Origin of the sequence: Pseudomonas frederiksbergensis, assembly GCF_001952935.1 — a bacterium.
GTDB classification, from domain to species: Bacteria; Pseudomonadota; Gammaproteobacteria; order Pseudomonadales; family Pseudomonadaceae; genus Aquipseudomonas; species Aquipseudomonas frederiksbergensis.
The window spans coordinates 890,376-944,878 of the sequence record NZ_CP018319.1; the positions used below are offsets into that span (position 1 = coordinate 890,376).

Consider the following 54,503-nt stretch of genomic DNA (forward strand, 5'->3'; position numbering starts at 1 on the left):
CACCTGCGCTTTCATCGCCCTCACGCCCACCTGGCGCCCACCTTTGGCAATGACAAGTTTGCACTGCGCGCCGAGGCCTTCGCGCGGTTCTTCGGCACGCCGACCTTTCTCGGGGCGCAGACGCTGATCGTGGTGGTATGGATTTGCCTCAACCTGTTCGGCGTGGCCCACTTCGATCTCTACCCGTTCATCCTGCTCAACCTCGCCTTCAGCCTTCAAGCGGCTTATGCCGCGCCGCTGATCCTGCTGGCCCAGACCCGCCAGGCAGCACGCGACAAAGCCCAATCTGAAGCCGATGCGCTGCACCGCGAAGCACTGGCCGTCGCCAACAGTGAGCGCCAGGCACAAGCGGCGCAGAACACCGCGCAACTGCTGGAGTTACTCGAGCAAAACACCCGGCTCACCGAAATGACCAAGGCCCTCACCGAACGCATCGAAAGCCTGACCTCGGAAATGCATCAGCACTTCGTGCGCAAGGATCAGCCGAAGGTTTAGCGCTCGATCAAGGCAGTCGAAGCGCCCGCCCCAACTCATCGAACAACGTCACCACCGAACGCAAGGCGCGGCAGTCCGGGCGGGTCAGCAACCAGAGTGCCGTGTCATAACCCTGTAGTGGCTCGCTCAACGGCTGCAACCCGTCACCGATGAGGAAATCCGGCAATGCCGCGACACCAAGCCCGGCCCGCACCAGTTCAGTCACCGACAACATGCTGTTGCAGCGATAACCCGGTGTGACGCCGGGCAATTGCTGACGGCGCCAGACTACGGTGGGGTGATCGGGGAGGAAGTCGTCCGGGGCGATCCAGGTCAGCGACGCCAAGTCTTCGGAATCGACGGATTTCAGATACGCCTCACTGGCGCAGACTCGATAGGAAACCTGGGCCACTCGCCGGCCCACCAAGTGCTCGGGCGGTATGCGAGTCAAGCGCAAGGCGATATCGGCATCCCGCCGGCTGAGGTTGGCGAAGTCGTTGGACGTACTCAGCTCGATGGTCAGCGCCGGGTAACCAGGCATGAACTTCGCCAACGCCGGCAGCAACAAGCCTTGCAAGACCGAGTCGGTGCAGGTCAGGCGCACCGTGCCGCTGATGACTTCACCGCCCTGCTCCACCCCAATGCGCGCCGCCTCCAGCGCCTGTTCGGCCCGCTCAGCCTGCTCGGCCAGGGTTTGCGCCAAGGTGGTGGGCAAGTAGCCGGCGCGGCTTTTTTCGAACAGTTGCTGGCCCAGCGCAGCTTCCAGTCGGCGCACGGCGCGAAATACGGTGGAGACATCGACCTTCAACAGCGTAGACGCCCGGGCCAGAGAGCCGCCACGCACCAACGCGAGGATCAGCGACAGGTCGGGGTAATCCAGTCGATAGTGCGTTGATGCATTGATCAATTGGGATAACGCCAATATTGAGTGCGTGAACGCCAATCTATAGTGGGCGCCAGGAATCAACAAGCGTGGAGCGCACTCATGGAAACCCGCCCAATTCGCATCGCCCTGATCGGCGATTACGACTCGCAAGTCACCGCTCACCAGGCGATCCCCATCGCCCTCGGCATGGCCGCTGAACAGGCGAACATCGACGTGCAGTTCCAGTGGTTGGCCACCGACCGTATCAGCGCCGATGCGCCATTGGCTGATTTCGACGGTTTCTGGTGCGTGCCCGCCAGTCCTTACCGCGATATGAACGGTGCATTGCGAGCGATTCGTTTTGCCCGTGAACAGCAACGGCCGTTCCTGGGGACCTGCGGCGGCTTTCAACACGCCGTACTCGAATACGCCCGAAATGTTCTGGGCTGGGACGATGCCGAACACGGTGAAACATCGCCGGATGCGGAACGAGCGTTGCTCACGCCTCTGAGCTGTTCGCTGGTGGAAGCCGTCGACAGCATTCATCTGGTTGAAGGTTCGTTGATCGCCGAGGCGTACGAAAGCGCTGAGATTGTCGAAGGATATCGCTGCCGCTACGGCGTTAATCCAGCGTTCGAACCTGAGTTGTTGAGCCAACAGTTGTGCGCTGTTGGCCATGATGCCTCAGGTGACTTACGGGCGGTGGAACTCAAAGGGCATCCGTTCTTCGTCGCAACACTGTTCCAACCTGAACGCGCAGCGCTCAAGGGCAAGCTGCCGCCGCTGGTCCGTGCGTTGATCGCAGCCTGCAAGGGGCAGAAGTCATGATCGCCAACACTGCGCCAGCGCCTTACTACGCGGTGATTTTTACCTCCCTGCGCACCGACGGTGATCACGGTTACGAGCAGGCCGCCACGCGCATGGTCGAACTGGCCCGTGAGCAACCCGGTTTCCTGGGGGTGGAATCGGCTCGGGGTGAAGACGGGCTCGGGATTACGGTGTCCTACTGGGCCAGCGAAGCGGCGATTCTGGCGTGGAAACATCATCCCGAGCACCGTGAGATTCGCGAGCGCGGGCGGTCGACCTGGTATTCGTCTTGTCATACGCGGGTGTGCAAGGTTGAGCGGGCGTATGCGTTCAACCAGTAAATGATGCGGCGCTCTTCCGGCCGTCTTCGCGAGCAAGCCCGCTCCCACATTTGATCTGTGCATCAACACAAATCCAATGTGGGAGCGGGCTTGCTCGCGAAGAGGCCCGCACAATCACCGCAAAACTCAGCTCTGCACGAGACTGCGAACCGCCGAAATCTCCGGCACTTCCCGCCGATTCATATACACCCGCAACGGCTCGGTGATGTTGATCCGGTCATCGATGTTCTGATCCAGCAACAACTGGATCAGCTCACGCTTGAGCGTCATGGCCTGCGCGGAACCTGGGGCCCAGACGAATTCGCTGGTGGGAATAATGCCGTCGTCAGCCACGTCCATGCCGAAGGAGTCTTCGCTGAAACGAACGATGTACTGGCCGGTCTTGCGATTGAGGCCGACGAAGCCTTTGAGTTGGTCGGCGGCCTGGCAGATGAGCTCGGAAGTGATGCGCATGATAAACCTCACAGAAGGTCGCAAAGGACCGGTGATCGATGGTTTACACGCAGGGCAAGCGAATGGGCGTTCCCTCTGCCGGGGTAACTGCCGCGGCCAAGAGTACTGCAAAGAAGCGCACAAAACTGCTGAAAAAATCTGCCTTAAACACGTTTATGTCGGTCTGGCGATAGCGCAAGCGGCGCTCAGTTGTTAAAAGAGACGTCTTTGAAAACCTGCGAAAGGACCTCGACCATGCCAGTTACCTTCACCAAGAGCGCCCTGTTGCTGAGTCTGATGCTGGGCCTCGGCCAGGCACAGGCCGCCAGCGAGCCAAGCCCCACCGCATTGGCCGCCCGCATGGGCATCCCGCATCCGGCCGTGATCGCTCACCGTGGCGCGTCATTCGATGCCCCGGAATCCACCGTCGCCGCCTACAAACTGGCCCGTGATCTGGGTGCCGACTACCTGGAACTGGACGTGCAACGCAGCAAGGATGGCGTGCTGTTCGCCCTGCACGACGACAACCTGCAACGCACCACCGATGTCGCCAGTAAATTCCCTGAGCGCAAGGACCGCCCTGCCAACGACTTCACTATCGCCGAGCTGAAAACCCTCGATGCCGGCAGCTGGTTCAACGCTGCCTACCCGGATCGCGCGCGTCCTGCGTATGTCGGTCTGAAAATTCTGACCCTCGATGAAATCATCGACATTGCCCAAGGCAATCCGCTGCACAAGCCCGGTCTGTACATTGAAACCAAAGAGCCGAAGCAGTTTCCCGGGATCGAGCGCGACCTCAAGGAAAAACTCCAGGATCGCGGCTGGTTGAGCCCGGCGGGTTCGAAACTGGCGAAGAGCGATCTGGCGGTTGGCCAGGGCAAAGGTAAAGTCGTGCTGCAAACCTTCGAGAAGAGCAGCCTCGAACTGCTCCAGAAGGAAATGCCGACAGTGCCGAAAATCCTCCTGCTGTGGGTCGGCGAAGGCAGCATCGAGCCGAAATCCAAGGTGACGTTTGCCGAGTCCGGCGACAAGGACAAAGCCACCTATTACGCCAAACAGCAACCGAAAGACAAAGCCGAATTCCAGCAATGGGTCGAGTACGCCAAAGCCCAGGGCGCGATCGGCACCGGCCCATCTGCGGCGCTGACCAAGGGTGGCGATCAGAGTTACTCGGACCTGGTGCAACCCTGGATGAACCAGTACACCCACGATCAGGGCTTGTTGGTGCACGTTTACACCGTCGACGATGCCGTGGATTACCAGAAAGTCATGGACGCCGGCGTCGACGGCATCTTCACCAACCGCGCCAGCGAGTTGCTCAAGTTCTACAAACGTCCGGCGGCGGCCAGCGTGGCGCAGTTGCTGCAGAACAACGGTTACTGATGAACGTGGGAACGATCCATACCCAGTCGCGTTCGGAGAATTAAGGGTGGATTAAGTTGCGCCGAATAATCTGATCCCACTTAAACAGATCACCTAAGGAAAGAACCTCATGAAAACCCTGACTGCCCTCTTCACTGCTGCTGCCTTGACCCTCACCGCTGGCCTGGCCCAGGCCGATGTCCGCGTCGACCAGATCCCCGAGCTGGTCAAAAGCGGCAAGATCAAGTCATTGGAATCAATGAACGAGGAGGCTCTGAAACTGCATCCTGGTGCGACCATCACCGACACGGATCTGGATAACCACTTCAATGGCTACGAGTACGAAGTCGAACTGCGCACTGCCGACAGCAAAGAGTTTGACGTGGACTTCGATGCCACCACTGGCAAAGTACTGAGCAACAAGCAAGACAACTGATGCGCAAATAACAAGCCGCACGATCTTCGGATCGTGCGGCTTTTTTGCATCTCAAATTCAGGTAATCAAGTCGCGCCAACGCAGCGGCAGCCCGCTAGAATCACACCAAACTGTTCATTGCAGAGATGGATCGAAATGGGGCAAGCAGCGGCAGCAGATATCGCCACGATCGGCCGGATCAGTGCGGTGCCGGCGATTCTTCAAGTGATCCGTGAACTGACGGGCCTGCGCTTCGTCGCCGTGGCCCGGGTCACCGAAGATTCATGGACGGCGTGTGCGGTGCTCGACCAGCTGAATTTCGGTCTACAGGTCGGCGGGGAGCTGGATCTTGCCACGACCCTGTGCCACGAAATTCGTCAGGCGCATCATTCGGTGGTCATCGACAAGGCCAGCGAAGACCCGCTTTACCGCGATCACCACACCCCTCGTCTCTATCAGTTCGAAAGCTACATCGCCGTGCCGGTTTTCCGCACCGACGGACGCTTTTTCGGCACCATCTGCGCCCTTGACCCCAACCCTGCGCCGCTCAAATCCAGCACGATCCAGAGCACCATGGAATCCTTCGCCCGGATGCTGGCGTTGCAAATCGAGGCCGAAGAAAACCTGCAAAAGACCGAAGCAGCGCTGAACCAGGAACGGGAAACCGCCGAGCTGCGCGAACAGTTCATTGCCGTGCTCGGGCATGATCTGCGCAACCCTTTGTTCGCCATCAGCGCCGGTGCCGAAATGCTCCTGCGCAAACTCCCTGATGAGGCGAATCTGAAGCGGGCCCGGCACATTCTTACCAGCGCCCGTCGTGCGACCAAACTGGTCGATGACGTTCTGGATTTCGCTCGCGGCGCTTTGGGCAGTGGCATTTCAGTGAACATCGAGCCGTGCCCGGATCTTGAGGATGCATTGCGGCATGTGATTTCAGAGATTCAGAGCGTTCATCCCGACCGCACCATAACCTCGTCTATCGGCGACCTGCGCAACATTCATTGTGATCGCGAGCGGGTCGCGCAATTACTCTCCAATCTGGTGGCGAACGCGGTTGCTCACGGCGAGCACGATAGTCCGATCGAAATCAGCGCGCAGATCAACGAAGGACAGTTCGTGCTGAGCGTGAAAAACCAGGGCCTGATTGCCGAGGATGCGCGGCCCTATCTGTTCCGGCCCTACGCGCGACCGGCCAGCGGAGCACCGCAGACCGGCCTCGGGTTGGGGTTGTACATTGCCAGTCAGATTGCTCGGTCCCATGGCGGAAAACTGGACGTGGTCTCGACCGAGCAACAGGGCACGACGTTTACTTTCAGCTTGCCGGTGTGATCTGCCAGGCTCGAATCACTTGACCATAATGATCAACGGCTTGGAGCGCCAGATTCGGTCGTCTCTGACAACCTCATAAAAGGTAGTCACCAAACCCGGTGTGATGAAGGTTTCCTTCACATAGAAATGCACAGGGTTTACTTCTTCAATCACGGTGATCTCATGCGTAAAAACTGTTTCAGTGCCTGCGTTGGTGATCCATACCACCTCAAGATGATCCCCTTCGCTCAAACCCTGTTTGCCAGGGACATACGCCCGCAGACCGGGAGCCGAGGGTAAAGACACCTCACCCTCATACTCCTGACCGTCGACCGGCGTCATACTCGGGATCGTCAGTTTTTCCAACACTTCAAGCGTAGACATGGGAACACTCCTTATCGGGATAATCGCGCCATTGCGCTGACCCGATCATCAAGCCGTCAGGAATGCGTCCCGTCTACTGTCAGAAGTAACAGGTACCCTCTAAATCAACGGGCTTGAAGCGTCGAGTCTGACCAACGGTCATGCCTGTTGAACGGGATATCAGGCCGAAGTGCTGACGATTGTGTAACGACTCGGTAAGCAAACCGATACACAGCCCTTCCGTTACGCGCTTAAACGCGCTGTCACTTCATTCAACTGCCCCGACAACCCGTGAAGGTTGTGGCTGGCCGCTTCGGTGCGCTGCACGTTGTCCAGATTGGTGCTGGCGATACTGGTGATTTCGGTGAGGTTGCGCGAGATGTCTTCGGCCACCGACGTCTGCTCTTCCGCGGCAGTGGCGATCTGGCGGTTCATGTCGCGGATGGCTTCCACGGCAAGGGTGATGCGCTCCAGCATGACGCCGGCCTGAGTCACTTGCTCGACACTTTCCTCGCTGCGCGACTGACCGCTTTCAATCGCCAGAGCGGCGTCCACCGCGCCGGTTTGCACCGTTTGAATGATCTGGTTGATCTCAATGATCGACGCCGCCGTACGCTGGGCCAGGCTGCGGACTTCATCCGCCACCACCGCAAAACCGCGCCCGGCTTCACCGGCACGGGCTGCTTCGATGGCGGCGTTGAGCGCCAGCAGATTGGTCTGCTCGGCGATGCCGCGAATCACCTCCAGTACCTTGCCGATGCGCCCACTGTCGGTTTCCAGACGACGGATGACCGTGGCGGTATTGGCGATTTCGCCGCGCATTTGGGTGATGGTGTGAATGGTGCCCTGCATGACTTTTTCGCCTTGCTGGGCGGACTGGTCGGCATCATCGGCGGCGCGTGCCGCATCGGCGGCGTGACGTGCGACTTCTTGCGCGGTAGCGGACATTTCGTTCATCGCCGTGGCCACCTGATCGGTGCGGTTGAACTGCTCGTTAGTGCCGCTGGCCATCAGGGTTGCGATGGAATTCAGTTCACCGCTGGCGCTGTCCAGATCCGAGGCGCTGCGCTGCAAACGGTTGAAGGTTTCGGCAAGAAAATCGCGCAGGGTATTGGCGGCTATCGCCAGTTTTCCCAGTTCGTCCTGACGGGTGCTGGCCACGCGTTCGGCGAAACGCCCCTGGCTGAGTTGCGCCACGTACTCGATCAGTTTGCGAATCGGTTCGACCAGGTTGCGGTTGACCAGCCACAGGCTCAACAACCCGATCAACAGCCCCGAGGCGAGCATCACTATGATCCCCAGCAACACGGTGCGGTCGGCGTCGGCGCTGATCAGCTTCGATTGCTCGGCCCCTTGCTTGCGTAACTCACTGACCAACTCACTCATCTGATCGCTGGTTGCGCGGTCGACACCTTTGACCGCCGTATCACCAGCCGTTGGGTCGGCGCCTGCCGCCACGTAGGCGTCACGGCCCTTCCGATAAGCCGCGCCCAACAGACGATGTTCGTCCCGCAGGCGTTCGATGCGCGTCTTGAGTGACGGCTCGATACCCTTCTGCCCGGCCAGTTCACCGAGGATGCCCTGCACATCGCGCTGACGGTCTTCGAATTGCTTCCAGTATTTGTCCAGATCCGCAGGCTGCTTGCCGCGTAGCAGAACGTTTTTCCACTCTTGTACCTGCACCTTGAATTGCAGGTTGGCTTCATCGATCAATTGCGAGGTGTGCAGCGGGCCTTCGATCAGATTCGCGTAGTTCTGAACACCGCTGGAAAGAAAGTGAAAGCAGGCCAGGGCGATCAACAGCATCGCGAACAGGCTGCCGCTCAGCAGGGCGAGAATTTGCGCTCTCAAGGACTTTTGCAAAAACATCGGAAGGTACTCATGACAGGAATGAGGCACGCCGGGCGAGGCGTGAAAGAAGTCCGGACATCCCTGTCTGCGACCTTGGCCAGTGGTCAAAGCCGTGCGAGTTAACGTAGGCAAGATCGGCGGGCCAGAGCGGTTCTTTAACCAATTCCGACCGTCGGTAGCGCCATCATTTCGCCTCCACCGCCTTGTCACAAAACGGTCAAAACTCCTTGCAATGATGCGGTTCAAGTGAACCTGTGAAACCCGCAACAGGCGCCTCCTCACAGCGAGACCCCATGAACCACAGCATCGACCAACGTCATCGCGACACCGACCTGTTCGGTCTGCTGTACGGTTTCAGTTTTCGCCCCGGCGAGCGCGGCCGCGAGCTCGATTCGGCCAAGGCGTTGCAGTGCCTGCAACAACCCGGCGACAACGACGAATTTCTCTGGCTGCACCTGAACCTGGCCCACGCCGCATGCGAGCGCTGGATGAAAAGCCATCTGCAATTGCCCGATGAATTTTTCGAAGCACTGCATGAAGGTTCGCGTTCGACGCGTATCGAGCATGTGGATTCGGCGTTGCTGGCGGTGGTCAACGACGTGGTGTTCAACCTCAGCAGCATGGTGTCGTCCGATGTTTCGACCTTGTGGGTTTGCGCCCGCAGTCGGCTGATCGTCAGCGCACGGCTGCAACCGCTGCACTCGGTGGACAAGCTGCGCTCGTCGGTGAAGGCCGGTGAGTGCTTTCGCTCGCCACTGGAATTGCTGGTGCATCTGCTGCGCGATCAGGGGGAAGTGCTGACCCAGATCGTGCGCAAGACCAGCCTCAGTGTCGATCAGATCGAAGATGAGTTGCTGTCTTCGCGGCTGTCGACCAACCGGGCTGAGCTGGGTGCCAACCGACGGGTGCTGGTGCGCTTGCAACGCTTGCTGGCGCTGGAGCCGGGCTCGTTGCTGCGCCTGCTCAATCGCCCGCCGCAGTGGTTGCAAAAGGAAGACGTCAAGGAGCTTCGCAAGTCCACCGAGGAGTTCGCGCTGATCATCAACGACCTCACGGCGTTGGGCGAACGGATCAAGCTGTTGCAGGAAGAAATAGCCGCCAACCTCAACGAACAGAGCAACCGCACGCTGTTCACCCTGACCGTAGTCACGGTGCTGGCGTTGCCGATCAATATCATCGCCGGGTTCTTTGGCATGAACGTCGGTGGGGTGCCGCTTTCCGGCGACCCGGAAGGGTTCTGGATTCTGGTGGCATTGGTCGCGACGTTTACCGTGATCGCCGGGCGTTGGGCGTTTCGTAAGCGCCAGGATTATTGAGCCTCTACCTTGATCGTTCCCACGCTCTGCGTGGGAATGCATCCATTGACGCTCCGCGTCAACGCTGGACGCAGAGCGTCCGGGGCGGCATTCCCACGCGGAGCGTGGGAACGATCAGTATGGGGACGGACGGCATTAGCAAGAAACCCAAACACTGATCCAGCGCAGCCTCTCTGTAACATTCAGCAACGATCATGGGCGACATTCCTTCTCTCCTCAGGATTGTCCGTCATGGCGACTCCTTCCTTCTCCGCCGCCCAGGCGCCCACCAGTAGCTCCAAACCTCAACTCGATAAAAAGCCCAGCCTGCTGACCCTCGTGATTTTCTTCGCGGTGCTGGGCAGCGGGTTGTTGTTCACCGCCTACAGCCTGATGCACGACATGAACGAACTCGGCACCGTGGTGACCACCTGGACGCCGTTTCTGCTGTTGGGCGTGGCGCTGCTGATTGCCCTCGGCTTTGAATTCGTCAACGGTTTCCACGACACCGCCAACGCCGTGGCCACGGTGATTTACACCAACTCCTTGCCGCCGAATTTCGCGGTGGCCTGGTCCGGGTTCTTCAACTTCCTGGGGGTGCTGCTGTCCAGCGGCGCGGTGGCGTTCGGCATCATCGCCCTGCTGCCGGTGGAGCTGATTCTGCAAGTCGGTTCTTCCGCTGGTTTCGCGATGATCTTCGCCCTATTGATCGCCGCGATCCTGTGGAACCTCGGCACCTGGTGGCTGGGTTTACCGGCGTCTTCGTCGCACACCCTGATTGGCTCGATCATTGGCGTCGGCGTGGCCAATGCCCTGATGCACGGCCGCGACGGCACCAGCGGCGTGGACTGGGCGCAGGCAACCAAAGTCGGCTATGCGCTATTGCTGTCGCCGCTGATCGGCTTCGCGTTTGCCGCGCTGTTGCTGCTGGCCTTACGTGCTTTCGTGAAGAATCGTGCGCTGTATAAAGCGCCCAAGGGCGACACTCCGCCACCGTGGTGGATTCGCGGCATTTTGATCCTGACGTGCACCGGCGTGTCCTTCGCCCACGGCTCCAACGACGGCCAAAAAGGCATGGGCCTGATCATGCTGATTCTGGTCGGCACGCTGCCGATGGCTTACGCGCTGAACCGCACCATGCCGGCCGACCAGGCACTGCAGTTTGCCGCCGTGGCCGAAGTCACCCAGCAAGCGCTGGTCAAAAATGCGCCGTTGCCAGAGCCGACCGACCCGCGCGCGGTGCTGTCCGAATACATGCGCAGCAAGGAAGCCTCACCGCAACTGATCCCCGCCCTGGCCGCGTTGACCGGCACTATCGGGAGTGAAGTGAAGGGCTACGGCTCGCTCGCAAAGGTCCCGGCCGAGGCCATGGGCAACGTGCGTAACGACATGTACCTGACCAGCGAAACCATTCGCCTGATGGACAAGAACAAGGTCGGCAACTTCGACGCCGATACCCACGGCAAGCTGCAACTGTTCAAGCAGCAGATCGACAACGCCACGCGGTTCATTCCATTGTGGGTGAAAATCGCAGTGGCCATCGCTCTGGGGCTGGGCACCATGGTCGGCTGGAAACGTATCGTGGTGACGGTCGGCGAGAAGATCGGCAAGACCCACCTGACATATGCACAAGGCGCCTCGGCGGAAACCGTCGCGATGCTGACCATCGGCGCGGCGGACATGTTCGGTCTGCCGGTGTCGACCACTCACGTACTGTCTTCGGGGGTGGCCGGGACCATGGTCGCCAACGGCGGCGGCTTGCAGATGAAGACCATCCGCAACCTGCTGATGGCCTGGGTGCTGACCTTGCCGGCGGCGATTCTGTTGTCGGGCAGTTTGTATTGGCTGTTCACCCAATTGTTCTGATCTGATCAATTTTTTAACTTTCCCGGCTCGTTCCTGAGCCGGTTTTTTTTGTCCGAAAAAGCATTTCGTCGCAAATTCAGGGGATTGCGTTTTTATTATTGCCCCACCCTCCAGGTAACACTTCAGTTTGCTAACGTGTGGCCGACTCTTAAGAGACTCGATGTATTCAGGAGTGAAATCGTGAATCTGTATATCAATCAGCTTCAGCAGAAAGCTGAATTCAAAGAAGCCATCTACGCCGGCGACATTTTCCTGAACACTCAGCTGTGCGCCGCCAAAGAGCTGTGTGCGTTCGCCCAGGAAAGCATCACCGCTGCCTTCGACGGCGAGACCAACCACCAGGCTCTGCACACGCTGATGCCGGTGGAAGAATTCGTGGTGTTGGTGACCCGCCTCAAGGGCCAGTTCACCAATAGCCAGCGCGCCAAGGACCTGATCCAGTCATTTATCGACGAGATCGGTATCGACCCGCGTGACTACATTTTCGACGTGCCGCGTATTCGCGTGGTGCCGAATTATGATTACTTGCACGCGGGTGTCAGCTACGCCTACAAACCTCATCGCGACACCTGGTACGGCGGCGTCGATTGCCAGATCAACACCTGGATGCCGGTTCACACCATCAGCTCCGACCAGACCATGATGATCAACGCTGGCTACTTCGACGTGCCGGTGAAGAACACCTCCAGCGAATGGAGCCTCAACGACTGGATCAACAATCAGCGGCACAACGCCAAGGACAACCTCAAAGAGGAAGTCCGTGTGCACCCGGTTCCGCTGGAGGCGATCAACACCGCGTCTGAAGTGCGCATCGCCGGCAACACCGGTGAGATGCTGATTTTCTCCGGCTCGCACCTGCACGGCACCGTGGCCAACCACACAGATCAAACCCGCTTCAGCGTGGATTTTCGCCTGATGCATCTCGACGACCTCAAGCACAAGCGTGGCGCGATCAACGTCGACAGCGCCTGCCCTGACGTCGGCGCCGGTTTCAAAGACTATTTCCACGCCCACGACTTTTCGAATTTCCAAGGAATCCAGCAATGACCAAGCGTCGCATCACAGCCGCCGAGGCCCAGTACAACGAAACTCGTGCCAACGTTCTGAAACGTGTCGATGCCGAATACGTGGCTGACGCGCCGTACGTCTTCGCCAACCGCATCGGCGTGACCGCGGCGCTGTCGCGCATGGAACTGTTCAAGAAAGTCGCCGAAATACCGGGTGCGATCATCGAGTGCGGCGTGTACAAGGGCAACTCGCTGATGCTCTATATGCACCTGTCGATGATTCTCGAGCCATACGCGATCAACCGTTCGATCATTGGTTTCGACACCTTCGAAGGTTTCCAGAGCATCGACAAAAAAGAAGACCCGGCCGACGTCAACGAGACCATGTTCTCCGACACCGATCAGTCGCTGATTCAGGACATGATCGACGCCAACGACCTGCTGCGCCCGGTCAACCGCATACCGCGATGCGAACTGGTCAAAGGCGATATCGTCAAGACCGTGCCCGAGTGGGTCAAGACCCGTCCGGACCTGGTCGTGGCCATGCTGATCCTCGACACCGACCTGTACGAGTCGACCAAAGTCGCGCTGGAAACCTTCCTGCCATACATGCCAAAAGGCGCGATCGTGGTGCTCGATGAAGTCGCTTACCGCAACTTCCCGGGCGAAACCAAGGCCCTGCGCGAAGTACTCGACCTGAACAAGATCGAACTCAAGCGTTTGCCGTTTGACAGCTGCGTAGGTTACTTCCACGTTTAACCATCAACATGGACGCTGACGGCGGCACGGTGCGTGATAACGGCGACGTGAACAGCCATGTCGCCGGAAATACCGCGTTGGGGCGCGTTGGTCAGCCGGATGAAATCGGTGCTGTGATTGCGCTGTTGCTGGCGTCGGGCAGTCAGTGGATCAACGCGTGGAAGCGTCGGCTGGGGTGTTTTTATAAACTCCAGATCAAAAGATCGCAGCCTCGCTTCACTCGACAGCTCCTACAGGGATCGCATTCCAATGTAGGGGCTGTCGAGTGAAACGAGGCTGCGATCTTGCTTTTAAGCTTCGTAAGACTGGCGCATGACAAACCGCTCGCGTACCACGTCATACCCCCAGTGGTAGACATAGGTGTAAGGCAGGAAAAACAGCAGCACGCCAATATCCAGCACGAACGCTTGCCACAGGCTGACCTTCAGCCACCAGGCAATCAACGGCACACCCACCGCAACCAGACCGCCTTCGAACAACAGCGCATGGACTACACGTACCCAGGCGTTGCGCACCAGGTTGTAGTGTTTGAGCGCGCGGTCGAACAATCCGTTGAAGATCACGTTCCAGGCCAGGGCAAGTGCCGCGATAGCCATGGTCACGACGCCCATGTCGAGCAGCGGTTTGTCCATGATCCACGCCAGCAACGGGGTACAGATCAGGATGGCCAACAATTCGAAACCAATGGCCTGGAAAATACGTTCGGTGATGGATTTGTTGACGCTCATGGCCAGACTCCTCTAAGTGACTGTGGTTGCCATGATCTTTCTTCACATCGATACTTCATAACCAATAACCATCGATCAAGGCGATAGTTTATGGCCTCTCAAGAAGTGTTGCAGGCCTTCGTTCAGGCCGCGACTCAAGGCTCGTTTTCCGCTGCGGCGCGCAAATTGGGCCGCAGTCAGTCGACCATCAGCGCCGCCGTGGCCAGCCTTGAAATCGACTTGAACCTGATTTTGTTCGACCGCAGCAGCCGCAAACCAAGCCTGACCCCGGCCGGGCACGTGATGCTGCAACGGGCCGAGGACATTCTGGCCGCCAGCAGCCGACTGGAAATGACCGCCAGCCAACTGTCCCAAGGGGTGGAGCCGAAGCTGACCGTGGCGATTTCCGACACGTATCAATCCGACCGCTTCGAAGCGGCGCTCAGCGCCTTCGAGCTGCGTTATCCCGACCTGGAACTTGAATGCCTGATTGCCGAGTGCGATGACCTGGTGGCCTTGGTGCAACAAGGTCGGGCGCATGTGGCCTTCGCCGAAAAACAAGACAGTTACCCGCCGGACCTGGTCAGTTCGACCATGGAAGAGCTGACCGAGATTGCCCTGTTCGTGTCCCGCGAACATCCATTGGCGACGCTGAGCCACGTCGATCAGGCCGTGTTGCAACAACACCGGGAGCTGCGTCTGGCGACGATCGTCAATCCGTATGAAAGCCGTGCGAAGGGGCGCGTCTGGTCGGCGCCGAGTTATCTGATGCTGCTGGAAATGGCCCAGGGTGGATTCGGCTGGGCGCCGTTGCCCCGGTGGCTGGTGGAGCGGTTTGGGCAAGGCACGTTGCAGGAACTGGTCGTGCGCGGCTGGCCAAAACCGGTGTTCGTCGATGCGCTGTGGTCACGGTTGCATCCGCCAGGGCCGGCGGGGAGTTGGTTGTTGGGCAAGATGCTGGAATAGCGGTGCAATGATCGTTCCCACGCTCTGCGTGGGAATGCCGCCCGGGACGCTCCGCGTCCCTTCGCAAGCGTGACGCAGAGCATCACAGGTGCATTCCTTTGCGGCGCGTGGGAACGATCGTCACTTCAATTCCTTGATCCGAGCCTCGATAAACCGTCGCTCCGGCACTTGCTGCGTCAACTCCAACGCCCGCTGATAAGCCGCCCGCGCCTCCTCTACCCTTCCCAACTGCCGACAAAACTCCGCCCGCGCCGCGTGCGCCAAGTGGTAATCCAGCAAATCACCCCGCGCCAGGATCCCCTCGATCAACGTCAGTCCCGCCAACGGCCCATCCCGTTTGGAGATCGCCGCCGCACGGTTCAATTCGATCACCGGCGAAGGCGCTGCCCGCAACAGCACGTCGTACAAACCCACAATCTCCAGCCAGTCCGTTTCCGCCGCCGTGGGCGCTTCGGCATGCGACGCCGCAATCGCCGCTTGCAGGCAGTAAGGCCCGAAGCGCCGGGTTGTCAGTGCACGCTCCACCAGGGCGCAACCTTCAGCGATCATCTCGGCGTCCCACAACGAACGGTCCTGCTCATCCAGCACGATCAACTCGCCACTCGCCGATGTCCGGGCCGGACGTCGGGACTCGTGCAATAACATCAGCGCCAGCAGCCCCATCACTTCAGGTTCGGGCAGCAGTTCCATCAACAAACGACCGAGCCGAATCGCCTCGCGGGTCAAATCCTCACGGGTCAGTTCCGCGCCCATGGATGCAGAATAACCTTCGTTGAACACCAGATAAATCACCCGCAGCACGCTGTCCAGGCGCTCGGGCAATTCCGCCAGGGCCGGCACTTGATAAGGAATTTTTGCGTCACGGATTTTCGCCTTGGCCCGCACGATGCGCTGGGCGATGGTCGCTGGAGCCGACAGGAAGGCCCGGGCGATTTCTTCCGTGGTCAGGTCGCAAACTTCGCGCAGCGTCAACGGCACCTGGGCGTCCGCCGCGAGTGCCGGGTGACAACAGGTGAAAATCAGGCGCAGGCGATCGTCTTCCACGTCTTCGTCACTCCAGTCGGCCTGCTCCAGCGCCTCCAGTTGAGCGATCAGCATCGGTTGCGAAGCGACGAAGCGTGCACGCCGTCGCAACACATCAATGGCCTTGAAACGCCCCGTGGACACCAGCCAGGTCCGCGGATTGTTCGGCACACCGTCACGCTGCCAGCGCTCGACAGCGACGAAAAACGCCTCGTGCAAGGCTTCTTCGGCAAGATCGAAATCGCCGAGCAAACGGATCAGGGTCGCCAGAATCCGCCGTGAATCTTCGCGGTAAACCTGCTCGACCCGAGCTCGTACCGACTCGGCCGACATCAGGCGCCGGGGTTCAACTGACGAACGGGACGTACCTCGACACAGCCGACCCGGGCCGCCGGGATGTTACCGGCGACCTGGATGGCTTCATTGAGATCCTTGGCATCGATCAGGTAGAAGCCGGCCAATTGCTCCTTGGTTTCGGCGAACGGGCCGTCGGTGATCGACATCTTCCCGTTGCGCATCCGCACCGTGGTCGCGGTCTGCACCGATTCCAGCGCCTCGGCGGCGACCATTCGGCCGCTGCCCTGGATCGCCTCGGCGTAAGCCATGCATTCAGCGTCATTCGGGCTTTCGGGCAGCGAGTGCAACTCGTGCTCGTTGCTGTAGACCAGGCATAAATACTTCATGGGGCTCTCCTGCATCGAACGGATCAACTATGGCTGCTGATTGACGCTTTCGCGATATTCCCGACGAATCGGCCTGACGCTCAGGGTTCCAGGTTGAACAGCGCGGTGCCGCTCATCATGTCGAACGGGGCCGACCAGTGTTCGTGAACGATGCGCCATTGCCCGTCGTCGCGGCGATAGCAGGCGGTCACGCGCATCCAGCAGGCCTGGGTTTCGCCCTTCTCGTTGGTGCCGCCGCAATGGGCCAGCCAATGGGCGAAGGCGATGTGCTCGTCCGCCACGATGTTCATATGGTCGAAGTCGAACTTATGCGCGCCCTGGCACATTTCCATGCATTCCTGCCAATGTGCGCGGTAGGCGGCCTTGCCCCGAAACTGCAGGGCCTTGACCGCGTCGTAGGAGACGATGTCCTCGGCATACAGGGGCATGAGTTTCTCGACATCCTTGGCGATGACCGCCTGGCGATAGGTGTCGATCAGGGTCTGGATTTCGTGGGTAGCGTTCATGGTGGTTCTCCGTGGTTTTTGTTGTGAAGACACCCTTAGTCGTCTGGCGAAAAACCAAATCGACAGTCCAAATAAAAATAATCCATGGGCGCAAACTCGTTAGAATCCGAAACACATTTTCTTGGAAAAAGGACACTCCAGTGACAGCCCGACTCGTGCCTTACGACCACCTGAACGCGCTCCAGCGCCAGCAGGTCGAGGCCATTGAAGTTCACAAAGAACAAATCAGGTTCTCCGGCGACATTCACGGTGCGTTGCACACCTTGCTGTCCAAACCCGGCCCCGGCGTGAAGGGATTTGCGCTACTGGTCGAGGATGTTCCCGTGGCCTTCCTGCTGCTCAAACGCCCGCCCGTATTGCCGGCGTGGGCCAATGAACACAGCGCCACCCTGCACGCACTGCAAGTCGATCATCGGGCTCAGGGCAAAGGCTACGGCAAGGCCTGCCTGCAAGCCCTGCCCGACGTAGCGCGTCAGGCGTTTCCGGAAATAAAGGGGCTGGAGTTGTCGGTGGATGCGGATAACGCATCGGCCATCGCGCTTTACGCAAAATTCGGCTGGGTCGACAGCGGCGAAGCCTACAGGGGCCGGATCGGTTACGAACGGCGCATGGGGCTGATTTTCTGAGGTGGTTATGCTCAACAGCATCGAAGAACTGGAAGCCCTCTACGGCCAACCCCATGACCGCGCCGTACGCAAGCAGATCGCCTTTCTGAACGAGGACTATCAGGCGATGGTCCGCGCCTCGCCACTGGTAATCGTCAGCTCGGTGGGACCTGACGGGATGGACGGTTCACCGCGGGGCGACACGCCGGGTTTCGTGCGGATCATTGATGAACGCACCCTGGCGATCCCGGATCGGCCGGGCAACAACCGCATCGACACGCTGCGTAACGTTGTGCTCGATTCGCGGGTGTCGCTACTGTTCATCATTCCCGGGATTGGCGAAACGTTGCGGGTTAACGGCACGGCACAGATCAGCGCCGAACCCGGGTTGCTGGAGAGCTTTGCGGTCAATGGCAAACCGGCGCGCACGGTGATGCTGGTGACGGTGGAAGCGGCGTACTTCCACTGCTCCAAGGCCATCGTTCGTTCGGATTTATGGAACCCTGAGAAACACCTCGAACGCTCTGCCCTGCCGACGGCGGGTGCATTTCACAAGCGGTTGAACGATGGGCAGTTCGATGCCGAGACGTATGACCGGGAAGCGCCGGCCCGGGTGCGCGACAGCCTTTACTGACACAATCCTCCGCGTTACTCCTACAGAGTCCCAGGCGGTGACCTGTAGGAGTCTTCTCTCAAAGAAAAAAGAAACTTCACTCAAAGATTAAACACTTGGACTTTAATGTTTGTAAGGCGTTTCTGATTTTATATATAAATATTGACGAACAACCTATGTCGACACTAGGGTTTTAGCACATGAACGCTATTACTTCCGCACTGGAAAACTCCAGGTAAAATACTTACCCATCTTTCTTCAGAGTATTGTCATTCAGGTTCAAGTGCCTCAGTTTATATTCTCACCATTACCCTGGGAGCAAAATGAAATGACCGCCCTCGTAAAAACCTCGAAGTCAAAAATCTCGGACAATGAAATTTCCATACTAGATGGAAAAATCTTAATCCCGAAAGACTACCTACGCAAAAGAGCTTTTTTAGAAAGCACGAGCACTCTTATTGTTTCAGGATCTCTAATCGAAGGGATTGGAACCATTCATTCCGACATCGACTGTATCATTCTTTGCGAACAACGACCTAAAGCTAACAACATCGAAAACTGTGAACACGCATTGGTTACAGATATAAACTATCACTACATCACTGAAGATGAGGAGGTTTATAATACAACAAATTTTTACGGCAACACTAGCATCCACATTGATGCAGACTATATAACATTTTCCGAACTGGAAGAAATTTTTGCGAAAATTGAAAAAGCATTTGATGAAATCACCGATGATCAGCGTTTTCTCTATGACCCAGTACTATCGAACACAGAGAACAATGTCATTCATAGATCATTAATTGGGCATGCGTTGGAAACAAACACTATAAGTGGGTTTACTCAAACATGTTCCGAGTCAGTGGGTTTGATGATATAAAAAATAGTTTCTTTGCGTTGGCCAGAAAGGGGGCGACCACAGAAGCTGAATGTCGCTCATACATTCAAGAAGCACTGAAATATATAGACCTGGTATTTTTGGCAATTGAGAAGTTGTTAAAAAAATCAGATCTCTATCCATCTACGCTAAAATCTCTTTCCGCTTTGGACAACGAATTCAACAAACGAAAACAAACCAAACATAGAATATCCATGTGCGAGTATTACTTCAGAAAAAAATACTTTGCTGCGGAAGGAACTCCCTGTCTAATCAGACTACTCAAAGAATGGGATTGAGAACAGCACATAGCACATCAAGTCCTTGTTAGCGTGACGAATACAAAAACCTTCCTGCTCATAATTATATTTATATAAACACGAGATCACGCATGGAAGTTACCCGACTAGCCATTCCGCTAATACTCTCCAGATTTGGCGAGATGACCTGGTTACCTGCAAGTACAAGACAGGAATAGAGAGTGAGAGTTTCAATAGTAATTTCAATCCTTCTAAATTACCGTTATCCGTAAGCGATCTTGATTCGCTAACGCTATATACAAATATAGCGGAGACAATAATCTCCCCATAAAGAAACGCAAGCCTGAAGAAAATAACTAAATCAAGTTCAACGCTTTCCGCATTTAGGTCAGTGGATCCAGCCACCTTCATCAACGATGTTGAAATAAAGCCAATGCCAACGACTGTTAGAAAGGAAGTTAACGCCCAGGGATTTCAACCATTAATTGAGGGTAGCGGCAGAAACTCGTTGGACACTGAAGCTTACTTAGGGGGATTCGCATGAGTTATTTAGCTAAACAAGCTTTATTTATCGCGTTTGAAGGCACTGACGGAGCGGGGAAATCTACTGTTGCAAGGGCAACATATGACAAGATTTATGAATCCCATTCCGAACTCAAATATGTAGATAAAAATCGACCACCGGTATCATTGGGATATACAGAATTTCATATGTCCCGCATACGTGAAATTCTTTGGGATTACCCAGATGACGCCCCCTTGGATCAATTAGGCGATAGGCATTGGATAAGTTTAATTGCAGCATGGTTTCAAGCGACAGATTATGCTGCCATCAGGCCATTAATGGACTCCGGGGTTAGCTGCATCGCAGATGGTTGGTACTATAAATACTTAGCACGCTTTTTACTCAAAGACGCAGGTTTGGCTGAGGAGGCGTTAGCAATATTCTCAACAATTAGAAAACCTGACGCCGTCATTTTCCTGGATGTCGATCCGGTTCTTGCAGCGCAGAGAAAAGGATCTTTTCGTCTTAGCGAGAGTGGGGCCTACGATGGTGGCAATGAAAATCGCCTTAAAAGTTTCGTTGATTATCAGAATAGAGTTCGATCCAGTTATGAGCGATGTGGTTTGGCTAATTGGGTGAGGATCGATACGACCGACCTTAGTGAGGCGGCTGTACTCGATAGAGCGGTGAGCGCGGTACACAACATACTCCGCGGGACATAGAGCACAGCAGACTTTTTGATGATGAAATCCGTGTTTTTCATTGCTCGAAAGCGATACTGAGCCCCTATGTATGGAATCCGAAACAGTATCTGGACCGCTCTGCCCTGCCGACAGCAGGTGCGTTTCACAAGCGGTTGAACGATGGGCAGTTCGATGCCGAGACGTATGACCGGGAAGCGCCGGCGAGAGTGCGCGACAGCCTTTACTGACACAACGCAAATCAATGTGGGAGCGGGCTTGCTCGCGAATGCGGTGTGTCAATCACAAATAATGTTGACCGACACACCGCATTCGCGAGCAAGCCCGCTCCCACAAGGATCTTCGGTGTTCGAGAGATTGATTACAGGTCCAAAATCATCTCATGCCACGCCATCCCACCATGATCTGACGCTGAAGGCTTGATGTAGGCAAACCCGAACCCGGCATACAGCGGAATGTGCCGCTCCTTGCACATCAGATGGATGCTGGTCTTGCCCAGCGCGCGCATCCGCTCGATGAATTCGCCCATCAACCGTTTCGCCAGCCCCTGCCCCTGAAAATCCGGGTGCACCACCACCGACATGATGACCACGTGCGGGCCGGCCGGGTCGTGGCCGATCAGTTCCTTGAACGCCTCGTCCGACATTTCCACCTGAAACGCCGCACCGGAATTGATGAAACCGGCTACAACGCCGTCGACTTCGGCCACGATAAAACCTTCGGGCCAGGTGGCGATGCGGGTGGCGATCTTTTCGCGGGTGGCGGCTTCGTCGCCTTCGTAGGCAACGGTTTCGATGGCGTAGCAGCGGTCCAGATCAGCAGGTGTGACGTGGCGGATGACGGTGTTCATGGCAGCTCGAAATCAGCGAGGGGAAGGCTGGGGATCATAAATTAATAAGGTGTTCATATCGATCACCGCAGGCGTCGTAAAGCCTGCGTATAGGCGCTGTCATTGCTTGCCGGAGCGGATTATTGATGTGTCCTGTCTCTGGCCATCAATAAGGGGAACTCACCATGAGCAGCGTTCAGATCGGACTTCTTATGTTGTTGGGCATCAGCTCGTTTGGCTTTATCACGCTGACGATTGATCTGTTGCGAGCGCGACGGATGAAGCAAGGCAAGTAACGGGCAGGAGGCGGACGCCGAGTCCGCCTCCTGCGGTAATCAAGGCTTGAGCGGCAGCCAGATTTCCAGCACACCCGTATTGAGCTTCGGGTTGAAGTCTTCGCTGTAGCGTTCGAATTCCGGCGCGTCGGCCGCCTGATAACCGGACTGCGGCAGCCAGGTATTCCAAATGTACTGGAAGGTCTGGGGCAACTGATCGAGAGCGCCTTTGTGCTCGAACACTGCGTAGTGCTGAGGTTGCACCTCAACCCAACGGTATTTCTCGGGCAGGTCGTCGAGCTTGCTGATTTCAACGCCGGCGATGTATTCGAAGCCGCCCTTGCCATCCGGATTGCAACAGATGCCGTAGGTCACTTCGTTTTTTTGACCGGGAATTTTGCCAATCTCGGGAATGAATTTCTCCCAGAGCTCAGGGATTTTCCTGGAGGTTTCCTGGGTAAATCGTCCGCCAAGCCCTGCAATGAGCAGGAAGTGCCCGTGCTCGAAGCGTGGCTTGGCCGTTTCGACGCCTGTTTGCTCATCCATGGCTCAACTCCTTGGAACAAAAAGTGGGTTCGGCTGGGAGTATAGAAGCCAAACCCGATTCGCCCAATTACAGTGCGTGCAACGGCTCGACGGCACCTGCGCCGACGAACTCGTTATACCCCGATAGGATCACGTAGACCGCGAAATAGCAGAAGATCGCTGCCGATGCCATATAGGAGTAACGCAGTAATTTGTCACCGAGCAACTTGCCGCCGTGACTCGCGGCGAAGCACAAAGCCACGCACCAAAGCACCCCGGCGCAGAGAAACCCGCCGAGAAACAGCGCCGAACTGAGGGCGTCACCGCCGCCGGAGCGAGCGATCAATGTGCCGCCCACCGCCGCGAACCAGAGAATGGCGCTGGGAGAGGACATGGCGAGGAAGATCCCGCGGAAAAACTCGCGCCGATGGGAGTTCTGGCCCACGTCTTCGGCCTGCGCCAATACCGCCTCATGGTGAATCGCCGAATAGATCATCTTCGCCGCGAAGTACAACAACAGCGCCGAACCGCCGATCCACAACACCCAGCGCACGCTTTCGTATTGCAGCAAAACGGTCATCCCGGCCAAGGCCAGCACGGCGTAGATCAGGTCACCGACACAGGTCCCCAAACCCAGCGCGAAGCCTTGAAAATAGCCACGTTGCATCGCCAATGTGATCATCGCGATGTTGGCTACGCCGATGTCCAGGCACAGCGAAAGGCTCAGCAAGAAGCCACTGGTAAATTCCATCAACCGATTTCCTTCGGACAAATTTGTTTACATAGTCGCTGGACAGTTTGCCACATCAGCCCTTACATTCCGCCACAGGTCACCGCAGTGACCAGCGTCGCTCGGACGGTTCCGGGCGCTCACGTTATCCGAGGCAACAATGGCTAACCCAGGTTCGCCGCGCCGCTTTGCGCGCATAGATCGACTCCCCCCTTACGTATTCAACATCACTGCCGAGCTGAAGATGGCCGCCCGTCGTCGTGGCGAAGACATCATCGACTTCAGCATGGGCAACCCTGATGGCCCTACTCCGCCGCACATCGTCGAAAAACTGGTGACCGTCGCCCAGCGCGAAGACACCCACGGTTATTCGACGTCCAAGGGCATTCCGCGTCTGCGCCGGGCGATTTCCAATTGGTACAAGGATCGCTACGAAGTCGATATCGACCCGGAAAGCGAAGCCATCGTCACTATCGGTTCCAAGGAAGGCCTGGCGCATTTGATGCTGGCCACCCTCGACCAGGGCGACACCGTTCTGGTGCCGAACCCGAGCTACCCGATTCACATCTACGGCGCGGTGATTGCCGGCGCTCAGGTGCGTTCGGTGCCGTTGATTCCGGGCGTGGACTTCTTCGCCGAACTGGAAAGCGCGATTCGCGGCTCGATCCCGAAACCGAAAATGATGATCCTCGGCTTCCCGTCCAACCCCACTGCTCAATGCGTGGAGCTGGATTTCTTCGAGCGGGTGATCGCCCTCGCCAAGCAATACGACGTTTTGGTGGTGCACGACCTGGCTTACGCCGACATCGTCTACGACGGCTGGAAAGCCCCATCGATCATGCAAGTGCCAGGCGCCAAGGACATCGCGGTGGAGTTTTTCACCCTGTCCAAGAGCTACAACATGGCGGGTTGGCGCATCGGCTTCATGGTCGGTAATGCCGAACTGGTCAACGCCCTGGCGCGGATCAAGAGTTATCACGACTACGGCACGTTCACCCCGTTGCAAGTCGCGGCGATTGCGGCGCTGGAAGGTGATCAGCAGTGCGTCAAAGACATCGCCGAGCAGTATCGGCAGCGTCGCAACGTGCTGGTCAAAGGCCTGCATGAACTGGGTTGGATGGTCGAGAACCCGAAAGCGTCGATGTACGTCTGGGCGAAGATTCCCGAAGCGTATGCGCATTTGGGCTCGCTGGAGTTCGCCAAGAAACTGCTGGCCGAGGCCAAGGTTTGCGTCTCGCCAGGTGTCGGGTTTGGTGAGTATGGGGATGATCATGTGCGCTTCGCGCTGATCGAAAACCAGGACCGGATTCGTCAGGCCATACGCGGCATTCGCGGGATGTTCCGGGCGGATGGGTTGATTCAGAAAACTAACGCCTGATTTATCAAGCAGACATAAAAAAACCGCAGCGATGCGGTTTTTTTGTGCTTGATCGTTCCCACGCTCTGCGTGGGAATGCATCCCGTGACGCTCCGCGTCACAGTGGACGCAGAGCGTCCATGGCGGCATTCCCACGCGGAGCGTGGGAACGATCAGTGCAGTGTGTTTAAACGAACAGCGACAACAGCAGGATGAAGCCCAGGCCCACCACGGACAGGATGGTTTCCATCGCGGTCCAGGTCTTGAAGGTTTCCGCCACGGTCATGTTGAAGTATTGCTTCACCAGCCAGAAACCCGCGTCGTTGACGTGAGACAGGATCAACGAACCGGCACCGGTCGCCAGTACCAGCAGTTCACGGTTCACACCTGGAATCATCCCCACCACCGGCACCACGATGCCCGCACCGGTAATGGTCGCCACGGTTGCCGAACCGGTCGCAATACGGATCACCGCCGCCACCAGCCAGGCCAGCAGGATCGGCGAGATCTGCGCTTCCACCGCCATGTTGCCGATGACATTACCCACGCCGCTGGTCACCAGCATCTGCTTGAAGCCACCACCGGCACCGATGATCAGGATGATTGCGGCGGTTGGCGCAAGGCTGGCATCCAGCCATTTGAGTATCTGGTTAGAGCCAATGCCCTGCTTGTAACCGAAGGTGTACAGCGACAGCAGCAACGCCAGCAGCAGCGCCGAGATCGGATGACCGATCAGGTCCATGAACGTGCGGAAGAAGTTGCCGTCCGGCAGCACCACATCGGCAAAGGTCTTGAGCAGCATCAGGAACACCGGCGACAGCACGGTGATCAAGGTGATGGCGAAGCTTGGGAGATCGGCAGACTCGTTATCACGCGCCAGTTGATCGACCAGTTCCTGGTTTGGATGACCCGGGATGTACTTGGCAATGAACGTGCCGTAGATCGGGCCGGCGATGATAGCCGTCGGCAGCGCAACGATCAGGCCGTAGAGAATGGTTTTACCGATGTCGGCACCGAACACGCCGATGGCCAGCAACGGCCCCGGGTGCGGCGGAACCAGGCCGTGCACCGCAGACAGACCGGCCAGCAGCGGGATACCGATCTTGATGATCGACACACCGGTACGCCGGGCCACGATAAACACCAGCGGGATCAGCAGCACGAAGCCGATTTCGAAAAACAGCGGAATGCCGACCAGGAACGCGGCGAACATCATCGCCCACTGCACCTTGTCCTTGCCGAACGCGCGAATCAGGGTCTGGGCAATCTGATCCGCCCCGCCCGACTCGGCCATCATTTTGCCGAGCATGGTGCCCAGCGCGAGGATGATCCCGACGAAACCGAGCACCCCGCCGAAGCCGTCCTGGAACGCCTTGATGATGGTGCCGATCGGCATGCCGGAAGTCAGCCCGAGAAAGGCTGCGGCGATGATCAGGGCAATGAACGGGTGAAACTTGAACTTGGTGATCAGGACGATAAGCCCGATCACCGTGACCACTGCATCGAGCAGCAGGAACGTCTCGTGGGACATGCCAAACATTAGGGGTGTCTCCTGGTTGTTGTTGTTATTAAAACGGGGAATTCGCAAGCCAACAGGACAGCGCTATCTTCTCTGGCAAAACTCATACGGCGTGTTTCAGGCCATGAGCCTGCCACCAGTCATGAGCTTGCTTCGCCAATTGCTCGACGCTGTGCTTCGACGCGTCCAGAGCCAGGGTCAGTGGCTCGCCAACAGGCGATTCAAGGGTGGCGAACTGGCTGTCGATCAATGTCGATGGCATGAAGTGGCCCGGCCGATGGGAGACACGATCGGCGGCGACTTCAGGGGTCAGTTCAAGAAACACGAAGCCCAGGCCCGGCAAGGCGCTGCGCAGACGTTCGCGGTAACTGTGTTTGAGGGCCGAGCAGGTCAGCACCGGGCGTTCGCCTTTGGCGTCGATGCGGCGCAGTTCATCGCACAGGCTGTCGAGCCAGCCGGCACGGTCGTCGTCGTTCAGGGGGATACCCGCGCTCATCTTTTCGATATTGGCGGCAGGGTGGAAAGTGTCGCCTTCAATGGCGGTCGCGCCGCTGAGTTGGCACAAGGCTTCGCTGACGCAAGTCTTGCCGCAACCGGCAACGCCCATGATGACCAGGGCGGTGATGGGATAATTCATGTAACACCTCAGCGCGCAGACAGCGCTACCTTTGCCAGTTATGACACCAGAAAAAGCAGAAGTTGCCGACGCCTTCTTGTCATTTTTGTGGGTTGCAGCATGTTCGTTCCCAACGCCAAAAAACGGGGATCAGGCAAACCCCGCTCACGCATTTGCAGCTGCGTCGAGACAGCGCTACCTTAGTGCCTCGAATTTTGTTTGGCAAGCCGTCCGATGATCTCCCCTAAAAACGATAAAAATACGCGCACCACTGGCCGCCCCACTTTGAACGAAGTCGCACGCCTGGCCGGTGTCAGCCCGATTACCGCCTCTCGCGCCCTGCGCGGAGTCAGCACGGTGGCCACCGAACTGGTGGAAAAAGTGCAGAAAGCCGCCCTCGACCTCAACTACGTGGTCAACCCTGCCGCCCGCGCGTTAGCCTCGGCCCAGAGCCATTCCGTCGTGGTTTTGGTGCCTTCATTGTCCAACCTGCTGTTCATCGACACGCTGGAAGCCATTCATCAGGTTTTGCGACCAAAGGGCTTCGAAGTGCTGATCGGCAACTTCCATTACTCACGCGATGAAGAAGAAAACCTGCTGCGCAACTACATGGCGTATCAGCCTCGCGGTTTGCTGCTGACCGGTTTCGACCGCACCGAAAGTTCGCGCCGGATGATCGAGGCGAGCAACATTCCGTGCGTGTACATGATGGAACTGGACAGCGCCGCCGGCCTCAATTGCGTGGGCTTTTCGCAACTTGCTGCCGGCGAGACCGCAGCCGGGCATTTGCTGTCACGCGGTCGCAAGCGTCTGGCCTACATCGGCGCGCAACTGGATCAACGCACGTTGCTGCGCGGCGAAGGTTTCCGCAAAGCCCTGCAAAAAGCCGGTTTGTATGACCCGGACCTGGAAGTGCTGACACCGCGTTCTTCCTCCGTCGGCCTGGGTGGCGAACTGTTCCTGCAACTGCTCGCCAGTCATCCCGATGTCGACGCGATCTTCTTCGGTAACGACGACCTGGCCCAGGGCGCACTGCTCGAAGCCATGCGCTGCGGGATCAAGATCCCCGAACAAGTGGCGATCCTCGGCTTCAACGACCTGCCGGCTTCGGCCCACATGGTCCCGCGCCTGAGCAGCATCAGCACCCCGCGAGAAGCCATCGGTCGCCGCGCGGCGGAGCAGATGTTGACGTTGATGGCCGGTAACACGGTGGCCAAACCGGTGCAGGACATGGGGTTTGAGTTGAAGGTGCGCGAAAGTACCTGACCCGGTACCTGATCATTCCCATGCTTTGCGTGGGAATGCCTCAATGGACGCTCTGCGTCCGCTTCGGCAGGGACGCGGAGCGTCCCGGGCTGCATTCCCACGCAGAGCGTGGGAACGATCATCAACGCCCCATCAACTCTACAAACGCCAACGCCCCTTTCTGCAATGGCTGGCTCTTGAGCCACACCGCATGCACCGGCAGCACCAACCCGTTCTCGATATTGCGAAAGCTCAAACGCTTGAGCCTTCCAGCGTCGAGCAACGGCTGGACCACCGACAGCGGAAAATTGCCCCAGCCCAAGCCGGCCTCGACCATTTCCAAAGCCATGGCCAGGGTGTCGGTGCGCCAGTAAGACTCGGCCACCAGCGGCCGGGTTTCGCTGATCGGCAGGTCGCGGCTGGCAACGATGATTTGCCGTACGTGGACCAAGTCCTCCAGGAACAAATCCCCGCCCTGAAACAGCGGATTGTCCGCCGCCAGCGTGGCGATCATCCGTTCGGTACCCACGAACTGGAACCGCTCCAGCACGTTCATGCTCAGCCCGGCGAACGCCAGGCAAACGCTGACCCGGCCGCTGTGGAGCATCGCCAGCACGTCATCCTGCGGCGCGCTGAGCATTTCGATTTCCAGTAGAGGATGACGCTCGGCGATGACCTTGATCGCCGCCATCACGCAGCCCTTGTCGATGTCTGCCACCACCCCGATCGACAACTTGCTTTCCAGCCCCAGCGACAACTCGACCGCATGCACTTGCAGCTGTTTGAGCTGTTCGGCAATCAGTCGCGCATGCGGCACCAATGCGCTGGCCATCGCCGTCGGTACCGGCTCGCGATGGCTGCGGTCGAACAGTGGATAACCGAGCTCGGCTTCCAGGTTGGCGATGCCCATGCTCACCGCCGACGGCACTTTACCCAGCGCCCGGGCGGCAGCGGAAAACGAGCCGCGCTCGATCACCGCAAGGAACAATTCGATGCTGTCACTGTTGAAATTCATGCCTCTTCCTATCAATAAAACTGAAAGCTACTAACTTTTTCTGTCAGCCATATTGAAGCTATCTTTCGCGCCTTCGCCAGTGCTTCTGGCCCAAGTTCGATAGAAAGAGGCAAATCCCCGTGCAAGGCGTGAAACGAAAACTGCTCTACGTGTCCCTTTACGAGGTCATCGGCATGACCTTCTCGGCCTTGGGCCTGGCAATGTTGTCCGGCACCTCGCCCGGCAGCACCGGCCCGCTGGCCGTGATCATTACCACCATCGCGGTGACCTGGAACTTCATCTACACCTCGCTGTTCGAGCGCTGGGAAAGTCGTCAGCCTTCGCGGACCCGCACCGTTAAACGGCGCATCACCCATGCCGTGGGTTTTCAACTAACCTTGATAGTGTTCCTCATCCCGTTGATCGCCTGGTGGATGAACGTCAGCCTGGTGCAAGCCTTCCTGCTGGACGCGGCGCTGATCATTTTCATCCCGTGCTACACCTTCGCCTTCAACTGGTTGTTTGATCGCACGTTTGGTTTGCCAACTTCGGCGCTGCCGGACCCGGTTTGAAAACGCTGAATGTCTGTTAGATTCCTGAAGCGTCGAATCGCTAATGGAGTAGCTCAATGGAACATGCACTGAAGATTCTGGGTAAAGCCTCGTCCATCAACGTCAGGAAAGTCCTGTGGACCTGCGAGGAGTTGGGTGTTGCCTACGAACGTGAAGACTGGGGCGGCGGATATGCGTCGACCCATACGCCGGAGTTTCTCAGGCTCAATCCCAACGCACTGGTGCCCGTGATTATCGATGAGGCTGGCGTGCTGTGGGAGTCCAACACCATCTGTCGCTATCTGGCCGGCAAACACCACAACACCGATCTTCTGCCCCACGAACCGGCTGCGCGCGCTCGGGTGGAGCAGTGGATGGATTGGCAAGCCACCGAACTCAATGCCGCCTGGAGCTACGCGTTCACGGCATTGGTACGCAAGGATCCGGAGTTCCAGGACCCGCATCACATTGCCGCTGGCATACGCGGCTGGAATCAGAAGATGGGCATCCTCGAGCATCAGCTCGCGGCCACCAAAGCGTATGTCGCCGGGCCGCACTTCACGCTGGCGGACATCGTCATCGGACTGTCGGTCAACCGCTGGCTGATGACACCGCTGGAGCGCCCCGACTACCCGGCCATCGACGAGTATTTCCAACGGTTGGCACAACGCCCGGGATTTCTGAAACATGGCTGCAATGGCCTGCCATAAGCCAACCCCGCAACGCTCCTTCCCTGAAAAGAGAGACTCATGAACGGACTCAACGTACTGCTGACCGGTGCCTGCGGCAGAATCGGCAGAACCTTTTTCGAAGCCTCAAAAGACCGCTACACCTTCGTCCTGACGGATCGCGTCGAGCCCGACTTTGTGGTCGATGCGCCTCACCGTTTCGTCATCCTGGACCTGTCCGACCCCGCGGCTATGGGCGAAGTATTGGAAGGGATCGACGTCATCGTGCACCTGGCCGGCATTCCTCACGCCACTGCCACGTTCAATGAGCTGCTGCCCAATAACATTCTGGCCACCACTTACCTGTTCGAAGCCGCGGCGGCCGCTGGCTGCAAACGACTGGTGTTCGCCAGCAGCGCGCAAACCATCGAAGGCTATCCGGTGGACCGGCAAATCACCCCGGGCATGCAGGTCATGCCGGCCAATCTGTATGGCGTCAGCAAGTGTTATGGCGAAGCGTTGTGTGCGTTCTATGCTGCCAAACGCAACCTTTCGACCATCGCGATACGGATCGGCGCTTTCGAGTTCCCGGACCGTCATGAACTGACCAATGCCCGAGACCTGAGCGCCTGGCTGAGCCCACGCGATGCAGTACAGTTGCTGCAACGTTCGGTGGAGGTCGAAGGCGTGCAACACCTGATCGCCCATGGCATTTCCAACAACCGCTTCAAACGCCTGGACCTCAGCGAAACCATGCGGGTGTTGGGTTACCGGCCGGTGGATGATGCGTTTCAGACGTTCGATATCCCGATTGCGCCATAAACCCTCCGATCAGGCCGCCTTCGCCTAGGCGACGTTTCTCGGGTTGTTCCTTGGCGCGAGCGAACCCGCAATCAATAAAAGAGGGTCCCTTCGAGGGTAATGCTAGTCAGTTAAGGCGCAGAACCTGTGGGACCAAGCTCGCTCCCACAAGGATAGTGGTGCTCAGATCCTTAACTGATCGGCATGACCCTTCGAGGGACCCTTTTCAATGTGCCGCTATCAACTTATCTGCAACGTCGAGTTGAACTGACTGATCGCATCCACCACATGCCGCGACCCTTGCTGAATCTCCATAATCACCGCTCCCGCCTCGTTCGCCAGTTCCACCCCAAGCCCGGTTCGACTCAAACTGGACTGCATGCTCGACACCGCACTCAATGACAAATCGTGGTTCTTGCGCACCACTTCAACGATCTCCACCGTTGCCTGGCTCGTTCGGGCTGCAAGGCTGCGAACTTCATCGGCGACGACCGCGAACCCGCGTCCGTGTTCCCCGGCCCGGGCCGCTTCGATCGCGGCGTTGAGCGCCAGCAGGTTGGTCTGATCGGCAATGCCGCGAATGGTCTGGACGATGGTGCCGATGATGTCGGACTGTTTGCTGACGGCATCAATGCTCAGCGCCGCTTCGTTCAAGTCTTTGGAAATGTCCTGGATGGTCTGCACCGTTTGCTGCACCACCTGCGACCCCTTCTGCGCACAAGCATCGTTTTGAACCGAGGTGCTGTGGGCCGACTCCGCGGCGGTTTGCAGGGTGGTCACCTGATCGGTGATGTCGCTGGCGAACTTGACCACTTTGTACAACCGCCCCTTGGTGTCGAACAGCGGGTTGTAGGAAGCCTCCAGGAAAACCGTATGACCGTGCTTGTCTTTGCGCTCGAAACGGTGCGAGTGATATTCGCCGCGATTGAGCGAGGCCCAAAACGCTTTATAGGCCTGGGATTCGGCTTCGGCACGATGACAAAACAGGCTGTGGTGCTGGCCAACCACTTCGTTGAGCGAGTAATGCATCGTCTTCAAGAAGTTGTCGTTAGCGGTGATGACCTTGCCATCCGGAGTGAATTCGATCACCGCCATGGAGCGACCGATCGCCGCGAGCATGCTCTCGTTTTCGTGCTCCTTGTAGATCCTGGCCGAGATGTCAGTGGCGACTTTGATCACACTGCGAACCTGACGATCAGCGCCGAACACCGGCATATAGCTGGCTTCAAGCCAGATCTCCTTGCCGCGCCTGTCCAAGCGTAGAAAGGTTCCGCTCACCGGTTCGCCACGGGCCAGGTCACGCCACAACTTGGCGTAGGCTTCGCTGCGATAAAACGCTTCTTCGCAAAAGATCCGGTGATGCTTGCCGCGCACTTCTTCGGCGCTGTAACCCATGACACTGCAAAAGTTGTCGTTGGCATCGAGCACGATGCCTTCGGGGGTGAACTCAATCATTGCCATCGAACGACTGACCGCCGCCAACTTCGCGTTAGCCTCGGCCAGCGCGCAACTGAATCGTTCGATTTCCTGCAGGTCGGTCTTGTGATGTCGGTTAAACATGGTCGTATCACCTTCAGCGCGATCTTTTATTTGATGAAAGTTCTTTGTCTTTCAACAGCTCCACCACTACGTTCCAAGGAACAGGCACACGCATCCCTCCACAGGAAGGACTGGGTCAGGTGATCAATGATGTTTAATCGGAGAGTCCACGTAGCAACGCTCTTATCAAGACATCCTTCTCTTGATAGCCCGGAATCGGGCCAGCCCTAACGTTCTGATAAGACATTCCATTGACCGGACAGCTCCGTGTTGTTCAGAGTCGGCGCCTTGGGTTGCGCACACTTTTATCCTGTATGTCGACCTTCACTTGACGGTCGATATAGTTAGTTACGAGTCAGCATAGACAGGCAAGGAAGGTAATCAAGGCCACTAGTCGGCCAGTATTGAGGACAAAAACGGTTCAGCATCGGTAGGCGTCATTTCTCGGCCAGCAGACTCATCAACGCCTGCACCGCCGCCGAGGATGGCTTGTTCGCAGCGGCCACCAAGGCAAATTCGCGATCGATACGCGGCTTGACCGGCACCACGCGCAACCCCTGAAGTTGGCTCGGCAGTGTCATCTCCGGCACCAGCGTCACGCCGATGTTTTCCCGCACCAGGGTGAACGCACTGCTCCATTCACGGACCTCGACCCGAACGTCGCACAACTGCAGTCCGGCATCTTCCGCCAGGCTACGAGCGTTGGTCGAACAACCGCCCGTGGCCAGTACAAAAGGTTGTCCTGCCAACTCCGCCAGGGAGACGCCTTCGTCATTGGAACGGCGAGCCAAGGGATGGCCGCCAGGCACCACCGCCATCCAGGCATCACGTCCCAGGCGACCAGCATTGCGCTCAGGCGCCGGGTTCAACACCACGCCGACATCCACCAGCCCGGCACCGAGCAGCGTTTCCACTTCATCGTCGCTGACCTCCAGCGCGACCACCTGAATGCCGGGATAAAGCCGATTGAACTGACGCAACAACGGCGGCAGGAAAGTCGCCAGCACCATGGGGAAACTGGCCAGGCGAATTGTCCCGCGCTGAATGTCTTTGGTGGCATCGACGCTGCTGCGGATGTTCTCCAAGGCAGCGAGCATGGTTCTCGCGTGTTCAATCACAGACAAGCCGATTGCCGTCGGTAAGGTCTGGCGATTCTCTCGACTGAACAACTGAACGCCCAGGGTTTCTTCAATCAACGCCAAGGCCTGGCTGGCACCGGACTGGGTCATGCCGATCCGCTCGGCCGCCCGCGTAATGTTGCCCGTGTCAGCCACCGCCACCACCATTCGCCAGTGCATCAGATTCATCATGGCAGTAGCGTTCCTTATGGCGGTTTTCTGAAAGATTAATTTTACCGAGGGTGCCGCGCACTATGACACTGGCGCAAATCCCCAGCCAGAGCCCTGCCGATGAAGTTGTATTACGCCCCCCACGCCTGCTCGCTGGCGCCGCATATCGTGCTGCGCGAACTGGATCTGCCGTTCGAATTGATCCGCATCGACAACACCACCAAACGAACCGTCAACGGTGACGACTTCCTCGCCATCAACCCGAAGGGTTACGTCGCGGCATTGCAACTGGACAATGGCCAAGTACTGACCGAAGGCCCGGCAATCCTGCAATTCCTGGCAGACCTGCGCCCCGAAGCGAACCTGGCACCCGTGAGCGGGACGTTCGAGCGGGTGCGGTTGCAGGAGTGGCTGAATTTCGTTTCGACAGAGATTCATGGCGGGCTGGGCTGGCTGTTCAGCTCGCAGTTCCCGGATGAGGTGAAAGCGCTGATCAAGGAGAAACTGTTCAAGCGTTTTGTTGTGTTGAGCCAGACGCTGGTGCGCCAGGATTATTTGATGGCTGACGGGTTCAGCATTGCCGATGCGTATTTGTTTACGGTGTTGCGCTGGACGTCGGTGTTTGGGATTGATTTGAATCAGTGGCCGGCGTTGGTGCGGTTTCAGGCGCGGATTGATCAGCGGCCAGCCGTGAAGGCTGCATTGGCCGCTGAGTCGGAGTAAGGCGCAAGCCCCTTCGCGAGCAAGCCCGCTCCCACAGGGGATCTCCAGTGAACACAGATTTTGTGAACACCAGAGATCCCCTGTGGGAGCGGGCTTGCTCGCGAAAGCTATCTGACAAACACCGCTGAAGCATCAGAAAAAACTACAAACTCCCACTCACCTTGGTCGCCACCTCCCCCGGCACCCAGCCCGTCCAGATCTGTGGCTGATCACGCAAAAACGCTTCAGCGACCTGACGCGGTTGCAGGCGCTTTTCGCTCATCTGGCCGAGCGTCTGGTTCAGCAGATCGATCGGCAGGTCGACCTTTTCGAAGAACGCCACAAGGTCCGGGTACTGCGCCTTGAACGGCGCGGACACACCAATCGCCAGGTTCGCCGGCATCGACCGCGTGCCTTTGGGATTCGGGTTTTTAGCATCGGCCAGGGTCTTCCAGGCTTCGGCGTCGAAAGCCGGCTCGTCAAGTTTCACCAGTTTGAAACGCCCCAACAGCGGCGTCGGCGACCAGTAGTAGAACAGCACCGGTTTGCCACGGCGGATCGACGAAGCCACCTCGGCATCCAATGCCGCGCCAGAACCCGTGCGGAAGTTGACGAAGCTGTCGGTCAGGTCATAGGCCTTGAGTTTTTGACTGTTGACGATCTCCGAGGTCCAGCCCGTCGGGCTATTGAGGAAGCGGCCTCGGCCAGGGTCTTCCGGGTCGCGGAACACGTCCTTGTAGCGCGCCAGGTCGGCGACGGATTTCAGCTCCGGGGCCAGGGGTTTGATGCCGCGTTCGGGGTCGCCCTTGATCACGTATTCCGGCACCCACCAGCCTTCGGTGGCGCCTTTGACCGTGTCGCCCAGCCCAAACACTTTGCCTTCCGAGGCGGCTTTGACCCACGCCGGACTACGCCCGGCCCACTCTTCGCCGATCACTTGAATATCGTTCCTGGCCAACGCCGCTTCGAGGCTGACGGTGCTGCCCGGAAGGGTATCGGTCGGATAGCCGTAACCTTTCTCGACAATCAATCGCAGGATTTCGGTGATCAGACTGCCGCTTTCCCAGGTGATATCACCGAAATGGATCGGCGCAGTTTTCTCCGCGGCGGGAACGTGGGTTGCCACAAGGCTCAGGGCCAGCAGCGAACTGCCGAGCAGGGTTTTGATCGATCTCATGCGGACCTCCGGGTCAGGGAACTCAAGGATTGGTTGGCGCGGTGCCGGGCACACAGGGCTTGAGTGCGAGTCATGTAAACGCTGACCGAGCGCTGGGAAATGCCCAGTTCGGCGGCGATTTGCGGGTAAGTCAGACCGTCGATTCGCGACAACAGAAACGTTGCGCGAACCTTGCCCGGCAAGCACTCCAGCGTACGGTCGAGGCCATGCAAGGCCTGGGTCAGTTGCACCCGAACTTCGGGTGAAATCGCTTGCTGTTGATCGAGGTGTTGCAACTGATCGAGGTGTTGGCGTTCCAGCTCACGGCGGCGCCAGAGCTGATAGATCAACCGCTGGGCAATGGTGGTGAGCAAGGCACGAGGCTCGCGGATCGGGGTCAGCCCCGGCGATTCGAGCAGCTGTAGAAAGGTTTCGGCAGCAATGTCTTCGACGCTGGAACTGGCGCCCAGATGCCGGCGCAACCGTGCGCACAGCCAGGGGTAATGCGCGCGGAACAATCCGCCCACGTCGTTGCGATGGGAAAGGTCGGTGCCGGACACAGAGGCTCCAAGGGTTAGGGGTCGCTGAATGTCCGGTGATCCGGTGACGCGATCCTAGCAAGGAGCCTTATTCATTAATAATATTTAAAAGGCATGTTTATATTCCGCTATGGAATTGAACATCTTCCCTCCTACCGCAATCGCCCATACCCCAGAGCTTCCGCTTCTTGCTGATAGTCGAGAACGATTTGATAGTCGCTTTCGCTGGCCGGTAATACCTCATGCAGACCGAGGATGTCCCTGACTTCGGGCAATTCTTGCAACGTCGTATTCATCATCTGCCTCAGCGCCTCGGCCTGTTCATCGGTGACCGTCGCGACGGTGATATACGGCAAGGTCGGACTGAACGCACTTCGCGCAATGACCCGCAGGCCGGCCACTTCTTTTTCGGCGTGCCGTGCCAGATAGGCGAAGGTAACGCTGTCGATGGCCGCCAGGTCCGCTGTCCCTTCACGCAACCCGCGCAGGCTTTCGCGGTGGCTGCCGCTGGTACCGACACTGGCGAAGAACTGCCCTTCTTGATGCAGCGGCGCCAGCCGATGACGCAGCAGGTTCATGCCGCTGTTGGAGTCTTCGCCATTGATCACCCCACGACTGTCGCGAAAGGCCGGCAGGCTGCGCCGTGGATCATCGGTTCGACTCAGCAACAGGCTGCAATGGTCGCCGCCGTTAGCGTCCGGCAGCTCATAGCGAGGACGACCGACGACCCGGACCCGACCGCGCAACGCGGTCATTAGCGGATAGCCGCAGGTTTGGGTCAGCAGAAGGTGCGGGGACAGCCAGAGGTCCATCAGCGAAAGGCCCTCGGCGTTGCGGCGGGTGGCATCCAGTCGCTCGAGCATTCGCGTTAGCCAGCGCTCGTTGGCCTCGCGGATGGGTTCGGGGGCGACGTACATCAGTAGTTCAGCGAGGTGTTGTGTCATCGAAAATTTCCCGGCACCGAAATTCTCTGTGAGAGCGGGCTTGCTCGCGAAGGGGCCGGCACATCCAACATCATTGTTGTCAGGCCGATTGCATTCGCGGGCAAGCCCGCTCCCACAGGGTTATGTGGTGGTCATGCCTCAGTGGAATGGATGTCGCGGGCTATCGATCGCTTTCACCCCATTCTCCCGCCACAACTGCCCATAACCCTGCACCAGAAACCCGCCGCTGCGCGCCAGCCATTGCTCGCGACGCGCGCGGTAGGCGCGGGGCAAGTCGTACCAGGGCAGGCCCGGCAAGTCGTGATGCACCAAATGCAGATTGAGGTTGAGGAACAGCCAGCGCCACGGCCAGGCAGCTTCATTGATGACCGTCCTTTGCTCGGGCTCGGCGTGGGGGCGGTGTTCATAGTAGGAGCGAATCATGGCAATCGATAGCGCCGGCACGCTGATCAGCAACAGGTAATGCCACACCGGCAACACGCTGTAGCGGGCGATGATCAGCATCATCAGCAGGGTAATCGTGCCGTGGGTCAGCCACATCAACCAGGCCTGCCGCTTACCTGCTTTCAGACGCTGGCACTCTTCTCGAGCCAGAGCCAGCAAGGCCAGAGGTGCACCGAGGGCGAAGCGTCCGAGTACGGTTTTGTTCAGCCAGTGCAGGCCTTGTTCGAACAGCGAACTGTCCTGCCATTGCTCGGCGCTCAGGTAACGGCTTTCGGGATCGCGCCCCGGAAGGGTCAGGTCTTCATCGCGGTGATGCAGCAAATGGCTGTCGCGATACAAGGTGTAGGGATACCAGACGGCGAACGGCGCGTAGCCGAGGATCTTGTTCAGGGATGTCCAGCGGGTGGGGTGACCGTGAAGTAATTCGTGCTGCACCGACAACCAGAGCACCACCAACGGAACCAACAGCACGGTGCTCCACCACAGGCCCAACCAGCCACTGGCGAGCACGATGCTGAACCAGCCGACGTACACGCCGATCAGCAGCATCCAGGTCGGCCACTCGGTGCGAGCGGTCAGGCGTTGGCGCAGGGTTTCGATTTCTTCACGGTGGGCGGTATCGAAGTAATGGGGCATGGCGTTGCTCAGATCGGGGACCAGTCCCCTTCTGTGCAATGACGCAGGAAAATCTTGCAGATTATTTCAAGGAATCGTATGACGATCGTTCCCACGCTCTGCGTGGGAATGCCTCTAGGGACGCTCTGCGTCCAGTGACGCGGAGCGTCACGGGCTGCATTCCCACGCAGAGCGTGGGAACGATCAAGCGATCAATCAATGCGGGATCAATGACCGAACACATCCACCTTCTTGGCCTTCTTGTCCGCGCGCTTTTCATCGGCGGTTTTTGCCGGTTTTTTCTTTGCCGCTTTTTTTGAATCCATGCCTTTGGCCATGATACTTACTCCACTCATACGGGATGTGAGATCAGGTATACACCTATCGCTGCGCGCGCGTTCTTTTATAATCGCCCGCTTTGCGCACCGACAGTCGAAGACCATGCCCAACACCCAGTACACCTTGCTCGCCGAGCCTTTGTGGCCCTTGATGAACAAGTTTTATCGAGCTCACCAATCGTCGATGAAAGCGGTCCGCGACGCTCAACTCTGGGTGGCCAGGCGCGAGGAGATCATCGGCGCACTGTGTTTGCGACCGGTGGCGGACGGGCACTGGCTGACGGGTTTGTTCGTCGATCCAACTTGTCGTGAACAGGGCATCGCTGCGGCGTTGATCGCCGAGGCGCTCAAGGAGCTTGAAGGCCCGGTGTGGCTGTTTTGTCATCCGGACTTGCGCGGGTTTTATGAACGTCGCGGCTTTACCTTCGATCCGCCGCTGCCCTACTCCATGGTCGAACGCTTGAGCCGTTACGCACGCAGCAAACCGATGATCGCCATGGGCCTGAATCCGTTGGAGAGTTCGACTTGAGGTATTTTCGAATCAATCGTCTGCGTTCGGATCGAGATCCGGGAACATCACTTCGGTAAACCCGAACTTGCTGAAGTCGGTAATTCGCGAGGGGTATAACCGGCCGATCAGGTGATCGCATTCATGCTGCACCACCCGCGCGTGGAAACCTGAAGCGATGCGCACAATTGGCTGCCCTTTGGGGTCGAAACCTTCGTATCGAATGTGCTGATAGCGATCCACCGCGCCGCGCAGGCCTGGCACCGACAGGCAACCTTCAAAACCCTCTTCCAGCGTCGGGCTCAACGGCGTGATCAGCGGGTTGATCAGGATTGTCTGCGGCACCGCTTCGGCGTCTGGGTAACGTTCGCTGTGCTCGAAACCGAAGACCACCAGTTGCAGGTCGACCCCGATCTGCGGCGCAGCCAGGCCAACGCCCCCGACGCTTTCCATGGTCTGGAACATGTCGTCGATCAATTGCCACAGCTGCGGGCTGTCGAACATTTCGGCAGGCACCGGCGGGGCAATGCGCAGCAGGCGTTCATCGCCCATTTTGAGGATTTCACGGATCATTTGATGACTTCGTCATTGGTCGGCTTGATCGAGTGGTCCCGACCCAGTCCCGACACATGTTGTTTGGGTTCGTGGCTGTGCTCGCCGGGGAATTTTTCGCCATCATCCTTGCCCTCGGTCGACATGTGTTCGATCACGGCATTCATCTCCGCGCCGAGTAACAGCACCGCGGCGGAAATATAGAAGTACAGCAACAGCACGATGATCGCGCCGATACTGCCATACATGGCGTTGTAGTCGGCGAATGTTTTGACGTACAGACCGAAGCCTACCGATGCAAGGATCCACACCACCACCGCCAGCACCGAGCCCGGGGTGATAAAGCGAAACTCCTGTTTGACGTCGGGCATGACGTAGTAGATCAGCGCCACCGCCATCATCATCAGAATCACGACCACCGGCCAGCGCACGATAGTCCAAAGGGTCACGATGAAATCTTCGAGGCCGACTTGCGCGGCGATCCAACCCATCACCTGCGGCCCGAGCACCATCAGCGCAGCAGCGATCAAGAGCATGCCGGCGATGCCGATGGTGTAGAAAATCGACAGTGGGAAACGCTTCCACGCCGGCCGGCCTTCGACCACGTCGTAGGCGGCGTTCATCGCGCTCATCATCAGCCGCACACCGGCGGACGCGGTCCACAGGGCGATCACGATACCGACCGACAGCAAGCCACCCTTGGATTGCTGGAGCTGGTCGATGACCGGGTTCACCTGCTCCAGCGCCTGGGGCGGCAGGACCAGTTCCGATTGCAGGCGCAGCCAGGAGAAAAAATCAGGCAGGTGCAGGAAACCGATCAAGGCGATCAGGAACAGAATGAAGGGGAACAGCGAGAACAGCATTTGATAGGCCAGTGCCGAGGCATAGGTCGACATCTCGTCGTCGACGAATTCGGTGATCGTGCGCACCATGACACGGTGCAGGCGCTGACCTTTCATGTGTGGGAAAAACATTAGCGTCTCCTTTCGCCGCAAATTTGGTTGAAGTCGTGGCGACTCAGGGGCCGTTTTCTACATCAAAGTAGCCTACTTGGCGAATTTGAAACAAATTCCCTGTGCAAGTTCAGGCTGGCACAAAAACGGCCATCCGCGGATGGCCGTTTCTGCTGCTCATCAAAGGCCTGATCAGGCCTTGTCGATGCCTTTTTTAAGAGCATCCTTGGCTTTGCCGACCGCTTGCTGGGCTTCGCCTTTCCTTTCCTGAGCGACGCCTTCAGAGCGCATTTTTTCGTTACCGGTGGCCTTGCCGACGCCTTGCTTGACGTTGCCGGCGGCTTCGTTGGCCATGCCTTTTACTTTATCGCCAGTGCTGCCCATGGTGTTTCTCCTCTGAACAATTCAACGGAAAAGTCGTTACACAAGGATTGACCGGAAGCGTTTGCACGGAGTTTCATTTATTTTCACGGCGACATTTCATCGCTCAATGCAGGTTGGGCTTTATGTTTGCCGGCCAACCCCCGAGAATGCGCAACGTATTCAGGCCATGGCGCTGAAGATCCAATCCCGTAGGAATGCTATGAAACTCGATAAAAAGCAGGCCATTGCCCGCAGAAACCAGGAACTTGGCGGAGCTGTGCTTGGCGTCAACAACTGCCATTTCACCGAATTGAACCGCAATCGCAACATCTGGTGGTTCGATATTCCGGTCGCGCGCCTGGCCGTTGGTCAGTACGAGTGGGTTCACCTGCTGATGCACACCCCGGAAACCGACGAACTGCTGCATCTGAAAGTGCCGACGGTGTTCCTGCGCGAGAAGCTCGAAGGCCTGGTGGTGCGCAACGAAGGTAAACGCAAAGCGGCCCTGAGCCTGGAACTGAGCGCCGACAAGGACTCGTACCTCCAGGACATGCGCCCGGCGGGTACCAACGTCAATTTCGCGCAGTTCCGCCTGTAACAGCAATCCCTGTGGCGAGGGGGCTTGCCCCCGTTGGGCTGCGAAGCGGCCCCAAAACCAGCAACCCGGTTTCGTCAGATGTACCGCGCTCAACTGATTTACGACGGCTTCGCCGCCGAACGGGGGCAAGCCCCCTCGCCACAAGGGCACGTCTGATATCGCATTAAACAAAAAGCCCCGCATCTGCGGGGCTTTTTGTTGGTTATGCGCTGACCTTCTTCACGCCGAGCTTCTTCAGCTCTTCGTCGCGCAACTCGCGGCGCAGGATCTTGCCGACGTTGGTGGTCGGCAGCGCATCGCGGAATTCCACGGCTTTCGGCACTTTATAGCCGGTGACGTTGGCGCGCATGTGCTCCATCACCTGTTCCTTGGTCAGCGTCACGCCCGGTTTGGCGACGATGAAGATCTTGATCGCCTCGCCCGACTTCTCGTCCGGCACGCCGATGGCTGCGCATTGCAGCACGCCCGGCAGGGTCGCGAGCACGTCTTCCAGTTCGTTCGGGTACACGTTGAAACCGGAGACCAGAATCATGTCTTTCTTGCGATCGACGATGCGCATGTAACCGTCAGGCTGGATCAGCGCGATATCACCGGTCTTCAACCAGCCTTCGCTGTCGAGGATTTCATCGGTGGCGTCCTGACGCTGCCAGTAACCCTTCATCACTTGCGGACCTTTCACACACAACTCGCCGATTTCGCCTAACGGCTGTTCAACGCCGGCATCGTCGATGACTTTGCACAGGGTCGAGGGCACCGGAATGCCGATGGTGCCGATCTGGATGTTCTGGATTGGGTTGACGGTGGCCACCGGGCTGGTTTCGGTCATGCCGTAACCTTCGCAGATGGCGCAACCGGTGACCGCTTTCCAGCGCTCGGCGGCGGCCAGTTGCAGGGCCATGCCACCGGACAGGGTGACTTTCAGTGCAGAGAAATCCAGCTTACGGAAGGCTTCGTTGTTGCACAGGGCGACAAACAGCGTATTGAGCCCGACGAAACCGCTGAACTTCCACTTCGACAGTTCCTTGACCATCGCCGTCAAATCGCGCGGGTTGCTGATCAGGATGTTGTGGTTGCCGATCAGCATCATCGCCATGCAATGAAAGGTGAAGGCATAGATGTGGTACAGCGGCAGCGGCGTGATCAGGATCTCGCAACCTTCATGGAGGTTGGAACCCATCAGCGCCTTGCACTGCAGCATGTTCGCCACCAGGTTGCGATGGGTCAGCATCGCGCCCTTGGCCACGCCAGTGGTGCCGCCGGTGTATTGCAGCACGGCAACGTCGCTGCTGGCCGGGTTGGCTTCGGCGACTGGCTGGCCGTGGCCCTTGCTCAATACGTCGTTGAACTTGATGGCCTTGGGCAAGTGATACGCCGGGACCATCTTCTTCACGTATTTGATGACGCTGTTGACCAGCAGGCGCTTGAGCGGCGGCAGCAAGTCGGCCACTTCGGTGACGATCACGTGCTTGACGCCGGTTTTCGGCACGACGAGCTGGGCCAGGTGCGCCATGTTGGCCAGGCAGACCAGGGCTTTGGCACCGGAGTCGTTGAATTGGTGTTCCATTTCCCGCGCGGTGTACAGCGGGTTGGTGTTGACCACGATCAGCCCGGCGCGGATGGCACCGAAGACGGCGACCGGGTACTGCAACACGTTGGGCAGCTGCACGGCGATTCGATCGCCCGGCTGCAAGTCGGTATGCTGTTGCAGGTAAGCGGCAAAGGCACCGGACAATTCGTACAGTTCACCGTAGGTGATTGTCTTGCCCAGGTTGCTGAACGCCGGTTTGTTGGCAAAGCGTTGGCAGGACTGCTTCAACACCGCCTGAATATTCGGATACTCGTCTGGATTGATCTCGGCAGCAATCCCGGCAGGGTACTTATCCTTCCAAAAGTCTTCGATCATGGAAGCCCACTCCTCAGCAACGCGAATTCATCACCGCATTTGATGCGATTATTATTGGTGTGTGTTTTTTATTGGTGAATCTGGCTTTTATATAGGCCGAGAAGTCACAAAAGCGCGCCGAGAGTAGCAGCTTTGCCAAGGGCCGACTAGAGCCAAAAACCGCCTCTACAGTCACTTTAATGACTCAAGAATAGCAGGCGGTCATTTTAGAGCAAAAATCCTATACCGCCTTGAAAGCCTTGTAAAACCGGGCTTTTCGCCCTCTAAAAGCATCGCGGGCAAGCCCGCTCCCACAGGATCACCGAGAACCTTGTGGGAGCGTGGCTTGCCCGCGATCCGCGCGAAGCGCGGCCATTCAACGATCAGGCGATATCACGCAACTCCCGCCGCAAGATCTTGCCCACCGGCGTCATCGGCAACGACTCACGCAAGACGATGTGCTTGGGCACTTTGTACGCCGTGAAGTTTTCCTTGCAGTAAGCCTTCAGCTCTTCAAGACTGACCCCCGTTTCACGGGCCACCACAAACAGTTTCACCGCCTCCCCCGAACGCTCGTCCGGCACCCCGATCACCGCACAGTTGGCGACTTTCGGGTGAGCCATCACCACGTCTTCGATCTCATTCGGGTACACGTTGAAACCCGAGACGATGATCATGTCTTTCTTGCGATCGACGATGCGCACAAAACCGTCCGGGTCGATCACCGCGATGTCGCCGGACTTGAACCAGCCCTCGGCATCCAGCACTTCGGCGGTGGCTTCGGGTTTCTGCCAGTAACCCTTCATGATCTGCGGGCCCTTGATGCACAGTTCGCCGCGCTCGCCCAGCGCCTGCTCGACGCCTTCGTCGTTGATGACTTTCAGCGTGGTGCCCGGCACCGGCAGGCCGACCGTGCCGAGGCGCGACTTGTCGCCGTAGGGGTTGGTGCAGGCCACCGGCGAGGTTTCGGTCAGGCCGTAACCTTCGGTGATGCGGCAACCGGTGAGCTGTTCCCAACGCTCGGCCGTGGCCTTGACCAGCGCGGTGCCCCCGGAGTTGGTGAGTTTGAGGCTGGAGAAATCCAGGGTCTTGAAATCCGGGTGATCCATCAGCGCGACGAACAGCGTGTTGAGTCCCAAAAGGGCCGAGAACCGCCAGTTCTTCAGCTCCTTGATGAAGCCCTTGATGTCGCGTGGATTGGTGATCAGCACGTTGTGGTTGCCCGAAACCATCATGCACATGCAATTCGCGGTGAACGCATAGATGTGGTACAGCGGCAGCGGCGCGACCATCACCTCTTGCCCTTCGCGCAACAGCGGCTGGCCGTCATTGCCGAACTGCTCCAGGCACGCCCGCACTTGCTGCATGTTGGCCACCAGGTTGCCGTGGGTCAGCATCGCGCCCTTGGCCAGGCCGGTGGTGCCGCCGGTGTATTGCAGCACGGCGATGTCGTCGAGCCCGATCTTCAGTGGCTTGATACCCAAGCCCCGGCCCAGGCGCAGCGCGCTCTTGAAGGAAGTGGCCTGCGGCAAGGAGTACGCCGGCACCATCTTCTTGACCTTGCTCACCAGTGTATTGACCAGCCAGCCCTTGGCGGTAGGCATCAGGTCGCCCATCTTCGCTTCGATCAGGTACTGGATGTCGGTGTCGGGCAGCACTTCCTGGACTTTCTGCCCGAACATGTTCAGGTACACCAACGCCCGGGCACCGGAGTCCTTGAACTGGTGACGCATCTCCCGCGCGGTGTACAGCGGGTTGGTATTGACCACGATCAGCCCGGCTCGCAGGGCTCCAAACACGGCAATCGGGTAATGCAGGACGTTGGGCATCTGCACCGCAATGCGATCCCCCGGCACCAGGTCGGTGTGGGCTTGCAGGTAACCGGCGAACGCTGCGCTGTAGCGTTCCAGTTCGGCGTAGGTCAGGGTTACGCCCATGTTGCTGAATGCCGGGCGGTCAGCAAATTTCTTGCAGGAACGCTCGAACACCTCGATCACCGACTTGTAGGCCCCTTGATCGATGTCCAGGGGCACGCCGGCCGGGCGTTTGTCATTCCAGAAATCAGGTTGCATTGTTCTTGTCCTCTTTACCTGAACCTATCCGGGGCCGCTTTTCTGCCCTTCTTAAAAACAAAGAGCGAAAAAGCGGGACTCCACGGACACTAGCAGCTATGGCGAATCAGGCAAATATGCGCACGGTCGACATTGATCGTGTGAATCTTGCTGCCGTGGCGTGGCCTGATCAGACGCCAGCGACGGGATGCGCTATACACTGTTTCGACCCTGAGCAAAGGAATCGCCATGATCCACGACACTTTCTGGCTGACCGCGAGTGACCGCAGCCGCCTCTTCGTCAACCAGTGGCTACCCGCCGCACCTTTAAAAGCCGTGATCCTGCTGGCCCACGGCATGGCGGAACACAGTGGCCGCTATGTGCGTCTGGCGGAAAAACTCTGTGATCAGGGCTACGGCGTGTATGCACCTGATCTGCGTGGACATGGCAAAACTGCCGAAAACGGGACGCTCGGCCATTTCGCCGACGATGACGGTTGGTGCAAGGTGGTCGGCGACCTGGCGAGCCTCAACCAGCACATCGGCCAACAACATCCGGGAGTGCCGATTGTGCTGCTCGGTCACAGCATGGGCAGCTACATCGCCCAGGCCTATCTGCTGCACCACAGCGCCAGCCTGCACGGCGCTGTTCTCAGCGGGTCGAACTTCCAACCGGTGGCGCTCTATCGCGCGGCGCGGCAGATTGCGCGGCTGGAACGTTTGCGTCAGGGCCCGAAGGGTCGCAGTGCGCTGATCGAATGGCTGTCGTTCGGTTCGTTCAACAAGAAATTCAAACCGGTGCGCACGCGGTTCGACTGGCTCAGCCGCGACCCGGCAGAGGTCGACCTGTACGCCAATGACCCACTCTGCGGCTTTCGCTGCACCAATCAGCTGTGGATCGATTTGCTCGGTGGGTTGCAGCAAATCAGCAAAGCGTCCAATCTCGCTCAGATTGATCCGGGCCTGCCGTTGCTGGTCATCGGCGGTGAATGTGATCCGGTCAGCGATGGCAAGCGTCTGAAGGATCTGGCCCATGCGCTGCGCGCTGCCGGCAGCCAGAGCCTGCAACTGACTATTTACCCGCAGGCACGGCATGAACTGTTCAACGAGAGCAATCGCGATGAAGTGATCAATGACGTGTTGAACTGGATCGCCCAGGCGCTGAGCCACCGCCGGCCACCCAGATCGGAATAGTTTTTTTTTGAATTTATTTATTCGTGACAGGAATTGAAACAGATGACCCAGGTTACCAACACCCCTTACGAGGCCCTTGAAGTCGGCCAGACCGCCAGCTACAGCAAGACGGTCGAAGAGCGCGACATTCAGTTGTTCGCCGCGATGTCCGGCGATCACAACCCGGTGCACCTGGACGCTGAATTCGCCGCTGGCACCATGTTCAAGGAGCGCATCGCTCACGGGATGTTCAGCGGCGCGCTGATCAGCGCTGCCGTTGCCTGCGAGTTGCCTGGGCCGGGGACTATTTATATCGGTCAGCAAATGAGCTTTCAGAAGCCGGTGAAGATTGGCGACACGCTGACCGTGCGCCTGGAGATCCTCGAGAAGCTGCCCAAGTTTCGTGTGCGGATTGCCACTCGCGTGTTTAACCAGCGCGATGAGTTGGTAGTGGATGGCGAGGCGGAGATTCTGGCGCCGCGCAAGCAGCAGACCGTGACGTTGCCTGTCTTGCCGGCGATCAGCATTGGCTGATTGGGGGACCTGATCGTTGATCGTTCCCACGCTCCGCGTGGGAATGCAGCCCGGGACGCTCCGCGTCCCATCAACAGCCGAACGCAGAGCGTCCGTTGAGGCATTCCCACGCAGAGCGCGGGAACGATCAGCGGTTACCCTCCTGCACCTGCACGCTCGCCGTCATCCCCGAACTCAGATTCATCCCTTCCGGTAACTTATCAATCTTGATCCGCACCGGAATCCGCTGCGCCAGCCTGACCCAGTTAAACGTCGGTTCGACCTCGGCCAGCAACTGCCCGTCCGGCGTGGTGTTGCGATCGGTAATCCCGCGACTGATGCTTTCCACATGCCCTTGCAACCCCTCCCCCGCGCTCATCAACCAGATCTTCACCGGATCGCCCACACGAATCCGCGGCAGTTTGGTTTCCTCGAAATACGCTTGCACATAGAAAGTCGAGTCGTCGATCAACGCCATCACCGATTGCCCGGCATTCACGTAGTTGCCTTCGGCCAGGCGCAGGTTGGTGATGTGGCCATTGCGGGGCGCATGGACCTGACTGCGCGTGAGGTTGAGTTGTGCAACCTTGGCTTCGGCCTGGGCTTCACGCAGTTCGCCACGGGCAATGCCGGCATTGATTTGCGCGTTCTCGCGCAGCTCGGCACTGATCGCCTGCGGACCGAGGGCCGCTCGGCGGCTGGCTTCGTGTTCGCGCAGATTGAGTTGCTGCTGGCGGGTCTGCACCACCGCCTGGGCTTTCTCCAGCGCCGCTTCGAAACGATCGCGGTCGATGCTCAGCAACAAATCGCCGGCCTTGACCTGCTGGTTATCAAAAGCCTTGAGCTCACGCACCCAGCCCGAGACATCCGGCGCGATCACCACCACGTCGGCGCGGATCCGCGCATCCCGGGTCCAAGGCGTGAGCATGTAGTACTGCCACAAATGGAAGCCGGCAAAAATCGCCGCCGCCACCAGGCACAAGGTCACCGCGACACGTATCGGTGTGCGCATTTTCAACTCCTTATAAAGGTCCGAGGACGACAGTGATCAAGGTCAATACACAGACGTACAAGGCGCAATCAAACAATGCTTCGTGCCAGATCCAGCGGCCCACCGGCGTCAGGCGCAAGAGCATGCGCAAGGCTCCGGTGACGAGCAGCGCCAGCAGCACATAAATCAGAAACGGACTGAGCAGCACGCCACCCACCGACCACTCACGCAAGCCCATGGCTTTGCTCCTGTTGACGGCACCAGGCGCGCCAGCTGCTTTGCAATTGCAACACCGCGCCTTGGGCCAGTTTCACCGCATCGCTGGGGGGCAACGCGTACAAGGTCTTCAAGAATTCTTCGCTCGGTTGCGCCAACGCTTCGGCGCGACTGCCGGCCGGGCCTTGCTCGAGGATTTTTTCCAGCTGTTCGAGATAACGCCGCTGAGGCGCGCTGACCGGTGCCTGCGCCACCGCCAGGCTCAAACGCAAATGCAGCAATTCGTCGCCGATGTCCAGGCCGAGCAAACCATCGTCCCAGCGACTGCGCGACGGCTCCGGCAGCTCGGGATAGTGCCGCGCCAATTGCAGCAAACGGTCGGCCATGCGCCCGCCAAACCAGCTTTCGGCACCGCGCAGATTGCGCCGGGTCAGGCGCACCAGATCGGCAAGAGTCGCCGCCAGCAAACGCCGGCCATGCCATGTCGGATCGCGCAGGATCAACAGATGGAATGCCAGCACGGCGGCACCCACGCCGATCACGATGGATTGAGCGCTATTGAAGAACGTCGCGACATCGTAGTTCATCGCATTGAGCGGCGAGACCAGCACGATGAAGTGCAAACAAAATGAGGTGGCCGTCGCACCGATCTGCGGTTTGGCCATGCCCAGCGCGCCGAGGAACAACGGCACGCCCATGCCCATGCACAGCAAGGCAAAACCACTCCATTGCGGCAACAGAATCTGCCCGACGATAAACGCGGCCGGAATCGCCAGGAAGATCCCGCGCATAAAACTCATGCCTATCTGCGCGCCATTTTCGCGGCTGGCAAACAGGCTACACACCACGCACGTCAACAGCAGCGCGCCGGAGGCCGCGGGCCAGGCGGTCGCCAACCAGAAGCACGAGACCACCAGAAAGGCCAAGGCACTTCGGGCACCGAACATCAGCGCCAATGACAGATCGCGGTGTGGTGCCAGGGTTCTCGGTGGATCGTCCGCTTCCTTGCCCTCCTCGACGGCGTTCAACGCAGCGCTGGCCGCCATCGCGGTATCGAGCAACAAGGTGAAACGAGCCAGGCAGTAACTCTGCGCAGAACTGATGTGCGGGTCGTGGGAAGCGTCGAGCAACTTCGGACGCAGCGCTTGCAGGGTCGCGGTATCCGGGCTGTCGAGCGCCTCTTGAACCTCAGTCATCCAGGGCAACAGTTGCTCGGCTTCCTGAGGCTCCAATTGCTTCCACTGACGGCGCACCGAACGGGCGATACGCAGCAGCATCAACAGTTTTTGGCTCAAGCCGCTGATCGCCCGCGCTCGTTGGCGGCCCAGGCTTCCTTCAAACCAGGCATGCTCGCGCTGGGCGTCGACGGCGACGATCCTGCCGAGGATTTCCAGCAGGCCTTTACGCGCCTGACCATCACCGGCCAGGGTTGCACGCGCGGCGTTCATACCGCTTTGCCACGCTGCCCGCGCCTGATCCGCCAGTTGCCGTTCGACCCGCATCGGCCAGAGCAGCGCACTGGCGGCGGTGGCGCAAAGAATGCCCAGGCAGATTTCCGTACAGCGAGCCACGGCTTGATCGAACACCGTCAGCGGATGAGTAATGGCCGGCAACGCGATGATCGCCACTGTGTAACCGGCCAGCACGAACGAATAGGACCAGGCGCTGCGCAGCAAGGTCGAACTGGCCGTACACAGCCCCAGCCATAACGCCAAGGCCAACAAAAACAGCCAAGGCGTCTGGGCAAACAACCCCATGAACACCACGGACATGATCGTCCCGACCAGGGTCCCCAACAACCGAGCCAGGCCCTTCTGCACCACCATCCCGGACAAGGGCTGGGCGACGATGAATGCTGTCATCAATGCCCAGGCCGGTTGCTCCAGACCCCAGCGTAATGCCAGCCACAGCGCCAGGCCGCCGCCAATCAAGGTTTTGATCGCGAACTGTAAGGCGCGGCGGTCAGGCGCGAACAGAGCCTGCAAGGTGATAGGCACGTAAAGAACTCTTGGAAAAAGGCGATTTAACGATAGTCGGGATCGGGTTCAGTCACTTGATAAACAAATTATTAGCTAGCTAACTAACACGCGTCCAGTGCTAATTCCCGGACACAAAAAAAACGCCAGACTGGCTGGCGTTTTTGACAGGCAACGATCGCTTACGAGCGTGCGCGCGCCTGGTTACGCAGGGCTTTTACCTGATCGTGATTGCGTTGCACGCCGTGGTACTGACGTTCAACCAGGTCACGAATGCCCACCAGGTTGTATTTGTTGATTTTTTCGATAGCTTCTTTGTAAGCCTTCAGTGCATGGTCTTCACCCCGTTCGGCTTCGTTCAGCACGGCTTCTTCATCTTTGCCGGTGAACATCGCTTTCACGTCGACCCAGCGACGGTGCATATCACCACTGACGCTGGTGGACGTTTCCGGATCGCCGCCTAGCGAACGTACCTGGGCTTGCAGTTCGGAAGCCGCAGTGGCGCAGTCGGCGGAACGCTGCATGAACAGGGTTTTCAGCTCTGGGTGTTTGATGTCTTCAGCGCAAGTCTTGAACCCTTCCTGACCGTCTTTGCAGGTTTCAATCAGGTCGTTGAGTACAGATATGGCTTCTTTATTCATGTCGGTCATTTTCAGTTCCTCGCGGGTTGATGAGAGATGCAATAGCTGTTGCACCCTGCATGCCAGCTTTGAATTGATCACTTATTACTTATATTTCAAACACTTATCTTTTTATGCCAGATCGTTATCCGCTTTTTTTGCATGATCTGTCATTTGGCCTGCATGCAGAATGCCTGTATTTTCCAGACTGTTTTAATCAAGACGACTTTTTGATGAATCCTGAAAAACTCGAACTGTTGATTACCCGTGAAATGCCCTTCGGCAAATACAAGGGCCGGATCATTGCCGACCTCCCGGGCCAATACCTGAACTGGTTCGCTCGCGAAGGTTTCCCCCATGGTGAACTCGGCGGTTTGCTGGCCTTGATGCAAGAAATCGATCATAACGGTCTGTCGGAGTTGCTCGAGCCGCTGCGCGCCAAACATGGCAAACCCGCCCCTCGCCATTGACCCGACACCCAGACCTGGCCCCTGATTGAGTAGCCCATGCCCGATAACACTCGCCGCGCCCGTGATGAAGCCTTCTGGCGAACCTTTGCCGACCGATACGCGGTTGAACCCGGCCCGGTCAACCTCGAAAACGGGTACTTCGGGCGCATGTCGCGCACGGTGGTCGAGGAATACCAGCGCAACATCGAACTGATCAATCGCAGCAACTCGGTGTATGTGCGACAACGCTTCGAACAGGGCGAAAGCCTTGAGATCCGAGCACAGCTCGCCGATCTGGTGGGCGTACCCGCCGACACCGTCGCCCTCACCCGCAACGCTTCGGACGGTCTGCAATCGCTGATCCGCAACTACAACCGTCTGAGCCCGGGCGATCAGGTGCTGATAGGCGATCTGGAATACGACACGGTCAAAGGGGCCATGCGCTGGCTGGCTCGTCATCGCGGTGTCGAAGTGATCGAAATCGAACACTCGCACCCCGCCAGTTTCGACAGCTTGCTGGCCACTTACCGCGAAGCCTTCGTGCGTTATCCGCGACTCAAACTGATGGCCCTGACTCACGTCACTCACCGTACCGGGCTGGTGATGCCGGTGCAGGCGATTGCCGCCGCCGCCAAAGAACACGGTATCGACGTGATCCTTGACGGTGCCCATGCACTCGGCCAGCTCCAGTTCAATCTTGACGATCTCGGCATCGCGTTCGCCGGTTTCAACCTGCACAAATGGATCGGTGCGCCGCTGACCCTGGGCTTCATTTACATTGCCCCGGAACGCCTGGCCGACATCGACCCGGACATGGGCGAGATGCATTTCCCGGTCACCGACATTCGCGCCCGCACGCCGTACAGCACGCCCAACATCCCGGCGCTGCTGACCCTGCCGCTGGTGTTCGAGGAGCATCAGGCCATGGGCGGTTCCGCCGCAAAAGGCGCTCGGCTCAATTACCTGCGCAACCGCTGGGTGAGCGCGGTGCGCGAGTTGCCGGGGATCGAAGTCATGACCCCGGACGACCCGCGACTGTATTGCGGCATCACTTCAATGCGCTTTACCCGGCATGCCGATCAACAGGTAATGGTCGAGCGGCTGCTCAAGGACTTCAACCTGTTTACCGTGGCGCGCAGTGGTGCCGCGAGCGGTCCGTGCATTCGCATAACCCCGGGGCTTACCACCACGGCTGCAGACATGGATTTGCTGGCCCGGGCGCTGACCGAACTGCGCTGACGTCACACGGTATGTTTGTCGAAGTCCTCGGGCTTGATCTGCGTCGATACCGCGAAGGTGTCGATGCCGATGGTCGTGTGCCCGAAGTAGCCGTCTTTGTTCGAATCTCGACTCAGGGTGTGAACGTTCAAGGTCGACGCTTCGCCGCCCATGTTTTCATAGAAAAAGTCTTGGTCGTTGGTCAGTGGCGAAACGGCTCGACCGCGGTACTCCTTGGCGTTGAGTACCGAGCGCGAGGCCACTTCGGGAAAGTAGAGCTGACCAACCCAGGCGACATGCCGCTCTTCCAGGTAGTTGCTGCCTTCCATAATGCGTACCACCACGTGGATGTGCAGCGCACGGCCGGCGTAGAACCCCGGATAGATTGTGGTAAACCGCACGATGCCGTTCTTGTCGGTAAATTGCCCGCCTCGCAGGTAAGTGTCGTCGTCGGTTCGCGGGATTGAGCCTATGTCGTCGACGTCGATTTCCGTGTCTGGATTGACCTTGCTCCAGCCCGAATACGCCCCGCGTGCGTTGCAATGCCAGATATCCACCAGCGCGTCAGTCACCGGTTGACCGGTCATGGCATCGACGATCGTCAGCCTCAGCACCAAGGGAATGCCATCCATCCCTTCGCTGATGTTTCGTCTGATCAGTTTCGCATTGCGGAAATAAGGACCGGCGATCTGTTCGGGTGACAGCAGGTAAACCGCGGGTTCTGGTGAAACCGGAGTGTTGTCTTCCATGACGCTCTCTCTTCCATAAGATGAACGCAGGTTAGGGCGGGACGAAACCCTATGTGCGGTAATTATTTATCGCACCGTACGGTTTTCACCGGGCAAAAAAAAACGGTGCACCGACCAAGCGCACCGTAAAGCCGTAGAACACACAACGAAGTGTTTGGTAAAAGCCGATCAGTCCAGCAGCGCCAGTGCCTCGGCGGTGCATTCCTGAATGCGGGCCCAGTCGCCGTTCTTGATCCACTCCGGATCAAGCATCCAGCTACCGCCCACGCACATCACGTTTTTCAACGCCATGTAGCTCTTGATGTTGGCCGGGCTGACACCGCCAGTCGGGCAGAATTTCACTTCGCCAAACGGGCCGCCGAGGGCTTTGATAGCCGCGACGCCGCCGCTGACTTCTGCCGGGAACAGCTTGAAGCGGCGATAACCCAGGCCGTAGCCTTCCATGATGCCGGAGGCGTTGCTGATGCCCGGCAACAGCGGAATCGGGCTGTTGACGCTGGCTTCGAGCAGGTCACGGGTGATGCCCGGCGTGACGATAAACTGCGAACCGGCCGCTTCGGCAGCCGCCAGCATATGGCGATCCAGCACAGTGCCGGCACCGGTCACCAGTTCCGGACGCTGCTCACGCAGAATCTGGATTGCCTTGAGGCCGAACTGTGAACGCAAGGTCACTTCCAGGGCCGTCAGGCCACCGGCCGCGAGGGCGTCGGCCAGCGGCAGGATGTCTTGCTCGCGAGCGATGGTAATCACCGGCAGGATCCGCGCCTTGGCGCAGAGACTGTCGATCAGGGCAACTTTGTCCGCCATGGAAACGGTCGGGGATGGGGTTGTCATAGCGGCTGTTCCTTGGCTCATGGGCACCAGTAAATCTCTAACATAGGTTGCAGAAACGCGCGAATCGGCATGGCGGCAACATCGTCACCGGCCAATGCGGCACTCAGGGTGGTCAGCTTGGACTGACCGGAAATCGATAGAACGGTGTGCTTGGCCGAAGCCAGCAGCGCACGGCTCATGGTCAAGCGCTGATGCGGCACGGTCGGCGCCAGCATCGGGTAGCAACGACGTGCGCCGTCGACTTTCAAGGCGTCGGCCAGGTTCGGGCTGTTCGGGAACAGCGAGGCGGTGTGACCGTCGTCGCCCATGCCGAGTATCAGCACGTCGATCGGCGGCAATTCCGCGAGCAAACGATCCGCCTGCTCGGCCGCCTGTTCAAGGTTGGCCGTGGCGCTGTACAGACTCAGGAACTGAGCCTTGGCCGCCGGGCCTTGCAGCAGATAACGCTTGAGCAGACCGGCATTGCTGTCGGCGTGTTCAACCGGTACCCAGCGCTCGTCGGCCAGGGTGACGACAACCTTGGACCAGTCCAGCGTCTGCTTGGCCAGGTGCTGGAAAAACGCCACCGGACTGCGTCCACCGGAAAC

Annotated in this window: 59 protein-coding genes and 3 pseudogenes (2 of these 62 cut by a window edge); 29 read left to right on the forward strand and 33 right to left on the reverse strand. The window is 58.4% G+C overall.

Annotated features, from left to right (window positions below):
• On the forward strand, positions 1–495 hold the 3' portion of the coding sequence (locus PFAS1_RS04460) for a DUF1003 domain-containing protein (RefSeq protein ID WP_074879264.1). The gene continues 48 nt to the left of window position 1, outside the view; only the last 495 of its 543 coding nucleotides appear in the window; its start codon lies beyond the left edge, outside the window; it ends in the stop codon at positions 493–495.
• A gap of 7 nt (positions 496–502) precedes the next feature.
• Here PFAS1_RS04460 and PFAS1_RS04465 read toward each other — a convergent pair whose 3' ends face one another.
• Positions 503–1,444 carry a LysR family transcriptional regulator gene (locus PFAS1_RS04465; protein ID WP_076028335.1) on the reverse strand — a complete coding sequence of 314 codons (942 nt, stop codon included), beginning with the start codon at positions 1,442–1,444 and terminating at the stop codon, positions 503–505.
• A 15-nt stretch (positions 1,445–1,459) separates the two neighbouring features.
• On the opposite strand from PFAS1_RS04465, the gene PFAS1_RS04470 reads away from it, so the two are divergent.
• Both PFAS1_RS04470 and PFAS1_RS04475 read left to right on the forward strand, forming a co-directional pair.
• Positions 1,460–2,167 carry a CTP synthase C-terminal region-related (seleno)protein gene (locus PFAS1_RS04470; RefSeq protein WP_076028336.1) on the forward strand — a complete coding sequence of 236 codons (708 nt, stop codon included), beginning with the start codon at positions 1,460–1,462 and terminating at the stop codon, positions 2,165–2,167.
• Positions 2,164–2,487, forward strand: a complete 324-nt coding sequence (locus tag PFAS1_RS04475) for an antibiotic biosynthesis monooxygenase family protein (protein WP_074879269.1) — start codon at positions 2,164–2,166, stop codon at positions 2,485–2,487. Before PFAS1_RS04470 ends, PFAS1_RS04475 begins: the two co-directional genes overlap by 4 nt.
• A 126-nt stretch (positions 2,488–2,613) precedes the next feature.
• Here PFAS1_RS04475 and PFAS1_RS04480 read toward each other — a convergent pair whose 3' ends face one another.
• Positions 2,614–2,940: a DUF2025 family protein gene (locus PFAS1_RS04480; protein ID WP_076028337.1), complete on the reverse strand. Its 327-nt coding sequence runs from the start codon at positions 2,938–2,940 to the stop codon at positions 2,614–2,616.
• 234 nt (positions 2,941–3,174) lie between these two features.
• Here PFAS1_RS04480 and PFAS1_RS04485 point away from each other — a divergent pair, with 234 nt between their 5' ends.
• From PFAS1_RS04485 to PFAS1_RS04495, 3 genes are all read left to right on the forward strand, one after another.
• Entirely contained in the window at positions 3,175–4,302 is a 1,128-nt protein-coding gene (locus PFAS1_RS04485) for a glycerophosphodiester phosphodiesterase (RefSeq protein ID WP_076028338.1), read from the forward strand.
• A gap of 109 nt (positions 4,303–4,411) precedes the next feature.
• Positions 4,412–4,717, forward strand: a complete 306-nt coding sequence (locus PFAS1_RS04490; protein ID WP_076028339.1) for a PepSY domain-containing protein — start codon at positions 4,412–4,414, stop codon at positions 4,715–4,717.
• Between the two features lie 135 nt (positions 4,718–4,852).
• Complete coding sequence (locus PFAS1_RS04495; protein WP_076028340.1) at positions 4,853–6,025, forward strand: GAF domain-containing sensor histidine kinase; 1,173 nt, start codon at positions 4,853–4,855, stop codon at positions 6,023–6,025.
• Between the two features lie 15 nt (positions 6,026–6,040).
• Here PFAS1_RS04495 and PFAS1_RS04500 read toward each other — a convergent pair whose 3' ends face one another.
• Positions 6,041–6,388 carry a hypothetical protein gene (locus tag PFAS1_RS04500; protein WP_076028341.1) on the reverse strand — a complete coding sequence of 116 codons (348 nt, stop codon included), beginning with the start codon at positions 6,386–6,388 and terminating at the stop codon, positions 6,041–6,043.
• A gap of 222 nt (positions 6,389–6,610) precedes the next feature.
• Positions 6,611–8,236 carry a methyl-accepting chemotaxis protein gene (locus PFAS1_RS04505; protein ID WP_074879280.1) on the reverse strand — a complete coding sequence of 542 codons (1,626 nt, stop codon included), beginning with the start codon at positions 8,234–8,236 and terminating at the stop codon, positions 6,611–6,613.
• A 275-nt stretch (positions 8,237–8,511) separates the two neighbouring features.
• On the opposite strand from PFAS1_RS04505, the gene PFAS1_RS04510 reads away from it, so the two are divergent.
• The 5 genes and pseudogenes from PFAS1_RS04510 to PFAS1_RS04530 all read left to right on the forward strand — a co-directional run.
• Complete coding sequence (locus PFAS1_RS04510; protein ID WP_074879282.1) at positions 8,512–9,534, forward strand: transporter; 1,023 nt, start codon at positions 8,512–8,514, stop codon at positions 9,532–9,534.
• A 231-nt stretch (positions 9,535–9,765) separates the two neighbouring features.
• The gene (locus PFAS1_RS04515) at positions 9,766–11,379 is read left to right on the forward strand and encodes an inorganic phosphate transporter (protein WP_076028342.1); all 1,614 of its coding nucleotides are present in this window, start codon (positions 9,766–9,768) and stop codon (positions 11,377–11,379) included.
• Positions 11,380–11,559: 180 nt separating this feature from the next.
• Positions 11,560–12,426, forward strand: coding sequence for a 2OG-Fe(II) oxygenase family protein (locus PFAS1_RS04520; protein ID WP_076028343.1), 867 nt, complete (start codon positions 11,560–11,562; stop codon positions 12,424–12,426).
• A complete protein-coding gene (locus PFAS1_RS04525; protein WP_076028344.1) occupies positions 12,423–13,145 on the forward strand; it encodes a TylF/MycF/NovP-related O-methyltransferase in 723 nt (240 codons plus the stop codon). Before PFAS1_RS04520 ends, PFAS1_RS04525 begins: the two co-directional genes overlap by 4 nt.
• 2 nt (positions 13,146–13,147) lie before the next feature.
• Positions 13,148–13,332 (forward strand): annotated as a pseudogene (locus PFAS1_RS04530) (short-chain dehydrogenase); the annotation flags it as partial.
• Positions 13,333–13,435: 103 nt separating this feature from the next.
• On the opposite strand, the gene PFAS1_RS04535 reads toward PFAS1_RS04530, so the two are convergent.
• Positions 13,436–13,873, reverse strand: coding sequence for a multidrug/biocide efflux PACE transporter (locus PFAS1_RS04535; protein WP_076028345.1), 438 nt, complete (start codon positions 13,871–13,873; stop codon positions 13,436–13,438).
• Positions 13,874–13,963: 90 nt separating this feature from the next.
• On the opposite strand from PFAS1_RS04535, the gene PFAS1_RS04540 reads away from it, so the two are divergent.
• Positions 13,964–14,818 carry a LysR family transcriptional regulator gene (locus PFAS1_RS04540; RefSeq protein ID WP_076028346.1) on the forward strand — a complete coding sequence of 285 codons (855 nt, stop codon included), beginning with the start codon at positions 13,964–13,966 and terminating at the stop codon, positions 14,816–14,818.
• A 120-nt stretch (positions 14,819–14,938) separates the two neighbouring features.
• On the opposite strand, the gene PFAS1_RS04545 is transcribed toward PFAS1_RS04540, so the two are convergent.
• From PFAS1_RS04545 to PFAS1_RS04555, 3 genes are all read right to left on the reverse strand, one after another.
• The gene (locus PFAS1_RS04545; protein WP_076028347.1) at positions 14,939–16,174 is read right to left on the reverse strand and encodes an RNA polymerase sigma factor; all 1,236 of its coding nucleotides are present in this window, start codon (positions 16,172–16,174) and stop codon (positions 14,939–14,941) included.
• Entirely contained in the window at positions 16,174–16,524 is a 351-nt protein-coding gene (locus PFAS1_RS04550) for a YciI family protein (protein WP_008151161.1), read from the reverse strand. The genes PFAS1_RS04545 and PFAS1_RS04550 overlap by 1 nt, the downstream gene beginning before the upstream one ends.
• 80 nt (positions 16,525–16,604) lie before the next feature.
• Complete coding sequence (locus PFAS1_RS04555) at positions 16,605–17,030, reverse strand: YybH family protein (RefSeq protein ID WP_074879292.1); 426 nt, start codon at positions 17,028–17,030, stop codon at positions 16,605–16,607.
• A gap of 140 nt (positions 17,031–17,170) precedes the next feature.
• Here PFAS1_RS04555 and PFAS1_RS04560 point away from each other — a divergent pair, with 140 nt between their 5' ends.
• From PFAS1_RS04560 to PFAS1_RS29405, 5 genes and pseudogenes are all read left to right on the forward strand, one after another.
• Positions 17,171–17,656, forward strand: a complete 486-nt coding sequence (locus PFAS1_RS04560; protein ID WP_076028348.1) for a GNAT family N-acetyltransferase — start codon at positions 17,171–17,173, stop codon at positions 17,654–17,656.
• Positions 17,657–17,663: 7 nt separating this feature from the next.
• Positions 17,664–18,269: a pyridoxamine 5'-phosphate oxidase family protein gene (locus PFAS1_RS04565; RefSeq protein ID WP_074879296.1), complete on the forward strand. Its 606-nt coding sequence runs from the start codon at positions 17,664–17,666 to the stop codon at positions 18,267–18,269.
• A gap of 307 nt (positions 18,270–18,576) precedes the next feature.
• On the forward strand, positions 18,577–19,131 hold the full coding sequence (locus PFAS1_RS04570; protein WP_232252205.1) for a hypothetical protein: 555 nt from the start codon (positions 18,577–18,579) through the stop codon (positions 19,129–19,131).
• A gap of 797 nt (positions 19,132–19,928) precedes the next feature.
• Positions 19,929–20,615, forward strand: coding sequence for a dTMP kinase (locus PFAS1_RS04575; RefSeq protein ID WP_076028349.1), 687 nt, complete (start codon positions 19,929–19,931; stop codon positions 20,613–20,615).
• A 23-nt stretch (positions 20,616–20,638) separates the two neighbouring features.
• A pseudogene (locus tag PFAS1_RS29405) lies at positions 20,639–20,824 on the forward strand (pyridoxamine 5'-phosphate oxidase family protein); the annotation flags it as partial.
• A 131-nt stretch (positions 20,825–20,955) separates the two neighbouring features.
• On the opposite strand, the gene PFAS1_RS04580 reads toward PFAS1_RS29405, so the two are convergent.
• The 3 genes from PFAS1_RS04580 to PFAS1_RS04590 form a co-directional block, all read right to left on the reverse strand.
• Positions 20,956–21,444: a GNAT family N-acetyltransferase gene (locus tag PFAS1_RS04580; protein WP_076028350.1), complete on the reverse strand. Its 489-nt coding sequence runs from the start codon at positions 21,442–21,444 to the stop codon at positions 20,956–20,958.
• A 314-nt stretch (positions 21,445–21,758) separates the two neighbouring features.
• Positions 21,759–22,244 carry a GyrI-like domain-containing protein gene (locus tag PFAS1_RS04585; RefSeq protein ID WP_076028351.1) on the reverse strand — a complete coding sequence of 162 codons (486 nt, stop codon included), beginning with the start codon at positions 22,242–22,244 and terminating at the stop codon, positions 21,759–21,761.
• A gap of 67 nt (positions 22,245–22,311) precedes the next feature.
• Entirely contained in the window at positions 22,312–22,974 is a 663-nt protein-coding gene (locus PFAS1_RS04590) for a LysE family translocator (protein WP_076028352.1), read from the reverse strand.
• Between the two features lie 139 nt (positions 22,975–23,113).
• On the opposite strand from PFAS1_RS04590, the gene alaC reads away from it, so the two are divergent.
• Complete coding sequence (gene alaC, locus PFAS1_RS04595) at positions 23,114–24,331, forward strand: alanine transaminase (protein WP_074879318.1); 1,218 nt, start codon at positions 23,114–23,116, stop codon at positions 24,329–24,331.
• A 166-nt stretch (positions 24,332–24,497) separates the two neighbouring features.
• Here the strand turns inward: alaC and PFAS1_RS04600 are convergent, their stop codons facing one another.
• Positions 24,498–25,850, reverse strand: coding sequence for a GntP family permease (locus tag PFAS1_RS04600; RefSeq protein WP_076028353.1), 1,353 nt, complete (start codon positions 25,848–25,850; stop codon positions 24,498–24,500).
• A gap of 82 nt (positions 25,851–25,932) precedes the next feature.
• Positions 25,933–26,466, reverse strand: coding sequence for a gluconokinase (locus tag PFAS1_RS04605; protein WP_076028354.1), 534 nt, complete (start codon positions 26,464–26,466; stop codon positions 25,933–25,935).
• 213 nt (positions 26,467–26,679) lie between these two features.
• On the opposite strand from PFAS1_RS04605, the gene gntR reads away from it, so the two are divergent.
• Positions 26,680–27,711 carry an HTH-type transcriptional regulator GntR gene (gene gntR / locus PFAS1_RS04610; protein ID WP_033056790.1) on the forward strand — a complete coding sequence of 344 codons (1,032 nt, stop codon included), beginning with the start codon at positions 26,680–26,682 and terminating at the stop codon, positions 27,709–27,711.
• 121 nt (positions 27,712–27,832) lie between these two features.
• Here the strand turns inward: gntR and PFAS1_RS04615 are convergent, their stop codons facing one another.
• The gene (locus PFAS1_RS04615; RefSeq protein WP_076028355.1) at positions 27,833–28,705 is read right to left on the reverse strand and encodes a LysR family transcriptional regulator; all 873 of its coding nucleotides are present in this window, start codon (positions 28,703–28,705) and stop codon (positions 27,833–27,835) included.
• Between the two features lie 119 nt (positions 28,706–28,824).
• Here PFAS1_RS04615 and PFAS1_RS04620 point away from each other — a divergent pair, with 119 nt between their 5' ends.
• From PFAS1_RS04620 to PFAS1_RS04630, 3 genes are read left to right on the forward strand one after another with little or no spacing between them, the layout of a single operon-like run.
• Positions 28,825–29,256, forward strand: coding sequence for a PACE efflux transporter (locus PFAS1_RS04620; RefSeq protein WP_076028356.1), 432 nt, complete (start codon positions 28,825–28,827; stop codon positions 29,254–29,256).
• Between the two features lie 56 nt (positions 29,257–29,312).
• Positions 29,313–29,945, forward strand: a complete 633-nt coding sequence (locus PFAS1_RS04625) for a glutathione S-transferase family protein (RefSeq protein ID WP_076028357.1) — start codon at positions 29,313–29,315, stop codon at positions 29,943–29,945.
• Positions 29,946–29,984: 39 nt separating this feature from the next.
• Positions 29,985–30,725 (forward strand): NAD-dependent epimerase/dehydratase family protein, encoded by a 741-nt coding sequence (locus PFAS1_RS04630; RefSeq protein ID WP_076028358.1) that lies wholly within the window; start codon positions 29,985–29,987, stop codon positions 30,723–30,725.
• Positions 30,726–30,944: 219 nt separating this feature from the next.
• On the opposite strand, the gene PFAS1_RS30310 is transcribed toward PFAS1_RS04630, so the two are convergent.
• From PFAS1_RS30310 to PFAS1_RS04640, 3 genes and pseudogenes are all read right to left on the reverse strand, one after another.
• Positions 30,945–31,517 carry a methyl-accepting chemotaxis protein gene (locus PFAS1_RS30310; RefSeq protein ID WP_418329254.1) on the reverse strand — a complete coding sequence of 191 codons (573 nt, stop codon included), beginning with the start codon at positions 31,515–31,517 and terminating at the stop codon, positions 30,945–30,947.
• Between the two features lie 18 nt (positions 31,518–31,535).
• A pseudogene (locus PFAS1_RS30315) lies at positions 31,536–32,264 on the reverse strand (PAS domain-containing protein); the annotation flags it as partial.
• A gap of 416 nt (positions 32,265–32,680) precedes the next feature.
• Positions 32,681–33,553, reverse strand: coding sequence for a LysR family transcriptional regulator (locus tag PFAS1_RS04640; protein ID WP_076028360.1), 873 nt, complete (start codon positions 33,551–33,553; stop codon positions 32,681–32,683).
• 99 nt (positions 33,554–33,652) lie between these two features.
• On the opposite strand from PFAS1_RS04640, the gene gstA reads away from it, so the two are divergent.
• On the forward strand, positions 33,653–34,255 hold the full coding sequence (gstA, locus tag PFAS1_RS04645; RefSeq protein ID WP_076028361.1) for a glutathione transferase GstA: 603 nt from the start codon (positions 33,653–33,655) through the stop codon (positions 34,253–34,255).
• 142 nt (positions 34,256–34,397) lie between these two features.
• Here gstA and PFAS1_RS04650 read toward each other — a convergent pair whose 3' ends face one another.
• The 4 genes from PFAS1_RS04650 to PFAS1_RS04665 all read right to left on the reverse strand — a co-directional run bounded on the left by PFAS1_RS04650 (position 34,398) and on the right by PFAS1_RS04665 (position 37,953).
• A complete protein-coding gene (locus PFAS1_RS04650; protein WP_076028362.1) occupies positions 34,398–35,411 on the reverse strand; it encodes an ABC transporter substrate-binding protein in 1,014 nt (337 codons plus the stop codon).
• Positions 35,408–35,950: a sigma-70 family RNA polymerase sigma factor gene (locus PFAS1_RS04655; protein ID WP_076028363.1), complete on the reverse strand. Its 543-nt coding sequence runs from the start codon at positions 35,948–35,950 to the stop codon at positions 35,408–35,410. Before PFAS1_RS04655 ends, PFAS1_RS04650 begins: the two co-directional genes overlap by 4 nt.
• A 131-nt stretch (positions 35,951–36,081) precedes the next feature.
• Positions 36,082–36,873: a phosphate/phosphite/phosphonate ABC transporter substrate-binding protein gene (locus tag PFAS1_RS04660; protein ID WP_076028364.1), complete on the reverse strand. Its 792-nt coding sequence runs from the start codon at positions 36,871–36,873 to the stop codon at positions 36,082–36,084.
• Between the two features lie 138 nt (positions 36,874–37,011).
• Entirely contained in the window at positions 37,012–37,953 is a 942-nt protein-coding gene (locus PFAS1_RS04665; protein WP_076028365.1) for a fatty acid desaturase, read from the reverse strand.
• Positions 37,954–38,373: 420 nt separating this feature from the next.
• On the opposite strand from PFAS1_RS04665, the gene PFAS1_RS04670 reads away from it, so the two are divergent.
• Entirely contained in the window at positions 38,374–38,799 is a 426-nt protein-coding gene (locus tag PFAS1_RS04670) for a GNAT family N-acetyltransferase (RefSeq protein ID WP_076028366.1), read from the forward strand.
• Between the two features lie 12 nt (positions 38,800–38,811).
• Here the strand turns inward: PFAS1_RS04670 and def are convergent, their stop codons facing one another.
• The 3 genes from def to PFAS1_RS04685 form a co-directional block, all read right to left on the reverse strand.
• Positions 38,812–39,351, reverse strand: coding sequence for a peptide deformylase (def, locus tag PFAS1_RS04675; protein ID WP_076028367.1), 540 nt, complete (start codon positions 39,349–39,351; stop codon positions 38,812–38,814).
• On the reverse strand, positions 39,348–40,304 hold the full coding sequence (locus PFAS1_RS04680) for a YihY/virulence factor BrkB family protein (RefSeq protein ID WP_076028368.1): 957 nt from the start codon (positions 40,302–40,304) through the stop codon (positions 39,348–39,350). Before PFAS1_RS04680 ends, def begins: the two co-directional genes overlap by 4 nt.
• Before the next feature lie 171 nt (positions 40,305–40,475).
• Entirely contained in the window at positions 40,476–40,667 is a 192-nt protein-coding gene (locus tag PFAS1_RS04685; RefSeq protein WP_076028369.1) for a CsbD family protein, read from the reverse strand.
• Between the two features lie 199 nt (positions 40,668–40,866).
• On the opposite strand from PFAS1_RS04685, the gene PFAS1_RS04690 reads away from it, so the two are divergent.
• Positions 40,867–41,244, forward strand: coding sequence for a hypothetical protein (locus PFAS1_RS04690; RefSeq protein WP_076028370.1), 378 nt, complete (start codon positions 40,867–40,869; stop codon positions 41,242–41,244).
• A gap of 202 nt (positions 41,245–41,446) precedes the next feature.
• On the opposite strand, the gene fadD1 is transcribed toward PFAS1_RS04690, so the two are convergent.
• Complete coding sequence (gene fadD1, locus PFAS1_RS04695) at positions 41,447–43,147, reverse strand: long-chain-fatty-acid--CoA ligase FadD1 (protein WP_074879350.1); 1,701 nt, start codon at positions 43,145–43,147, stop codon at positions 41,447–41,449.
• A 362-nt stretch (positions 43,148–43,509) separates the two neighbouring features.
• Entirely contained in the window at positions 43,510–45,198 is a 1,689-nt protein-coding gene (gene fadD2, locus PFAS1_RS04700; RefSeq protein ID WP_076028371.1) for a long-chain-fatty-acid--CoA ligase FadD2, read from the reverse strand.
• 228 nt (positions 45,199–45,426) lie between these two features.
• Here fadD2 and PFAS1_RS04705 point away from each other — a divergent pair, with 228 nt between their 5' ends.
• Both PFAS1_RS04705 and PFAS1_RS04710 read left to right on the forward strand, forming a co-directional pair.
• Positions 45,427–46,371, forward strand: coding sequence for an alpha/beta hydrolase (locus PFAS1_RS04705; RefSeq protein ID WP_076028372.1), 945 nt, complete (start codon positions 45,427–45,429; stop codon positions 46,369–46,371).
• 42 nt (positions 46,372–46,413) lie between these two features.
• Complete coding sequence (locus PFAS1_RS04710) at positions 46,414–46,884, forward strand: MaoC family dehydratase (RefSeq protein WP_054044906.1); 471 nt, start codon at positions 46,414–46,416, stop codon at positions 46,882–46,884.
• A gap of 127 nt (positions 46,885–47,011) precedes the next feature.
• Here PFAS1_RS04710 and PFAS1_RS04715 read toward each other — a convergent pair whose 3' ends face one another.
• From PFAS1_RS04715 to PFAS1_RS04730, 4 genes are all read right to left on the reverse strand, one after another.
• The gene (locus tag PFAS1_RS04715) at positions 47,012–47,875 is read right to left on the reverse strand and encodes an efflux RND transporter periplasmic adaptor subunit (RefSeq protein ID WP_074879359.1); all 864 of its coding nucleotides are present in this window, start codon (positions 47,873–47,875) and stop codon (positions 47,012–47,014) included.
• A 10-nt stretch (positions 47,876–47,885) separates the two neighbouring features.
• A complete protein-coding gene (locus PFAS1_RS04720) occupies positions 47,886–48,092 on the reverse strand; it encodes a DUF1656 domain-containing protein (RefSeq protein WP_008151119.1) in 207 nt (68 codons plus the stop codon).
• On the reverse strand, positions 48,079–50,067 hold the full coding sequence (locus tag PFAS1_RS04725; protein WP_076028373.1) for an FUSC family protein: 1,989 nt from the start codon (positions 50,065–50,067) through the stop codon (positions 48,079–48,081). Before PFAS1_RS04725 ends, PFAS1_RS04720 begins: the two co-directional genes overlap by 14 nt.
• Positions 50,068–50,228: 161 nt before the next feature.
• Positions 50,229–50,696 carry a ferritin-like domain-containing protein gene (locus PFAS1_RS04730; protein WP_074879365.1) on the reverse strand — a complete coding sequence of 156 codons (468 nt, stop codon included), beginning with the start codon at positions 50,694–50,696 and terminating at the stop codon, positions 50,229–50,231.
• A gap of 203 nt (positions 50,697–50,899) precedes the next feature.
• On the opposite strand from PFAS1_RS04730, the gene PFAS1_RS04735 reads away from it, so the two are divergent.
• Both PFAS1_RS04735 and PFAS1_RS04740 read left to right on the forward strand, forming a co-directional pair.
• Positions 50,900–51,136: a DUF3820 family protein gene (locus PFAS1_RS04735; protein WP_007949456.1), complete on the forward strand. Its 237-nt coding sequence runs from the start codon at positions 50,900–50,902 to the stop codon at positions 51,134–51,136.
• Between the two features lie 36 nt (positions 51,137–51,172).
• Complete coding sequence (locus PFAS1_RS04740; RefSeq protein ID WP_076028374.1) at positions 51,173–52,354, forward strand: aminotransferase class V-fold PLP-dependent enzyme; 1,182 nt, start codon at positions 51,173–51,175, stop codon at positions 52,352–52,354.
• 2 nt (positions 52,355–52,356) lie between these two features.
• On the opposite strand, the gene PFAS1_RS04745 is transcribed toward PFAS1_RS04740, so the two are convergent.
• The 3 genes from PFAS1_RS04745 to pgl form a co-directional block, all read right to left on the reverse strand.
• The gene (locus PFAS1_RS04745) at positions 52,357–53,082 is read right to left on the reverse strand and encodes an intradiol ring-cleavage dioxygenase (RefSeq protein ID WP_076028375.1); all 726 of its coding nucleotides are present in this window, start codon (positions 53,080–53,082) and stop codon (positions 52,357–52,359) included.
• A 168-nt stretch (positions 53,083–53,250) separates the two neighbouring features.
• A complete protein-coding gene (locus tag PFAS1_RS04750; RefSeq protein WP_076028376.1) occupies positions 53,251–53,916 on the reverse strand; it encodes a bifunctional 4-hydroxy-2-oxoglutarate aldolase/2-dehydro-3-deoxy-phosphogluconate aldolase in 666 nt (221 codons plus the stop codon).
• A 17-nt stretch (positions 53,917–53,933) separates the two neighbouring features.
• Positions 53,934–54,503, reverse strand: partial view of a 6-phosphogluconolactonase gene (gene pgl / locus PFAS1_RS04755; RefSeq protein ID WP_076028377.1) — the 3' portion only. Its footprint extends 144 nt past the window's final position; only the last 570 of its 714 coding nucleotides appear in the window; the start codon falls outside the window, past its right edge — the gene reads right to left on this strand; the stop codon is at positions 53,934–53,936.

What these genes read in the sequence shown, in the direction of transcription:
- PFAS1_RS04745 (WP_076028375.1), bottom strand. Translation starts at nt 53,082, where the DNA reads ATGGAAGACAACACTCCGGTTTCACCAGAACCCGCGGTTTACCTGCTG.
- PFAS1_RS04685 (WP_076028369.1), bottom strand. Translation starts at nt 40,667, where the DNA reads ATGGGCAGCACTGGCGATAAAGTAAAAGGCATGGCCAACGAAGCCGCC.
- PFAS1_RS04505 (WP_074879280.1), bottom strand. Translation starts at nt 8,236, where the DNA reads ATGTTTTTGCAAAAGTCCTTGAGAGCGCAAATTCTCGCCCTGCTGAGC.
- PFAS1_RS04640 (WP_076028360.1), bottom strand. Translation starts at nt 33,553, where the DNA reads ATGATGAATCTGATGCACTGGCGAATGGTGGTGGCGGTGGCTGACACG.
- PFAS1_RS04545 (WP_076028347.1), bottom strand. Translation starts at nt 16,174, where the DNA reads ATGTCGGCCGAGTCGGTACGAGCTCGGGTCGAGCAGGTTTACCGCGAA.
- PFAS1_RS04670 (WP_076028366.1), top strand. Translation starts at nt 38,374, where the DNA reads ATGCCCAACACCCAGTACACCTTGCTCGCCGAGCCTTTGTGGCCCTTG.
- PFAS1_RS04710 (WP_054044906.1), top strand. Translation starts at nt 46,414, where the DNA reads ATGACCCAGGTTACCAACACCCCTTACGAGGCCCTTGAAGTCGGCCAG.
- fadD2 (WP_076028371.1), bottom strand. Translation starts at nt 45,198, where the DNA reads ATGCAACCTGATTTCTGGAATGACAAACGCCCGGCCGGCGTGCCCCTG.
- gstA (WP_076028361.1), top strand. Translation starts at nt 33,653, where the DNA reads ATGAAGTTGTATTACGCCCCCCACGCCTGCTCGCTGGCGCCGCATATC.
- PFAS1_RS04535 (WP_076028345.1), bottom strand. Translation starts at nt 13,873, where the DNA reads ATGAGCGTCAACAAATCCATCACCGAACGTATTTTCCAGGCCATTGGT.
- PFAS1_RS04650 (WP_076028362.1), bottom strand. Translation starts at nt 35,411, where the DNA reads ATGAGATCGATCAAAACCCTGCTCGGCAGTTCGCTGCTGGCCCTGAGC.
- PFAS1_RS04665 (WP_076028365.1), bottom strand. Translation starts at nt 37,953, where the DNA reads ATGCCCCATTACTTCGATACCGCCCACCGTGAAGAAATCGAAACCCTG.
- PFAS1_RS04475 (WP_074879269.1), top strand. Translation starts at nt 2,164, where the DNA reads ATGATCGCCAACACTGCGCCAGCGCCTTACTACGCGGTGATTTTTACC.
- gntR (WP_033056790.1), top strand. Translation starts at nt 26,680, where the DNA reads ATGATCTCCCCTAAAAACGATAAAAATACGCGCACCACTGGCCGCCCC.
- PFAS1_RS04615 (WP_076028355.1), bottom strand. Translation starts at nt 28,705, where the DNA reads ATGAATTTCAACAGTGACAGCATCGAATTGTTCCTTGCGGTGATCGAG.
- PFAS1_RS04490 (WP_076028339.1), top strand. Translation starts at nt 4,412, where the DNA reads ATGAAAACCCTGACTGCCCTCTTCACTGCTGCTGCCTTGACCCTCACC.
- PFAS1_RS04660 (WP_076028364.1), bottom strand. Translation starts at nt 36,873, where the DNA reads ATGACACAACACCTCGCTGAACTACTGATGTACGTCGCCCCCGAACCC.
- PFAS1_RS04625 (WP_076028357.1), top strand. Translation starts at nt 29,313, where the DNA reads ATGGAACATGCACTGAAGATTCTGGGTAAAGCCTCGTCCATCAACGTC.
- PFAS1_RS04550 (WP_008151161.1), bottom strand. Translation starts at nt 16,524, where the DNA reads ATGAAGTATTTATGCCTGGTCTACAGCAACGAGCACGAGTTGCACTCG.
- PFAS1_RS04565 (WP_074879296.1), top strand. Translation starts at nt 17,664, where the DNA reads ATGCTCAACAGCATCGAAGAACTGGAAGCCCTCTACGGCCAACCCCAT.
- PFAS1_RS04525 (WP_076028344.1), top strand. Translation starts at nt 12,423, where the DNA reads ATGACCAAGCGTCGCATCACAGCCGCCGAGGCCCAGTACAACGAAACT.
- PFAS1_RS04740 (WP_076028374.1), top strand. Translation starts at nt 51,173, where the DNA reads ATGCCCGATAACACTCGCCGCGCCCGTGATGAAGCCTTCTGGCGAACC.
- PFAS1_RS04730 (WP_074879365.1), bottom strand. Translation starts at nt 50,696, where the DNA reads ATGACCGACATGAATAAAGAAGCCATATCTGTACTCAACGACCTGATT.
- PFAS1_RS04735 (WP_007949456.1), top strand. Translation starts at nt 50,900, where the DNA reads ATGAATCCTGAAAAACTCGAACTGTTGATTACCCGTGAAATGCCCTTC.
- PFAS1_RS04705 (WP_076028372.1), top strand. Translation starts at nt 45,427, where the DNA reads ATGATCCACGACACTTTCTGGCTGACCGCGAGTGACCGCAGCCGCCTC.
- PFAS1_RS04590 (WP_076028352.1), bottom strand. Translation starts at nt 22,974, where the DNA reads ATGGAATTTACCAGTGGCTTCTTGCTGAGCCTTTCGCTGTGCCTGGAC.
- PFAS1_RS04715 (WP_074879359.1), bottom strand. Translation starts at nt 47,875, where the DNA reads ATGCGCACACCGATACGTGTCGCGGTGACCTTGTGCCTGGTGGCGGCG.
- PFAS1_RS04500 (WP_076028341.1), bottom strand. Translation starts at nt 6,388, where the DNA reads ATGTCTACGCTTGAAGTGTTGGAAAAACTGACGATCCCGAGTATGACG.
- PFAS1_RS04580 (WP_076028350.1), bottom strand. Translation starts at nt 21,444, where the DNA reads ATGAACACCGTCATCCGCCACGTCACACCTGCTGATCTGGACCGCTGC.
- PFAS1_RS04605 (WP_076028354.1), bottom strand. Translation starts at nt 26,466, where the DNA reads ATGAATTATCCCATCACCGCCCTGGTCATCATGGGCGTTGCCGGTTGC.
- PFAS1_RS04510 (WP_074879282.1), top strand. Translation starts at nt 8,512, where the DNA reads ATGAACCACAGCATCGACCAACGTCATCGCGACACCGACCTGTTCGGT.
- PFAS1_RS04480 (WP_076028337.1), bottom strand. Translation starts at nt 2,940, where the DNA reads ATGCGCATCACTTCCGAGCTCATCTGCCAGGCCGCCGACCAACTCAAA.
- PFAS1_RS04485 (WP_076028338.1), top strand. Translation starts at nt 3,175, where the DNA reads ATGCCAGTTACCTTCACCAAGAGCGCCCTGTTGCTGAGTCTGATGCTG.
- PFAS1_RS04680 (WP_076028368.1), bottom strand. Translation starts at nt 40,304, where the DNA reads ATGTTTTTCCCACACATGAAAGGTCAGCGCCTGCACCGTGTCATGGTG.
- PFAS1_RS04585 (WP_076028351.1), bottom strand. Translation starts at nt 22,244, where the DNA reads ATGGATGAGCAAACAGGCGTCGAAACGGCCAAGCCACGCTTCGAGCAC.
- PFAS1_RS04720 (WP_008151119.1), bottom strand. Translation starts at nt 48,092, where the DNA reads ATGGGCTTGCGTGAGTGGTCGGTGGGTGGCGTGCTGCTCAGTCCGTTT.
- PFAS1_RS04495 (WP_076028340.1), top strand. Translation starts at nt 4,853, where the DNA reads ATGGGGCAAGCAGCGGCAGCAGATATCGCCACGATCGGCCGGATCAGT.
- PFAS1_RS04570 (WP_232252205.1), top strand. Translation starts at nt 18,577, where the DNA reads ATGACCGCCCTCGTAAAAACCTCGAAGTCAAAAATCTCGGACAATGAA.
- fadD1 (WP_074879350.1), bottom strand. Translation starts at nt 43,147, where the DNA reads ATGATCGAAGACTTTTGGAAGGATAAGTACCCTGCCGGGATTGCTGCC.
- PFAS1_RS04690 (WP_076028370.1), top strand. Translation starts at nt 40,867, where the DNA reads ATGAAACTCGATAAAAAGCAGGCCATTGCCCGCAGAAACCAGGAACTT.
- PFAS1_RS04515 (WP_076028342.1), top strand. Translation starts at nt 9,766, where the DNA reads ATGGCGACTCCTTCCTTCTCCGCCGCCCAGGCGCCCACCAGTAGCTCC.
- PFAS1_RS04600 (WP_076028353.1), bottom strand. Translation starts at nt 25,850, where the DNA reads ATGTTTGGCATGTCCCACGAGACGTTCCTGCTGCTCGATGCAGTGGTC.
- PFAS1_RS04575 (WP_076028349.1), top strand. Translation starts at nt 19,929, where the DNA reads ATGAGTTATTTAGCTAAACAAGCTTTATTTATCGCGTTTGAAGGCACT.
- alaC (WP_074879318.1), top strand. Translation starts at nt 23,114, where the DNA reads ATGGCTAACCCAGGTTCGCCGCGCCGCTTTGCGCGCATAGATCGACTC.
- def (WP_076028367.1), bottom strand. Translation starts at nt 39,351, where the DNA reads ATGATCCGTGAAATCCTCAAAATGGGCGATGAACGCCTGCTGCGCATT.
- PFAS1_RS04630 (WP_076028358.1), top strand. Translation starts at nt 29,985, where the DNA reads ATGAACGGACTCAACGTACTGCTGACCGGTGCCTGCGGCAGAATCGGC.
- PFAS1_RS04540 (WP_076028346.1), top strand. Translation starts at nt 13,964, where the DNA reads ATGGCCTCTCAAGAAGTGTTGCAGGCCTTCGTTCAGGCCGCGACTCAA.
- PFAS1_RS04750 (WP_076028376.1), bottom strand. Translation starts at nt 53,916, where the DNA reads ATGACAACCCCATCCCCGACCGTTTCCATGGCGGACAAAGTTGCCCTG.
- PFAS1_RS04470 (WP_076028336.1), top strand. Translation starts at nt 1,460, where the DNA reads ATGGAAACCCGCCCAATTCGCATCGCCCTGATCGGCGATTACGACTCG.
- PFAS1_RS04555 (WP_074879292.1), bottom strand. Translation starts at nt 17,030, where the DNA reads ATGAACGCTACCCACGAAATCCAGACCCTGATCGACACCTATCGCCAG.